The 57,671-nt window shown below is 65.5% G+C and carries 41 protein-coding genes (2 of these 41 running past the window's edge); 16 read left to right on the top strand and 25 right to left on the bottom strand.

Annotated elements, in window-relative coordinates; translation table 11 throughout:
- The 6 genes from KME82_RS13055 to KME82_RS13030 all read right to left on the bottom strand — a co-directional run.
- Positions 1 to 701 carry the 5' portion of an MATE family efflux transporter gene (locus KME82_RS13055; protein ID WP_215498899.1) on the bottom strand. Its footprint begins 691 nt before the window's first position, so the window shows 701 of its 1,392 coding nt (coding positions 1-701); its start codon is at positions 699 to 701; the stop codon falls past the left edge of the window.
- Between the two features lie 199 nt (positions 702 to 900).
- The gene (locus tag KME82_RS13050; RefSeq protein ID WP_215498898.1) at positions 901 to 1,518 is read right to left on the bottom strand and encodes a DUF2239 family protein; all 618 of its coding nucleotides are present in this window, start codon (positions 1,516 to 1,518) and stop codon (positions 901 to 903) included.
- A gap of 276 nt (positions 1,519 to 1,794) precedes the next feature.
- Positions 1,795 to 4,479 (bottom strand): TonB-dependent receptor, encoded by a 2,685-nt coding sequence (locus KME82_RS13045; protein ID WP_215498897.1) that lies wholly within the window; start codon positions 4,477 to 4,479, stop codon positions 1,795 to 1,797.
- Between the two features lie 67 nt (positions 4,480 to 4,546).
- Positions 4,547 to 5,764, bottom strand: a complete 1,218-nt coding sequence (locus KME82_RS13040; RefSeq protein WP_215498896.1) for an MFS transporter — start codon at positions 5,762 to 5,764, stop codon at positions 4,547 to 4,549.
- A 15-nt stretch (positions 5,765 to 5,779) separates the two neighbouring features.
- Positions 5,780 to 6,787, bottom strand: coding sequence for a carbohydrate kinase family protein (locus KME82_RS13035; RefSeq protein WP_215498895.1), 1,008 nt, complete (start codon positions 6,785 to 6,787; stop codon positions 5,780 to 5,782).
- Positions 6,788 to 6,849: 62 nt separating this feature from the next.
- The gene (locus KME82_RS13030) at positions 6,850 to 8,100 is read right to left on the bottom strand and encodes an ROK family transcriptional regulator (protein WP_215498894.1); all 1,251 of its coding nucleotides are present in this window, start codon (positions 8,098 to 8,100) and stop codon (positions 6,850 to 6,852) included.
- A gap of 130 nt (positions 8,101 to 8,230) precedes the next feature.
- Between KME82_RS13030 and KME82_RS13025 the strand changes: the two genes are divergently transcribed.
- A complete protein-coding gene (locus KME82_RS13025; protein ID WP_215498893.1) occupies positions 8,231 to 10,102 on the top strand; it encodes a glycoside hydrolase family 9 protein in 1,872 nt (623 codons plus the stop codon).
- Positions 10,103 to 10,352: 250 nt separating this feature from the next.
- Here KME82_RS13025 and KME82_RS13020 read toward each other — a convergent pair whose 3' ends face one another.
- Positions 10,353 to 10,634 carry a hypothetical protein gene (locus KME82_RS13020; RefSeq protein WP_215498892.1) on the bottom strand — a complete coding sequence of 94 codons (282 nt, stop codon included), beginning with the start codon at positions 10,632 to 10,634 and terminating at the stop codon, positions 10,353 to 10,355.
- Positions 10,635 to 10,817: 183 nt separating this feature from the next.
- Here KME82_RS13020 and KME82_RS13015 point away from each other — a divergent pair, with 183 nt between their 5' ends.
- From KME82_RS13015 to KME82_RS13000, 4 genes are all read left to right on the top strand, one after another.
- Positions 10,818 to 11,522 carry an SDR family oxidoreductase gene (locus tag KME82_RS13015; protein ID WP_215498891.1) on the top strand — a complete coding sequence of 235 codons (705 nt, stop codon included), beginning with the start codon at positions 10,818 to 10,820 and terminating at the stop codon, positions 11,520 to 11,522.
- 265 nt (positions 11,523 to 11,787) lie between these two features.
- Positions 11,788 to 12,882: an efflux RND transporter periplasmic adaptor subunit gene (locus KME82_RS13010; RefSeq protein ID WP_252255739.1), complete on the top strand. Its 1,095-nt coding sequence runs from the start codon at positions 11,788 to 11,790 to the stop codon at positions 12,880 to 12,882.
- On the top strand, positions 12,879 to 15,959 hold the full coding sequence (locus KME82_RS13005; protein ID WP_215498889.1) for an efflux RND transporter permease subunit: 3,081 nt from the start codon (positions 12,879 to 12,881) through the stop codon (positions 15,957 to 15,959). Before KME82_RS13010 ends, KME82_RS13005 begins: the two co-directional genes overlap by 4 nt.
- A gap of 153 nt (positions 15,960 to 16,112) precedes the next feature.
- Positions 16,113 to 16,505, top strand: coding sequence for a GFA family protein (locus KME82_RS13000; protein ID WP_215498888.1), 393 nt, complete (start codon positions 16,113 to 16,115; stop codon positions 16,503 to 16,505).
- A gap of 135 nt (positions 16,506 to 16,640) precedes the next feature.
- Here the strand turns inward: KME82_RS13000 and KME82_RS12995 are convergent, their stop codons facing one another.
- On the bottom strand, positions 16,641 to 16,853 hold the full coding sequence (locus KME82_RS12995; protein WP_215498887.1) for a DUF6289 family protein: 213 nt from the start codon (positions 16,851 to 16,853) through the stop codon (positions 16,641 to 16,643).
- A gap of 122 nt (positions 16,854 to 16,975) precedes the next feature.
- On the opposite strand from KME82_RS12995, the gene KME82_RS12990 reads away from it, so the two are divergent.
- The 4 genes from KME82_RS12990 to mqo all read left to right on the top strand — a co-directional run bounded on the left by KME82_RS12990 (position 16,976) and on the right by mqo (position 21,190).
- Positions 16,976 to 17,215, top strand: a complete 240-nt coding sequence (locus tag KME82_RS12990) for a hypothetical protein (protein WP_215498886.1) — start codon at positions 16,976 to 16,978, stop codon at positions 17,213 to 17,215.
- 409 nt (positions 17,216 to 17,624) lie between these two features.
- A complete protein-coding gene (locus tag KME82_RS12985; RefSeq protein ID WP_215498885.1) occupies positions 17,625 to 18,620 on the top strand; it encodes a trypsin-like serine peptidase in 996 nt (331 codons plus the stop codon).
- Positions 18,621 to 18,732: 112 nt separating this feature from the next.
- Entirely contained in the window at positions 18,733 to 19,008 is a 276-nt protein-coding gene (locus tag KME82_RS12980; protein ID WP_215498884.1) for a hypothetical protein, read from the top strand.
- Between the two features lie 496 nt (positions 19,009 to 19,504).
- A complete protein-coding gene (gene mqo / locus KME82_RS12975; RefSeq protein ID WP_215498883.1) occupies positions 19,505 to 21,190 on the top strand; it encodes a malate dehydrogenase (quinone) in 1,686 nt (561 codons plus the stop codon).
- Between the two features lie 398 nt (positions 21,191 to 21,588).
- Here the strand turns inward: mqo and KME82_RS12970 are convergent, their stop codons facing one another.
- From KME82_RS12970 to KME82_RS12910, 13 genes are all read right to left on the bottom strand, one after another.
- Positions 21,589 to 21,735, bottom strand: a complete 147-nt coding sequence (locus KME82_RS12970) for a hypothetical protein (protein WP_215498882.1) — start codon at positions 21,733 to 21,735, stop codon at positions 21,589 to 21,591.
- Positions 21,736 to 21,807: 72 nt separating this feature from the next.
- Complete coding sequence (locus tag KME82_RS12965) at positions 21,808 to 22,908, bottom strand: hypothetical protein (RefSeq protein WP_215498881.1); 1,101 nt, start codon at positions 22,906 to 22,908, stop codon at positions 21,808 to 21,810.
- On the bottom strand, positions 22,905 to 25,883 hold the full coding sequence (locus KME82_RS12960; RefSeq protein WP_215498880.1) for a T6SS effector BTH_I2691 family protein: 2,979 nt from the start codon (positions 25,881 to 25,883) through the stop codon (positions 22,905 to 22,907). The genes KME82_RS12965 and KME82_RS12960 overlap by 4 nt, the downstream gene beginning before the upstream one ends.
- Entirely contained in the window at positions 25,876 to 26,700 is an 825-nt protein-coding gene (locus KME82_RS12955; protein WP_215498879.1) for a DUF4123 domain-containing protein, read from the bottom strand. The genes KME82_RS12960 and KME82_RS12955 overlap by 8 nt, the downstream gene beginning before the upstream one ends.
- An 88-nt stretch (positions 26,701 to 26,788) precedes the next feature.
- Positions 26,789 to 29,620 (bottom strand): type VI secretion system Vgr family protein, encoded by a 2,832-nt coding sequence (locus KME82_RS12950; protein WP_215498878.1) that lies wholly within the window; start codon positions 29,618 to 29,620, stop codon positions 26,789 to 26,791.
- A gap of 300 nt (positions 29,621 to 29,920) precedes the next feature.
- Complete coding sequence (tssH, locus tag KME82_RS12945) at positions 29,921 to 32,692, bottom strand: type VI secretion system ATPase TssH (RefSeq protein ID WP_215498877.1); 2,772 nt, start codon at positions 32,690 to 32,692, stop codon at positions 29,921 to 29,923.
- A 122-nt stretch (positions 32,693 to 32,814) separates the two neighbouring features.
- Positions 32,815 to 33,903 (bottom strand): type VI secretion system baseplate subunit TssG, encoded by a 1,089-nt coding sequence (gene tssG / locus KME82_RS12940; protein ID WP_215498876.1) that lies wholly within the window; start codon positions 33,901 to 33,903, stop codon positions 32,815 to 32,817.
- Positions 33,867 to 35,702 (bottom strand): type VI secretion system baseplate subunit TssF, encoded by a 1,836-nt coding sequence (tssF, locus tag KME82_RS12935; protein ID WP_215498875.1) that lies wholly within the window; start codon positions 35,700 to 35,702, stop codon positions 33,867 to 33,869. The genes tssG and tssF overlap by 37 nt, the downstream gene beginning before the upstream one ends.
- A gap of 13 nt (positions 35,703 to 35,715) precedes the next feature.
- Positions 35,716 to 36,204, bottom strand: a complete 489-nt coding sequence (tssE, locus tag KME82_RS12930) for a type VI secretion system baseplate subunit TssE (RefSeq protein ID WP_215498874.1) — start codon at positions 36,202 to 36,204, stop codon at positions 35,716 to 35,718.
- A 327-nt stretch (positions 36,205 to 36,531) separates the two neighbouring features.
- On the bottom strand, positions 36,532 to 37,065 hold the full coding sequence (locus tag KME82_RS12925) for an Hcp family type VI secretion system effector (RefSeq protein WP_215498873.1): 534 nt from the start codon (positions 37,063 to 37,065) through the stop codon (positions 36,532 to 36,534).
- Between the two features lie 148 nt (positions 37,066 to 37,213).
- Positions 37,214 to 38,707 carry a type VI secretion system contractile sheath large subunit gene (gene tssC / locus KME82_RS12920; RefSeq protein WP_215498872.1) on the bottom strand — a complete coding sequence of 498 codons (1,494 nt, stop codon included), beginning with the start codon at positions 38,705 to 38,707 and terminating at the stop codon, positions 37,214 to 37,216.
- 2 nt (positions 38,708 to 38,709) lie between these two features.
- Positions 38,710 to 39,216: a type VI secretion system contractile sheath small subunit gene (tssB, locus tag KME82_RS12915; RefSeq protein ID WP_215498871.1), complete on the bottom strand. Its 507-nt coding sequence runs from the start codon at positions 39,214 to 39,216 to the stop codon at positions 38,710 to 38,712.
- 40 nt (positions 39,217 to 39,256) lie between these two features.
- Entirely contained in the window at positions 39,257 to 39,844 is a 588-nt protein-coding gene (locus KME82_RS12910; RefSeq protein WP_215498870.1) for a tetratricopeptide repeat protein, read from the bottom strand.
- 229 nt (positions 39,845 to 40,073) lie between these two features.
- Between KME82_RS12910 and tssJ the strand changes: the two genes are divergently transcribed.
- The 6 genes from tssJ to KME82_RS12880 all read left to right on the top strand — a co-directional run bounded on the left by tssJ (position 40,074) and on the right by KME82_RS12880 (position 49,685).
- Positions 40,074 to 40,718, top strand: a complete 645-nt coding sequence (gene tssJ, locus KME82_RS12905) for a type VI secretion system lipoprotein TssJ (RefSeq protein ID WP_215498869.1) — start codon at positions 40,074 to 40,076, stop codon at positions 40,716 to 40,718.
- 254 nt (positions 40,719 to 40,972) lie between these two features.
- Positions 40,973 to 42,304, top strand: a complete 1,332-nt coding sequence (gene tssK / locus KME82_RS12900) for a type VI secretion system baseplate subunit TssK (RefSeq protein ID WP_215498868.1) — start codon at positions 40,973 to 40,975, stop codon at positions 42,302 to 42,304.
- Complete coding sequence (gene icmH, locus KME82_RS12895) at positions 42,301 to 43,086, top strand: type IVB secretion system protein IcmH/DotU (RefSeq protein WP_215498867.1); 786 nt, start codon at positions 42,301 to 42,303, stop codon at positions 43,084 to 43,086. The genes tssK and icmH overlap by 4 nt, the downstream gene beginning before the upstream one ends.
- Before the next feature lie 227 nt (positions 43,087 to 43,313).
- Positions 43,314 to 46,430, top strand: coding sequence for a type VI secretion system Vgr family protein (locus KME82_RS12890; protein WP_252255737.1), 3,117 nt, complete (start codon positions 43,314 to 43,316; stop codon positions 46,428 to 46,430).
- Between the two features lie 23 nt (positions 46,431 to 46,453).
- Complete coding sequence (locus tag KME82_RS12885; protein WP_215498866.1) at positions 46,454 to 49,147, top strand: CHAP domain-containing protein; 2,694 nt, start codon at positions 46,454 to 46,456, stop codon at positions 49,145 to 49,147.
- On the top strand, positions 49,131 to 49,685 hold the full coding sequence (locus KME82_RS12880) for a hypothetical protein (protein ID WP_215498865.1): 555 nt from the start codon (positions 49,131 to 49,133) through the stop codon (positions 49,683 to 49,685). The genes KME82_RS12885 and KME82_RS12880 overlap by 17 nt, the downstream gene beginning before the upstream one ends.
- A 488-nt stretch (positions 49,686 to 50,173) precedes the next feature.
- Here the strand turns inward: KME82_RS12880 and KME82_RS12875 are convergent, their stop codons facing one another.
- From KME82_RS12875 to KME82_RS12865, 3 genes are all read right to left on the bottom strand, one after another.
- Positions 50,174 to 51,127: a T6SS immunity protein Tli4 family protein gene (locus KME82_RS12875; RefSeq protein WP_215498864.1), complete on the bottom strand. Its 954-nt coding sequence runs from the start codon at positions 51,125 to 51,127 to the stop codon at positions 50,174 to 50,176.
- A gap of 80 nt (positions 51,128 to 51,207) precedes the next feature.
- On the bottom strand, positions 51,208 to 52,959 hold the full coding sequence (locus KME82_RS12870) for an esterase/lipase family protein (RefSeq protein WP_215498863.1): 1,752 nt from the start codon (positions 52,957 to 52,959) through the stop codon (positions 51,208 to 51,210).
- The gene (locus KME82_RS12865; RefSeq protein WP_215499063.1) at positions 52,956 to 55,958 is read right to left on the bottom strand and encodes a type VI secretion system Vgr family protein; all 3,003 of its coding nucleotides are present in this window, start codon (positions 55,956 to 55,958) and stop codon (positions 52,956 to 52,958) included. Before KME82_RS12865 ends, KME82_RS12870 begins: the two co-directional genes overlap by 4 nt.
- 313 nt (positions 55,959 to 56,271) lie before the next feature.
- Between KME82_RS12865 and tssA the strand changes: the two genes are divergently transcribed.
- Positions 56,272 to 57,330, top strand: a complete 1,059-nt coding sequence (gene tssA / locus KME82_RS12860) for a type VI secretion system protein TssA (RefSeq protein ID WP_215498862.1) — start codon at positions 56,272 to 56,274, stop codon at positions 57,328 to 57,330.
- Positions 57,331 to 57,602: 272 nt separating this feature from the next.
- Here tssA and KME82_RS12855 read toward each other — a convergent pair whose 3' ends face one another.
- Positions 57,603 to 57,671, bottom strand: the 3' portion of a protein-coding gene (locus KME82_RS12855; protein ID WP_215498861.1) for a hypothetical protein. 228 nt of this gene lie beyond the right edge of the window; only the last 69 of its 297 coding nucleotides appear in the window; its start codon lies off the right edge, out of view; its stop codon occupies positions 57,603 to 57,605.

The following is a 57,671-nucleotide window of genomic DNA, read 5'->3' as shown; positions in this document are numbered from 1 at the left end:
AGGGGATGCGCGCGCTTGCGCCAATGCGACAGCATCCAGGCCAACGCGATCGCGCAGGCGATCAGGTTCGACACCGCGGCGCTGCTCACACCGAGTTTAGGCAGGCCGAACCAGCCGCGAATGAAGGCCGGCGTGCATAGCAGGGCGACCACCGTGGTCAGTGCGAGCGCCCACAGCGGACTGATCGCATCGCCGACGCCGCGACTCATCGAGGTCAGCAGCCACAAGGCGAACAGCAACGGCAGGCCGAACAGCATGACCCGCGCGTAGGCGATCGCTTCGGCTTCGATATTCGAAGGCGTCGCCAGCGCGCGCATCAGTTGCGGCGCGAAGATTCCGCCGGTTACGCCGATGAGGAGACCGGCGCACAGCATCAAGACGAGCGCGGTGCCGGCCACGGCATGCACCTTGTCCGGCTCGCGCGCGCCCCATGCCTGGCCGATCAGAACCGTCGCGCCGGAACTCAGTCCGATCACCACCGCGAGCAGGACGAAGAAGATCGGGAAGAAGCACGACACCGCGGCGAGCGCGTCGGCGCCGAGCATGCGACCCAGGTAAATGCCGTCGGCGGTGCCCGACGCGGCTTGCAGCAGATTGGTCGCCATCATCGGCAGCAGGATCAGCAGATAGGTTTTCCACAGCGGCGACGGTTGCGCGGCTGCAATCGGATCGGCGTTGGCGGCGGCGTTCGGGAGCGACATTGGCAACCTCGGGGCGACAAGGTCCGGCCCGGCGCGGGTCGGCGCCGGGAGGACAAGGGATTGGAATCGGGCGTGGACGCGTCCGGGATCGGCGCGCAGGCGTGCGTCAGGCGCGGATCGATGCGCGCCGTCGGCGTTCAGCGTTGGTGTCTTGCGGTCGTTCCGTAGCGATGCTTGAGCGTGAGTCGCGCCTGGCGGTTCACGCTTCTTCGTGGGCAGCCAACATCAACGCGTGTTCGCGTACGTCCTCGGGCCAATACGCGATCAGCACGCGCAGTCGCGCCCGGTCGTCGGCGAACACAGCGCGCGTGGCTTCTTCGTAACCCGGCAAGTCGCCGGCGAGGGCGGACATGAAGTGATAGGCGCGTTCGTGCGCGCGGCGACGGCGATCGTCCGCATCGTGCGAGCGGCGCGCCTGTTCGACCAGTTTGCGCAGCGCGACCGAGGCGCCGCCGGGCTGGGTCGCCAGCCAATCCCAGTGTCGCGGGAGCAGGGTGACTTCGCGCGCTACTACGCCGAGCCTGGGGCGTCCGCGGCCGCGCGCGGGCTCGGGTTCCGAAGGCGTTTCGGAGGCGGGGTCCGCGTCGTTCGCGCAGTTCGCGGCGGCGTCGAGTTTCGCCAATCGCGCCCGCACCGCGGCGTCCGACCCTTGCAGGTTCACATCGATCGAGCGGCCGGTGGCGTCGTCGAAGATCAGCAGCGGACCGGGCTGGCCGGCCTCGCTCGCGTGCTTGATCGCGATGGCCACGTCCGACAGCGCGCCGGTGGTGACGCGGCGGTGGCCGTCGAAGCCGGTGTAGGTGAGGGAGCGGGGCATGGGCTTGGGCTTGCGGGAGGTTGCCGAATAATACCCGGGTATAAAATGATGTCAATAAGATCCGGGTGTAATTCGAGGTTGCGATGCGACCGAGCCAGGCCCACGGCCGGCCTTCGCCGCCAATTCGTCCGGCGAGGACGGTCGTGAGCTCATTGCGACGAGGATGCGCCGGCACGCATGAGGTCACCCGGCCGCAGCGGCATCAACGGCATCAACGGCCGCGCCAAATCCCTCTCCCGCAAAGAAAGAAGGACTTGGCGCGCCGCAATGAAGGCATCAATAGTCGAAGCGAACCCGCAGACCCACCGTGCGCGGATCGTTCCAGTAGCCGCGGATGAAGCCACCGGCGTCGTCGGCCCAGTTCTTGGTCATCTTGTCGGTGGCGTTGAGCACGTACAGCTCGGTGCGCCAGAACGAAGGCGATTGCAGACTCAGGCTGGCATCGACCGTCGTATAGGCCTCCTGCGCGTCGGAGACATGCGGGTTGTCGAGGTTGCGCAGGGTGAAGTACATCTTGTCCTGCCACTTCACGCTGAGCCAGGGCACCAGCTCATAGCCGTTGCCGAACTTGAAGGTGTGGGAGACGTTGACGCCGGCGGTGAATTTCGGGGTCAGCGGCAGATGGTGGCCGGTGATGTCGTAGATCTGGCGGCCGGCCAGGGTGGGATCGGGACCGCTGTACGGCGGCGGGCAGGGCGGGGCGCCGAATTCTTCGCGCACGCCGCAGTTCCATTCGTCGCTGAAGGTGGGGTAGTCCTTGATCTTGCTGTTGATGTAGGAGAAGAAGCCGCCGATACGCGTATTCGCCGTGGGCAGGTAGTCCACTTCCACCTCGACGCCCGGGATGTTCACCGTGCCGACGTTGACGGTCTGCCACTTCTTGATCACGTCGCAGGTCGGGTCGAAGTCCGGGCAGGGTTCGTTGACATGCACCTTGGCGGCGAAGAAGTCACCGGTCACCTGCATGTCCTTGTAGCGGCTGTAGAACGCGGTGACCGACAGGCTCAGGCGCTTGTCCAGCAGCAGGCCCTTGTAGCCGACCTCGAAGTTGGTGACGGTTTCGGGCTCGTACGGGAAGAAGGTATACTGCGGGCCGGCCGGGCCGTCGATGCAGACCTTGCCGCCGCATTTGTCGTCCTTGTCGCCGAAGCCGCCGGCCTTGTAGCCGGTCGACAGCGAGGTGAACAGGATTTCGTCGTCGGACAGGTCCTTGGTCAGGCCCAGGCGCCAGGTGACCTTGCGCCAGGATTCGGAGTGTTCGTTCTCCGCCGGCGGCCCCCACAGCTTGTAGGCGTCGATACCGCCGAACGGCCCCATGCGTTCGGTCAGGTCGCGGCCGTTATGGGGACGAAAGCCCGGCTCGCCCGGCGTGCCCGGGTCGTACAGGCCGTTGTAGTAAGCGGTCGATTCGGTATCCCAGCCGCCGTACACCTGGCCGCCGCGGTCGGTCTTTTCGTCGCGGCTGTAGCGCGCGCCCGCGGTCAAGGTCCAGGTCGGGGCGAAGCGCCAGTCGGCCTGGGAGAAGATCGCCTTGGCGTCGATCTGGCGATCGGGCTGGTGGTAGAACTGGCTGATCGGGTAACCGAACGGCGCGTTCACCAGCAGCTCTTGCGCATAGTCGATCGAGTTCTTCTCGTGCATCCAGAACAGGCCCGATACCAGCTTCAGGCGTTCGCCCTGATGCTTGAACTGCAGTTCGTGCACGACCGATTTGTACTTCGAGTCCAGAGTGATCGAGGTGTTGTCGCGCACCGGCCACACGCCCCAGTCGCCTTCGTGCGGCACCGGCAAGGTCGCGGTCACCTGCGACGGGATCTCGTGATAGCCGCCGTCGTCGTCGGCGATCTGCGAGCGCTTCTGGGTGGCGAAGGCCACGCTGTATTCGAGGCTGTTGCTGTCGCTGAGAAACCAGTTGAGGTTGGAGCGCACGGTGTCGATCGACATGTCGGTCTTGCCGGGCACGTTGATCTTCACGTCCCACTTGCCGCCCTCGCAGGCGAAGCGGGTGCCGGCCGCCTGCTTGCAGTCCTTCAGTCCGACCTGGCCGGCGCCGGAGTTCTGGAATTTCTCGTAGGCCAGCAGCCACTCGACGTTGTCGGTGAAGGCGAAGCGCGCGGCGATGCGCGCGGCCCATTCGTCGCGGTTGTAGTAATACTCGTCGCGGCCGACCTTGCGGTTGCGACGCTGGTCCACGTCCGGGATGCCGTCGGCGATGAAGCCGCGCTCGGGGATGTCGACGTCGGTGAAGTCCTGCTTCTGGTCGATCCAGCCGTCGCGCTCGACCTTGGTCGCGGACAGGCGCAGGGCGAAGCGATCGTTCACCGCGATGTTCTGGATCAGGTTGAGCTGGCGCAGGTTGTAGCTGCCCACGTCGAGTTCGGCGCTGCCGAAGGTGGAATCGAAGCGCGGCTTGGCCGGGATGATGTTGATGCTGCCGCCGGTGGAATTGCGGCCGAACAGCGTGCCTTGCGGGCCGCGCAAAACTTCGACCTGGTCGACGTCGAACATCAGCGCCAGCGCGCCTTGCGGACGCGGCGAGTACAGGCCGGCCACGTGCAGGCCCACGGCCGGGTCGCCGATCTCGGTGAAGTTGTTCGCGCCGATGCCGCGGATGCTGACCTGCACGCCGGAATCCGGGCCGGAGGCGATCTGCACATTCGGCATCTTGCCCGACAGGCCGCGCACGTCGCGGATGCCTTCGCGGGTCAGCGCTTCCTGATTGACGGCGGTGACGGTCACCGGCGTTTTCAACAGATCCGATTCGATGCGGGTGGCGGAAACATGCACGGTTTCGAGCGTGGTCTTGGCTTCGCCGGCCTTGGCCTGCTCACCGTTGACCTGCGTGTCGTTCTGGGTCGTACTGGTCTGCGCCATGACCGGCACGGCCGCGCAACTGATCAATACCGCGGCCACCGCGACGGCGATGCCGGTCGGTCGAACATCGCTGGGATGCTTTTTCATGGATTGGCTCCTGGTTGTACGCGACTCGGGCCGGCGGACCCGCGCAGTGGCTGGTGCGGTTGCCCGATCAGGGCGAGGCGGGAGTGTTCTTCGTGGAGTACAGCGTTTGGTTGCGCACCAGCGGCCTGGCCCAGGCGCTGACGCTGAGGATGTAGAGCAGCGGAATGAAGACCAGCGACAGGCCCACGCGCAGGCCCCAGTGATCGGCGACGAATCCGATCAGCAGCGGCACGACGGCGCCGCCGAGAATGCCGCTGCACAGGATTCCCGAGAACGCGCCGTGGTGCTGGGTGACCGAATTCAATCCCAGCGAGAAGATCACCGAGAACATCACCGACAGGAAAAATCCCGCGGCTGGAAAAGCCAGCAACGACAGGTCCGCAGAGCCGAACAGCGCGAGGCCAAGGCAGCCGATCGCCAGCGCCGAAAAGATCGCCAGCACCAGTTTCGAATCCAGCAGCTTCAGCAGGCCCAGGCCGACCAGGCAGCCCAGCGACATCAAGCCCCAGAAACGGCTGACGGCGATGGCGCCTTGCTCGGTGGCCGACATGCCGTGGTAGCTGTGCAGGAACTGCGACATCCAGTTGGCGAGCGACTGCTCGGTGCCGACATAGGCGACGATGGCCAGGAAGAACAGGCGCACATCGCGGCGCCGCAGCAGGCTGAGGTAGGCCTCGCGACTGCCCGCGCGTTCGTCTTCCTTCAGTTCCACCGCCGGCAGCGGCAGTCTGTAATTGAGCAGCGCCAGCAGCACGAAGGCGGCGCTGAAGAACCAATAGAACGTCAGCCACGCCAGCGGCTGTCCTTCAATGCCCGGGCGCTGCATGTACAGCCGGAACGCCAGCGGACTGAGGAACGAGGCCAGGCCGAACACCAGTTGCGCCATCACCGAGAAGAAAGCGAAGTGCTCCTCGCCGGCGGCCACGCGCATCAGCGGATTGATCACCACCTGCAACAGGGCCATCCCCAAGCCGATGACGAACAAGCCGGCCACCACCGAGACGTAGCCCGGCATCACCGCGATCGCGAGGGCGCCGATGAAGTTCAGCGCGAACGCGGCAAACAGAGTGAAACGGGTGCCGCGCACTTCGATCAGGATGCCGCCCGGAATCGAGATCAGGCCGTAGGCCAGGAAGAACGAGAACGGCATGAAGCCGGCCATGGTCAGGCTCAGCTTGAAGTCCTCGATGGCGATGGGCATCAGCGGCCCGATCAGGTTGGTGATGAAGGAAATCGCGAACCAGATCAGGAGGATGTAACTGACGATCATCGGCCGCTGCTTCATGGTCGTGCCTTCGGGTCAGGAGTGCGGCTGCAGACAATGGGAGAGTTCGCCGGCGGCGATGCTCTTGCGCGGGAACCGGGGCAGGATCGCGCTGGCGGTGCGGCAACCGGCGGCGAGCGCGTCGCGCAGGCTCGCCTGGTTCGTGCCGACCTGACTCAGGCGCGCCGCCAGGTAACCGGTGTTGAAGCTGTCGCCGGCGCCGACGGTGTCGAAGATGTCCGAGACCGCCTGGGTGGCGTAGCGGGTGGTCTGGCCGTCGACGTGACCCAGCGCGCCGGCGGCGCCGAGCTTGACGATCAGATGCGCGCCGGGCTTGAGCAGGCGGGCGACGCGTTGCACGGCGAGGTCGAGGTCGCCGCTGTCGTCCGGATTCCGGCCGTCGTCCTGGCTATCGGCGATGCTCATCGCCTCCAGCTCGTTGACCAGCAGATGGTCGCAATGGGCCAGCCAGCCTTCGACTTCACGGTGCACCTGCGGCGTCCAGCCTTCCGGCGGCCAGCCGGTGTCCAGCGCGACCTGATAACCCTTGCCCGAGGCCTGCGCGAGCAACTGGCCGAAGTATTCGCGCAGGGCCGGCAGCAGGAACGGGGCGGTGAACAGGACGACGCTGCCGGGCGATGCCGGCGGCAGGTGCTTGAGCACGAAATCGGGCGTCAGATGCTGCAGATGCCCGCAACTGGTGAAGAAGGTGCGCTCGCCGCCGGCGTGCAGCAGTCCGACCGACATGGTGGTGTCGCTGGCGCAGGTCTGCAGTTCGACGCGGATGCCTGCAAGCTGCAGCAGCAACCACTGCGCCAGGTCATCGTTGCCGATCGCGCCGATCAGATGCGGGCTCAGGCCGAGGTGCCGGGCCGTGAGGGCGGAGTTGGCCGCCGAACCGCCGGCGCGCAGCTCGCTGCGCGGCAGCAATTGTTCGGTGCCGATCTTGGGCCAGCCGTCCAGCGTGCCCAGGACCAAGTCCACGCTGACGTCGCCGACGATGCTGAATTGAGGCGGGATGGGTTGGGGCTGATCGAGCTTCATGGGGGGCGACTATAGTCACCCCGATTCGGCCTCGTCAATAAAAATATCCAGTGGAAGTTTAATTAAATTCGACGCCCGCCAGCGAACGGGCGGTGACCCAGCAGCTCGGCTGCCTGGAGTTCGGCGAGGTCGTCTTTCTGCAGGCCTTCCAGACGTGGAGAAAGCAGCTCATGGATCGGCAGCACCGCGGCGCCCAGCAGCAGGCAGTCTTCCTCGCGCTGCGAAATCATCACCCGCGGCCATTCCGGGGCGGGGCGGCCGCGCACCGAGCGGTGCCAGGGCTGGGCCAGGTCGACCAGGCGCTGCACCAGTTTCTGCGGCGCCGATCCGCCGATGACGATGGTCTGCGGGTCGAACAGGTTTTCGATCATGCACACGGCGTCGCGCAGGCGCTGGGACGCCTGCTGGCACCACTGCTGCAGGGCCTGGTCCTCGGCGTCGTCCAGGCGGTCGAGCAGGTCCGGGGTATGGATCTGCGCGTCGTCCAGGCCCAGCGCCTCGGCCAGCGAGTGCAGCGACAGGTAGCGCTCCAGGCAGCCCTGATTGCCGCAATAGCACGGCGTACCGCCCGGGACGACCGGCACGTGGCCGATCTCGGTGGCGTTGCCGTCGGCGCCGCGGTAGTTGTTGCGGCCGACGATCAAGGAGCCGCCCAGGCCCATGCTCAGGTGCAGGTAGAAGAAGTTGTCCAGGTGCCGGGCGACCCCGTACAAGGTCTCGCCCAGCGCGCCGGCCACGCTGTCGACACTGTGGAACAGCGGCAGGCCGGTGGCTTCCTGCAACTGGTCGAGGATGGACAGGTCCTTCCAGCCCTCCAGCGCGGTGGGGCCGACGAAACTCAGCTCGGTGTCGCCGAGCGGGCCGGGCAAGGCCACGCCGATGCCCCACAGCCGGGCATTGGCCTGCCGGCGCAGCTTGGCCACCAGTTCCAGCAGGCCGGCCAGCAGCTGCGGGCGATCGCAGCCCTGCAACTGCACCTCGCAGCGGGCATCGATCTGGCCGACCAGGTTGACCAGCGCGCCCGAGGCGCGGCCCGGTTCCAGGCTGATGCCGATGGACTGGCCGGCGTCGGGATTGATCTCGAAGGCGATCGGCGGCTGGCCGCGGGTCTTCAGGTCCTTCTGCCGGCGCGAGACGATCAGGCCGATCGATTCGAGCTCATTGGTGATGTTGGCGACGGTCTGCGGGCTGAGCGAGACCTTTTCCTGGATGTCCTTGCGCGAGGCCGCGCCATGCTGGCGGATGAAATCCAGCACGAGGCGGCGGTTGTAGGGGGCGCTGGATTGCTGGGTGGCGCCGCGGCCACTGTTCATAGGCGTTGAAACCGGTTGAGCGTAGGGGAGGGATGGCGCCGTATTATTAATACATCCGTGTGAAGTATTTATTGACGGCGACCGGCCGCATGGCTAAGTTGCGCTGGCTAGTCTATCCGGAACCGTGCCGATGACCCTTTTGCCGCACTCCCGCAAGACCGCCGTTCAAGCGATGGCCGCGCTGGCGATGACGTTGTCCAGCCTACTGCAGGTGGCCTGTGCCGCCTCGGCCGAAGAATCGAAGACCACGGTGTCGGTGAGCCTGCCCAAACAGCCGCTGCTGGTGCAGCTCAACCAGGTGGCGCTGGAGCGGCGGGGGCCGAAGCTGGCCGTCGTCGAATATGCAGGCGAAGCCGGGCAGGGCAGCTACACCGTGTTGCGCGATGGCAAGCCGATCCAGCACGGCGATCTGCGGCCGCTGCAGCCGTTTGCCGAGTGGAGCCCGGGCAAGCGCTATTTCAGCGTCGACTTCTCGGATGTCGAGCAAGTCGGCCAGTACGAAGTGGAAGTGCGTATCGGCCAGCAGCGTGCGGTATCGGCTGCCGTACCGGTACGCGACAACGCGGTCTTCGCCACGACCGGCGCGCAGCTGCTGGGCTACTTCAAGCGCAGCCGCCACACCGACGACGCCGATCGCGACCTGCCGATCTTCCAGACCTCGCGCAGAGTGAACGCCTGGGGCGGCTGGCAGGACGCCGGCGGCGACAAGGGCAAATACCTGTCGCACCTGGGCTACGCCAACTATTTCAATCCGCAGCAGGCCTCGATGGCGGCCTGGGTATTGGCCTATGGCGCGCATGCGCGCCAGGCCTTGTTCGCCGCGCACGGCCTGCAAACGCAGGTCGAGGATGAAGCGTTCTGGGGCGCGGACTATCTGCATCGCACGCTGGATGCCGAAGGCTATTTCTACACCACGGTGTTCGACCAATGGGGTACCCCGGGCGCCAAGCGCATGGTCACCGGTTACGAAGGCGCGGCCGGAACGTACACGACCTTGTACCGCTCGGCGTTTCGCGCCGGCGGCGGCATGGCCATCGCCGCGCTCGCGCGTGCCTCGATGTTGGCCAGGCAAAGCGGCCGTCATGGCGAATTCGACGGCGTCCAGTATCTGGCCGATGCCGAGCGCGCCTACGCGCACCTGCGCAAGTTCAACCCGCAGTACGGCGCCGACGGCAAGGAAAACATCATCGACGACTACACCGCGCTGATGGCGCTGGTGGAACTGCACAACGCCACCGGCCAGTCGCGCTACCTCGACGACGCGCGCGAACGCGCCGCCAGCCTGATGGCGCGGCAGCAAGCCGACGGCGGTTTCATCAGCGACGGCGGCCGCCGCCCGTACTACCACGCCGCCGAAGCCGGCTTGCCGGTGATCAGCCTCTCGGCTTATGTCGATATCGAACCGGAGCAGGGACGTCGTCAGCGCGCGCTGGATGCCATCGGTTCGGCGCTCAAGCACGAGCTGACCATCACCAACGCGGTGGCCAACCCGTATGGCTACGCCCGCCAACGCTTCCAGCTGACCCAGGACGGCAAGGCCGCGGGCGACGTGCTGGAAGGCTTCTTCATCCCGCATCGCAACGAAACCGGCTACTGGTGGCAGGGCGAAAGCGCCCGCCTGGCGTCGCTCAGCGCGGCCATGGTCATCGGCGGCCGCAAGCTGGCGGACCACGGCGCGGCCGGCTACGGCCTGCCTAGCGATCGTGCCGGTTATGCGCAGAGCCAGCTCGACTGGACCCTGGGCCGCAACCCATACGGCATCTCCATGCTCTACGGCTTCGGCCGCAAGAACCCGCCGACCGTGCCGGAGAGCGCCGGCGAAATGTTCGTAGGCGGCATCTCCAACGGCATCACCGGCGCGGTGGGCAGCGACACCGGCGCCGGCATCAGCTTCGCGCCCGGCCCGGATTCGGAACAATGGCGCTGGGTGGAGCAGTGGATTCCGCATACCACCTGGATGCTGTTCGCGGCGATGACGATGGCGACTGACGAGGCTCGCTGATGGTGAAGCTCGCTGTGAGCTGCCGGTGGCGTTGAAGGACATGCTGTGCTTACGCAATCCGGGCATGCATCGACCATCCATTGGTACATCTTCGCATGAACATAATATACATTATGCGAAGTAATGGATGTGCGTATTGGACGTGGGTACTAGCCGTCGCTGCTGCTGCATCTACTTGGTTACGCACTCACTTGCTGGGCGGCCCTCACGGCTGCAGCGGCTGCAAACGCGTCCCTGCGCCGCTCAAACATCACGCCTCGGCAATCGCTTCTTCGCCCAACCGGCCGAGATGGGCGTGCTGCCGCAGCTGTATGCCGCGACCGCGCCGCAGGTCCGCGGCGGACAGTTCTTCGGCCCCGACGGCCCGAACGAAAAGAAAGGCCATCCGACCGTGGTGGAACCGGTGGACGCGGCACGCGATGAAGCGCTGGCCGAACGCCTGTGGCGGATCTCGGAAGAACTCACCGGGGTGCGCGCGGACTGGCCGGCTCTGTCTGACGGCAACTTGCGCGCGCGTGACACCGGCGCTCATACATCGCCTCGCCCCACGCCTGCCCCCAGACCGCTCGCAACATTCCGCTCGGCTAGCGGATAACGCAGCCGATGCCGCGGCGGGCATTCATCGACATTGGATGGCTTCGACATTGACAGGCCGCCTTGCGTCCGATAAATCCGCCTTGACGCCGATACGCCCACAGTTCACAAGGACACGCCCATGACCGCTTCGACTCCCATCGTCGTGATCGGCGGTACTTCCGGTATCGGCCTGGCCACCGCCGAACTGTTTTCGCGCTCAGGCACGGCCACGATCGTCGTCGGCCGGAATCGGGAAAAACTCGATCAGGCCCTGCGCCAGCTCGGGCCCGGTGCGCGAGGGGACGTCGCGGACGCCGCCGATCGCGCGTCATTGGACACGCTCTTCGCGAAGCTCGCTCCGATCGGCCACCTGGTGATTGCGGCCTCGGGCGGCGCCGGCGCCGGCCCGTTCGCCGCGGTCGCGCCGGAGGATCTGCGCCGCGGCTTCGAGGCCAAGTTCTGGGTGCATTTCAACAGCGCGCAGGCGGCCCTGCCGCATCTGGCGAAAGACGGTTCGATCACCTTCGTCTCCGCGGCCTCGGGACGCTTCGCCAACCCCGGAACGGCGGGACTCGGGGCGATCAACGCAGCCATCGACCGCCTCGTCGCGACCCTGGCGCGCGAGCTTGCGCCGCTGCGGGTGAATGCGGTGGCACCCGGCGTGATCGATACGCCCTGGTGGGCCGACAAACCCGCCGGCCTGTTCGACCGCGAAAGCCGCAAGGCGCCGCTCGCGCGCGCGGGCCGGGCCGACGAAGTCGCCGATGCCATCGCGTTCCTCGTGCGCAATCGATTCGTCACCGGGGTCGTGCTCGACGTGGACGGCGGGCTTCACCTGACCTGAGTCCGCAACCACGAAACCGAAGCGATCGAATGCGGCGCGCTACCGAGTACCATCCGCAGGTCCTTCCCTACCGGTCCCCGCCCCGCGCTTTAATCAACTCTTAAAGTCGCGCTCCTAGGCTGACGACCATCCGCCCTGGCGAACACGGGCGACATCGGCTCGCCCGGCAGCCACCGATGCGCGTGGCGCTCGCCCCACTGTCTTCATACTCTTTACGGAATCCTCCATGCGCGCAGTTGTTCCGCGTTGGTTAGCAGTGGTCGTTATGTGTTCCTGGCTGGCGGCGTGCTCAGGCGCCAAGGAAGAACAAGCCGCCGCGGCCGGCGCGTCGGGGCTTTCGGTGTCGCTGGCGCCGGCCCAGTCGCAGCCACTGGCGCGCAACGTGCTGGTGTCCGGACCGGTGTCGGCGTTCGAGGAAATGCAGTTGGGCGTCGAACTCAGCGGCCAGCGGGTGACCGCGTTGCGGGTCGACGTCGGCCAGGCGGTCAGCCGGGGCCAGGTGCTGCTGGAACTGGACCATCGCACCCTCGACAGCGAACTGGCGCAGGCCGATGCCTCGTTGAAGCAGGCGCAGGCGTCGTTGACGCTGGCGCAGGTCAACTACGAGCGCGGCGCGAAACTGGCCGCCACCCAGTTGGTCAGCGCGAGCAGTCTGGATGAGTTGCGCGCGACCCGCGTGCAAGCCGAAGCGCAGGTCGCCACCGCCCGCGCCGCTCGCGACGCGGCGCAACTACGTCGCGATTTTGCCGAACTGCGCGCGCCCGCCGACGGCATCATCTCCAAGCGACTGGTGCAGCCGGGGCAAGTGGTCGCCGCGGGCAACGAACTGCTGCGCCTGATCCGCGACGGACGCCTGGAATGGCGCGCCGAATTGCCGGAAGACCAGTTGTCCGGCGTGAGAATCGGCAACACCGTCGAACTGCCGTATGCCGGCGGCACCGTCAGCGGCCGCATTCGCGCGGTCAGCCCGGGCGTCGATGCGCAGACCCGCACCGGCACGGTCTATGCCGATCTTCCCGAACCCGGCGCACTCAAGCCGGGCGTGTATGTCGAAGGCCGCATCGTCACCGGCGCAGGGCGCGCCCTGATGGTGCCCAGCGCCGCAGTCGTGCAGCGCGACGGCCACAGCTACGTGTTCACGGTGAAGGACAAGCAGACCGTGCAGCGCCTGCGCGTGCGCACCGGTCAGACCGCGCAAGGCCGGATCGAAATCATCGAAGGCCTGAAAGAAGGCCAGCAAGTCGTCGCCGAAGGCGCGGGCTTCCTCGGCGACGGCGACCGCGTGCGCGTGGTGCCGGCGAGCCAGTCGGCAAGCCGGGCGGCGAGCAAGGCGCCGGCCGCGGAGACGAGCACGCCATGAATTTTTCCGCCTGGGCGATCCGCCGCCCGCTGCCGGCGATCATGCTGTTCTTCGTGCTGTGCGTGGCCGGCCTGTGGGGCTTCTTCAAGCTGCCGGTGGCGCGCTTTCCCGATATCGCCTTCCCGATGACCACGGTCACCGTCACTCAGCCGGGCGCGTCGCCGAGCCAGCTCGAAGCCGAGGTCACGCGCAAGGTCGAAGACTCGGTTGCGACCGTCAACAACGTCAAACGCGTGATCTCCACGGTCAGCGAAGGCGTCAGCACCACCACGATCGAATTCAATCTCGAAGCCGATCTGGCCACCGCGCTGGACGACACCCGCGATGCGGTGACGCGCATCCGCACCGATCTGCCGCAGGACATCCAGGAACCGGTGATCTCGAAGGTCGATATCGGCGGCTCGTTGATGACCTACGCGCTGGTCGCACCGCAGATGACCGCCGATGAAGCCAGCTGGTTCGTCGACCGGCAAGTCTCGCGCGCCATGTACGGCGTGCCGGGCGTGGCCCGCGTCACCCGCGTCGGTGGCGTCGAGCGCCAGGTGCGGGTCGATCTGGATCCCAACGCCCTGCTCGCCTTCGGCGTCACCGCCGGCGATGTGTCGCGGCAGCTGGCGCAGATCCAGGTCGAACGCGCCGGCGGCAAGGCCGAACTCGACCGCAGCCAGCAGACCATCCGCACCCTCGGTACGGTCGGCAACGCGCAGTCGCTGCGCGACTATTCGATCAGCCTGCCCGACGGCCGCTCGGTGCGCTTGTCGGCCCTGGCCAAGGTCAGCGATGCCGCCGCCGATCCGACCCAGGTCGCCTTGCTCGATGGCCGCGACGTGGTCGCATTCTCGATGTCGCGCACGCGCGGTTCGAGCGAGGTGAAAGTCGAAGCAGGCGTGCATGCGGCCCTGGACCAGCTCAAGGCGAGCCATCCGGGCATCGACTTCCGCCTGGTCACCACCGCCATCGACGAGACCCATCGCTCCTACGATTCGTCGATGACGATGCTGTGGGAAGGCGCGCTGCTGGCGCTGCTGGTGGTGTGGGCGTTCCTGCGCGACTGGCGCGCGACCTGGGTGTCGGCGCTCGCGCTGCCGTTGTCGATCATCCCGACTTTCGCGGTGATGTACTGGTTCGGCTTCACCTTGAACCTGATCACCTTGCTCGCGCTGTCGGTGGTGGTCGGCATCCTCGTCGACGACGCGATCGTCGAGATCGAAAACATCGTGCGCCATCTGCGCATGGGCAAGCCGCCGCTGGAAGCCGCCCGCGACGCCGCCGGCGAAATCGGCAACGCGGTCATCGCCACTTCGCTGACCCTGGCGGCGGTGTTCGTGCCGGTCGCCTTCATGCCCGGCATCGCCGGCAAGTTCTTCCGCGAGTTCGGCTGGACCGCCGCGACCGCGGTGCTGTTCTCGTTGCTGGTCGCGCGTCTGTTGACGCCGATGATGGCCGCGTACCTGCTCAAGCCGCATGGCGAAGAACCCGCCGAGTCGCGGCTGATGCGCTGGTACCTGGGCTGGGTCGACGCCGCGCTGCGCCATCGCGCGCGTACCTTGTGGATCGCCACCGGCCTGTTCGTCGCCTCGCTGGCGCTGGTGCCGTTCATCCCGGCGACCTTCATCCCGCAGTCCGACCTGGGCCGCAGCAACCTCAACCTGGAACTGCCGCCGGGCACGCGGCTGCAGGAAACCGCGGCGATCGCCGAACGCGCGCGCGCGCTGGTCAAGGACATTCCCGAACTCAAGCAGGTGTATACCGCGGTCGGCAGCGTGCTCGATCTCGGCGACCCCGGCGCCACCGGCATCGGCGAAGCGCGCAAGGCGACCTTGGTGCTCGATTGGGGCGTGGCCGACGGCCGTGAACGCGACCAGCGCGCACTCGAACGCGACGCGCGCGCGCGCCTGGCCAACCTGGCCGGCGTGCGCGTGAGCTACGTCAGCTCCGAACCGGGCAATCAACTGCAACTGGTGCTGTCCGGCGACGATCCGCAGCATCTGCAGGAAGCCTCGATCGCGCTCGAACGCGATTTGCGCGGCATCTCCGGCCTCGGCAGCGTCAGCTCGTCGGCATCGTTGCTGCGTCCGGAAATCCAGATCGTGCCGAACTCGGCGCGGGCCGCCGACCTGGGCGTAGCGACCGCCGACATCGCCGAAGCCGCGCGCATCGCGACCTCGGGCGATTACGAGCAACGTCTCGCGAAGCTCAACCTGCCCGACCGGCAGATTCCGATCCGGGTCGGTTTCGCCGAGGCGACCCTGGCCAATCCGGCCTTGATCGGCCAGTTGCGCGTACACGGCCGTTACGGTCCGGTGCCGCTGGCCGCGGTCGCGGATATCCAGATGGGCAGCGGGCCGTCGCAGATCTCGCGCTACCAGCGTCAGCGCAACGTCACCCTGACCGCCGAACTCAACGGTCGGCCGCTCGGCGAGGTCATGGAAACCGTGCAGAAACTGCCGAGCGTGCAGCATCTGCCGCCCGGCGTGAGCTTCCTCAACACCGGCGACGCCGAGGTGTTCGTCGAACTGTTCGTCGGCTTCATGCTGGCGATGGCGGCCGGACTGATCTGCATCTACATGGTGCTGTTGTTGCTGTTCAACCATGCGTTGATGCCGCTGACCATCCTGACCGCGGTGCCGCTGTGCGCCGGCGGCGCGTTCGGCGCGCTGCTGCTGACCCAGAACATGCTGTCCTTGCCGGCCTTGATCGGCCTGCTGATGTTGATCGGCATCGCCACCAAGAATTCGATCCTGCTGGTCGACTACGCGGTGATGGCCGAGGACGAACATGGAATGAGCCAGCACGATGCGTTGATCGACGCCTGCCGCAAGCGCGCCCAGCCGATCATCATGACCACGCTGGCGATGGGCGCCGGCATGATGCCGATCGCGCTGGGTTTCGCCGGCGATTCCAGCTTCCGCGCGCCGATGGCGATCGCGGTGATCGGCGGCCTGATCACCTCGACCCTGCTGAGCCTGATCGTGATCCCGGCCGCGTTCACGGTGGTCGACGACCTCGGCGAATGGCTGACGCGACGGTTCCGCCATCGTTCCTCGCATCCGGTGCAGCATCCGGTGTCGGACTGACGACCGATGCGCTGCCCTGCCCCTTCGGCATCAAGTGCCGGAGGGCAGGCGCGCGGCGTGCCGTGAACGGCGTTGCCCACAAGGCGCTTCGGCGATTGCAATGCCGGCACGTTCGCTGTAACCATTCCAGCTGCGTTTCAACGGAGATGCAGCATGGAGCGATTCACTGGCGGTTGCGTGTGCGGCAACGTTCGCATCGAAGCCTCGGGCCTGCCCTACCGGGTCGGCGTCTGCCATTGCTTCGACTGCCGCAAGCATAGCGGCAGCCTTTTCTACACATTCGCCATGTTCCCGCACGATGCGGTGAGCGTTGAAGGCGAAACACGCGATTACCTCGGACGGCATTTCTGCCCGCGCTGCGGCTCATCCGTTTTTGCACGCAGCGCGGACGAGGTCGAAGTGAGCCTGGGAGCGCTGGACGCACCCGACCAACTCACGCCGACCTACGAAACCTGGACCGTCCGCCGCGAGTCCTGGTTGCCGGCGTTCGCGCTCAGCCGGCACTACGAGCGCGATCGCGAAGGCACGGGTCGCTTCGAACCGTAATGCCCGCAAGCGGCGAATGCGCCGCCGCGCGAACGGCCTTGTTCGCGAACGCAGTCGTCGCCCGGTTTCAGGTCGTCCCGATCGACGCAGTCGCCCAGACGACTGGGCGACTGCCGCTTTCGCGAACGTGGCCGCTTACATCACGCAGCCCGCGTATACCTTGGACTTGTTGCTCGTCACGCCCCAACCCGGATCGCCGCAACCGGCGGGCTGGCGAATCCCGACGACCGTGCCCGCATCGTTGTAGTACACAACGGAACAAAAGCAACCCGCGGAACTGGTCGCCGCGCCGGTACTGGCGGACATCGCCAACAGGGTTCCCAATACGATCAACTTGAAGCGATGCATGGCACTCCTCCCTTGGCTTTCCTGCGGCAGGTTGCCGCGCAAGGAAGATACAACGCGCGATGCGCACGGCGATTGCGAACCAGGCGAAGTTTCGATTGCGCCAATCGCGGCGAAAATGAACTGTGAGCGCGATCGAGAAGTCGCGCCAACGGATGAAACACCGGATCAATCTGTCCGCACGCTGGCGCGATATCGGACCTCGGCACAAGCGGCTGATCGACCCGCCACAACGCAATATTTTTACCCGCTCGATTTTCCGTCGATCACGTCGCGACATTCTCGCGCGACAAGATCAATCAACTCCGAGTGCGATCGACACGACGCTTTGGCCACCATGCCACTTCGTGATTGAACATTTGTGAGACGCATCACGACGACAGCGTATTTCGTGGCGTAATACGATCCACATCGGGAAATTTTGCCCGACTTGTTTCGTGCGGCAAATGGTTTCCATTAAAACCACTTATGCGATCAGAAAGATCGTGGTTCGCCTCAACCTGAGCGCGCATCTCCTTTGGTGCGGCGCTCGCCACAGCTGCATCGCAATGTCGCGCGGCATCCATGCGCCGCGACATAGACGAAACGCGAACAAACGTTGAGCGCCGGGGAACCCATCGTTTTGCGCGGCCAGGGACGACCGCATCGGCGGAACGAGCACACGATGTTTCGCCTCGAAGACCAGTGCGGAATCGATCCGGACTGATCAGGTCGGCAGCGCCGGATGCGCTTGCCGAAACCTGGAAGGACTATTCAACCAACAAGGAGCTAGTTATGAACCATCTAGTCGCGTTGAGTCTGGTGTTGCTGGTTTCGGTGCCCGCTGTCGATACGGCGGTGGCCAAGGAACCTGCGTTTCAAAAACTGAACGCTAAAGCCAAGTTCATCCAAGGCGACAATCTGGTGAGAGGTTTGCTGCCCGAAACGGGAAGCGCCACCGATGCGCGCCTGCAGACGCCGCAGCAGAAGGCGGCCGGGTTGAGCGCGATCATGGTCACGCGCAATGGCGACCTGTACGAATCCAGGATGAATCCCGAAGATGTCGCCATCTTCGAAAAGGCCATCAGGGATCTGGAGTCGGTGGGCCGCACCGCCACGAGCTTCAGCACGCCGCCGACGTTTCCGACGCTTCATGCGGACGGCCGGGTCACGCCCAAGGTCGTGATCGGCGCGGACGACAGAGTGCAGATTTCCAACACCGTGGCCGCTCCGTTCTGGCATATCGGCCGTATCGGCATCGGCTGCACCGGCACCTTGATCACCGCCAAGCACGTGCTCACCGCAGGCCACTGCGTCTCCAACGGCGCCGGCACGTTCTATTCCAGCCTGGACTTCACCACCGCGCAGAACGGCAGCTACGAGCCCTGGGGCACGACCACCTGGGCCCGCGCCGTCACCACCACGGCATGGCATAACAGCGCCGACAGCAACTACGACTATGCGCTGATCGTGCTCAGCGCGGCGCCGCACGGCGGCAACTCCGGCTGGGGCGTCTATTCCGGCGGCACGCATACCATCATCGGCTATCCCGGCGACAAGCCGCTCGGCACGATGTGGACGCACTCGGGGTCGGTGAACACCAGCGGCTCCTATCGGCTGTGCTACACCATCGATACCGCCGGCGGCAACAGCGGCAGCGGCATCGCCAGCGACGGCGGGGTCAACGTCCGCGGCATCCACACGACCGGTTCGTCCACCCAGAACTGCGGAACGCAGCTGACCAGCACGGTCTACAACACGCTTCAGAACTGGATCGCCACCTACCCTTGATCGGCGGGCGTCGATCTGCAGTAATGCCGGCGTGGTGCATCGGGCCAACGATGCACCACGTTCCTCAGCGGTGCGTTCCCGAACGAATCATCCAACGCGCAAGGCGGCAACGATGAAACCGGTCTTTATCGCGTTACTGCTGCTGGCGGGCTGCGGCCTCGACAACCAACAGCCGAGCACGAACCATGAGCCGTTGGAAAGCGCGCTGATCGTCGGCAGCGCCGAGTCTCCGGACCCGGTATTGACCAAGGTGATGGCGCTGGAAAAAAGCGGCGTGGTGAAGGACGTGGTCGTACAGGAATCCTTCCCGGTGCAGATCCGCCTGCGCGCGCCCAGGAAAGTGATCGACGAGCTCAACGAAATGCCGCGGTCCGGCGGATTGCGTTAGCCGGATGTCGGGATCGGTTCGTAGCGCCCGGCGGGTACGCGTGAAACTCAATGCCCTGCCCCGTCCGATGCATTCGCCTGCGATCGGGCGCCGGCAATCGCCATCGCCGCGTGGCCCGGCATGCCGAATTGTGTTGCCGCCTTGCAGATGATCTACGGCCGGCAAGGCGCGGCCGTCGAACAACGACGCATCTTCGCCGTGTCCGGTTCCCGGGAAATCATCCAGGTCATGACGTGGACCGGTGCAAGACGAACGCGGCCGAACGGCTGCCTGCCGCCTCAAGCCTGAGCATTCGTAAAGGCGTCTTGCCCCTACGCTTTTCCGAAACCGGAACAGCCGCCGGACCGGCCCGCATTCCGGCACTGCATTTCAAATAATTCAGCGACTTGGCCCGCGCTTATTCCGTCGCGACAGCCAAAGGTGTATGTAGTCACTGCACGTGCCTGTTCATGCGGCTCCCCCACCCTCGGCACCCCGTCTCGGAGTTCATCCGATCATGAAGAAATTTCGCAAGGTCCTCCTCACCCTGATCGTGTTCGGGTTGCTGGGATCGGTCCTGTTCCTGTATTGGCCGGTGTACCAGCGCTCGGTGCCCGCGGCCGGCAACGAAAAACCGGTCGACGTGGTCCTGATCGGCGGCGGCATCATGAGCGTGACCTTGGCGACCTATCTGCAGGAGCTGCAGCCGAGCTGGAACATCCAGCTGTACGAACGCCGCGACGGCGTGGCCGAAGAAAGCTCCGACGGCTGGAACAACGCCGGCACCGGCCACTCCGGATTCGCCGAATTGAATTACACCCCACAATTGCCCGACGGCAGCATCGAAACCAAGCGCGCGGTCGATATCGCCGAACAGTTCGAAATCTCGCGCCAGTTCTGGTCGCATCAGGTGCGCGAAGGCCGCCTGCAGCAGCCGTCGGACTTCATCAATGCCACGCCGCACATGAGCTTCGTCTGGGGCGACGAGAACATCGCCTACCTGCGCAAGCGCCGCGATGCGCTGGTCAAGAACCCGCTGTTCTACGGCATGGAATATTCCGAAGACCCGGCGCAGATCGGCAAGTGGGCGCCGTTGTTGATGGAAGGCCGCGATCCCAAGCAGAAAGTCGCCGCGACGTACATGCCGATCGGCACCGACGTCAATTTCGGCGTCATTACCCGCCAACTGACGCAGGCGCTGCAGCGCAGCGCGAACTTCCAGCTGCACCTGAACAACGAAGTCACCGCGCTGCGCCAGAACGGCGACAAGACCTGGAACGTCACGGTCAAGGACCTCAAGTCCGGCGGCGAATCGACGGTCAAGTCGCGCTTCGTCTTCATCGGCGCCGGCGGCGCGGCGCTGAAGCTGCTGCAGCTGTCGGGCATTCCCGAAGCGCGCGATTACGCCGGCTTCCCGGTCGGCGGCCAGTTCCTGGCGTTCCAGGCGCCGGCGATCGCGGACCGGCACGGGGTCAAGGCCTATGGCCAGGCCGAAACCGGTTCGCCGCCGATGTCGGTGCCGCATCTGGACGCGCGCAAGCTCGACGGCAAGCCGGTGGTGTTGTTCGGGCCGTTCGCCCTGTTCAGCACCAAGTTCCTCAAGTACGGCTCGTGGTTCGACCTGTACTCCTCGGTCACCCACGACAACCTGGGCGAAATGATCAGCGTCGGCGGCGAGAACCTCGACCTGGTCCGGTACCTGCTGAGCCAGGCCCGACTCAACGACGACGACCGCCACGCGGAACTGCGCAAGTACTACCCCAACGCCAAACGCGAGGACTGGACGCTGGTGACCGCCGGCCAGCGCGTGCAGATCATCAAGCGCGATCCGGTCAAGGGCCCGGTGCTGCAGTTCGGCACCGAGATCGTCGCCGACAAGGACCACACCCTCGCCGCCCTGCTCGGCGCCTCGCCGGGCGCGTCGACGTCGCCGCCGATCATGCTCGACCTGCTGGCGAAGGCTTTCCCCGAGCAGATGGCGGCCGGCTGGCGTACGCAGTTGCAGACGATCATTCCGTCCTACGGCCGCCACCTCAACGACAGCCCGCAGCTGACCAATGAGATTCGCGCGATGACCAGCCAGACGCTGCATCTGCCGTATCTGGAGGTGCCGGTGGCTGTGGGGACGGTTCCGCAGACAACCCCGCAGCAGCCGACGCCTCAGGCGAAGGCCAAGGAGAATGCCGAGTTGCAGGCGCTGTGAGAGCGATCTCCATGCGGTTTGCCGACAACCGGCGTGCGTTCCCGAGCCATACGGGCGTTCGCGGACGCTAATGCTTCAGCGTCTTGCAAACAGGAACAAATGACGATGAGGCATGGGACGGTAAAGCAAGATCAGAGGCTTGCCCGCGCAGCGGGCGGCCGCGACGGCACAGATTAATGCCGGAGAGCTGATGCCATACGAAATCGACCCACCCGGCGGGTAACGATCCGCGCCGGGCCCGCCTTTTTTCACTCAGATGCTGCGCCGCGCGGTTGCGATGCTTTGCTGGGCCACTACGTGCCGAAGCCACGGCATCGATCCATCGCCCCGCGCAGCCGCGCGACTTCGTCATGAATGAAGCCCGGTTGGAGCATGATTGGCGCAAGGCGCCGCGAAGCTCAGGATTTCTTCTTCGCCGAAACGATTCCGATCAGGCAGGCCGCATACACGCCCATCGCGACCAGGCCAAGCACCATCGCTGCTCGCGCATAACCCGAAAACACCAGCGCGGACGCCGCGAACGCGCAAAGCGCGCCGAAGAACATCCCGTACGCAGCCCATTTCGGCGATTTTCTTGGAACGTTCATCGCATCACTCTCTATAGTTCGGCAAACGGATCAGGGCAACTGACGCACCAGATCGAAGACTCTCGCCAGCACGCCGACACCGGGCCAGCACCATGCCGCCGTCGACAGCACCGCGATGGCTGCGTAAACACCCTGTTCGGTCGCGCCCATCGCGGGCGCCGGGCGCACCGGCAGAGCCGCTTCAGGGTCATTGGGTGTCAATTGCGGATTCCCACCCAGGTCGACGGCGGAGAATCCAGGCGTAGCGCCGATCCGGGAGCCGATCAACGTGAGCAGCAGCACCGGCCACCACAGCAAGGCGACCGCCAGCAAGGCCAGCGCAGACAGTGCTTTGCCGAGCGTGGAACGCTCCTGCCACGGCCGGTAGTTGGTCGGCTGGGTCCACAGATTGGCGCTCAACTCGCGCAGCAGCGGTCTGCGTGCGCCCTCCAGACAAACCGTGTCCGGTAACGAGGTCCATTCGGCCGCCATGTAGCGACGCAGGAATTCGTAATAGGCCAGGCAATCGGACTGGCCGTTGTTCGCGGCGCTCGCCATGATCATCTTGCCCTCGTCCGCCGGCTCGACCAGATACAGGTGATGGTACTGGACGGCGCCGCCGGTAGTGACCGCGGTGGCGATTTCCACGCGCGGCACCAGGTCCGACCAGTTCGCTTCGATGCGTCGGCCGCCCTGAAGTTGCACGACCTTGCCGCTGATCCGATTGAACAAGGTCGGAAACACGTGGGACGCCGTGAAGGCTTTGAGCAAAGCAGCGATCGCGATCACCGCGAACACCACGATCGCGACCAGCATGATGACAACAAAGCCCTGATCGGCGGTGCCCCGCTCGTACTCCTTCCACAGCATGGATGAAAACCAGAGCGCCACGCCTGACGTCAGCAACCCCAGCGACAACAACATGCTCTTGAGCCCGGAGGACATATCGCCCTGCGGACGGATCTGCAACCGCGTCGCATCCATCGACACGACGATTCCCTCGCCCTTCGCGACCGGTCCCCGCCTGGGCAGTTCGTACAACGGCCCGTGCCTGGGAACCTGAAAGGACCGTTCCCAGTCGAGCTCGACCTGTCCGCTGTCGGACACGCTGGGCAACGCCTGGACGGGGTTCGGTTTATCGCTTTGCGTCACGTGGCATCCGAGGCCAGGATCTCGAACTTCTTGCCGCCCGCCTCGGGCAGCACGATGTCGGGATTTTCGGTTTTGTTGGGCCAGTACTTCAGCAGCACCGAGGCCTTGACGGGTTCGTTTTGGAATGTCGAGTACATCAGGTGCCAGCGCACCCCATTGGCCGGGGCCGAATACAGCGCGTTGCTTTGCGATTCGTAGGGACGGAACTGCGGGATGTTCACGTACTGCAGTCCACCGCCTTTGATCGACCGGTTCTCGCTGGCCTTCAAGACCTTGCCGTCTTCCATCTGTACGGTCAAATCGTAGGCCAGCCAGGCCTTGTCCATCGCGGGCGCGATGATCTCGACGGTGAAGTTGCCGCCGGCCAGGCCCTTGCGCCATTCCATTTTGACTTCGATCGGCAGCTTGAACAACTCGCCGAACTGCTTGTCTTCCTCGCCCTTGCTCGCGTAGGTCTTCGGGCTCTTGCCGAGGCAGGACTTCTTCATCCAGGTCTGGAGCGGGTCGTCCTTGTCTTCCTCGGCCTGGAACAAACAGTAGATGCCCACACCCACCGCCAGGATCGCCAATACCGCCCACCCGGCCGGCCCGAACCCGAGCAACGGCGCGGCCCCCGCCAGGCTCGCATAGCCGCCGGCGATGCTCGCCACGCCGCCTATGATCAGGAAACCGCCGGCGGCGATCGTCCAATTGCCCGCGTCCATGTCGCCCTCGCCTCTGAGCGAGACGCCGTCGTAAACGGTGACGCAACCTCCGATCACGCTGGCCAGACCGCTGAGCATTCCTCCATAGGCGGAAAACGCCGTGGCGTTTTTTATCCCCCACGCTCCCAACTTGCCGGCGCCGGCGGAGTTGTAGATTTCCTTCCATATCTTCAGCGAGCCGCCTGCGAATTCGCTGAAGGCGCCCATCAGGCCGATGCCCGCCGCGATCATCTTGATGTGGCTTTTCGCTCCGGACAGCTCCGCCGCGTCGAAGAACGCCACGACCTGGAAATAGCCCGCGAACGCCGCCAACCCGGCGGACGCCGGACCGGCGCGCACGGTCTTGATCGCGCTCTTCCAGAAATTGGTGCCGCTGGCGACGCGAGGCAGACCGGCGAACTTGTCCTCGACCGCGGTCATGGCCACATCCGCCACCACCTTGCGCACGCGCAACTCGGCCACGCCTTGCTCGAAGGTTTCCGTCGCGGTGATCTTGACGCCGCCCTTGCTGGTCTGCTCCAGGTGGAAATCCCAATCGAAGACGATGAAACGCACCTTGACGTTGGCGCCGTCGCCGAGTTCGTCGGCGATGTCGGCGACGTTCATCGTCCAGTTCTTGGCGCCGCCGCCGTTGATCGTCTGGATCAGACGGCGCTCCATCTCCATCGTCCACAGCGCTTCTTTCATGTAGCGCGCCGACTGAGCGCCGGTCAATTCCTGCAGCAGCGGAATCGGCACGGTCTTGAACCAGATCCAGCCGGCCATCGCGCCCGCCCGCATGAATTGAGACTGGGACAGCTTCGCGCCCAGTCCCTGCATGCCGAACATGACGTTCTTGATCGATTCCTTGATCTTCAAGGTCGAGCGGAAGAACCGATCGGCCCCGGCCGCTTTCGTGGTCGCCGCGTTGGCGGCGGTGACTTCGTCGGCGGCGATGCCGAGTTCCTTCGCCACGTCCTGATACATCTTTTCCCACTTGTCGACCGCGGAATACAACTTCTTGAAGTTGCCGTAGACGTCCTTGGTCTTGTGCTCGAACGCGAATTGCAGCAACGCTTCCTGATTGCCCGCCAGCACCCGGAACCAGACGTTGTCGTTGTCGATGTTGCTGAGGCTTTTCTCGGCGAACGCGCGCTCGTTGTCGTTGAGACCCACGCCGAACAAGATCGCGGAGAACTGGTCCACGAACTGCACACTGGCCGGTGCGTTGGTGCGGTCGAAGTCTTCGTCGCGGATCGCTTTGAACCGCGCGCTCTGGACATGGGCGAGATAATCATCGCAATGCTTGTCACGGGTACCGATCAGATTCCTGCTCTCGGCCTCGTATTTCGAGCGGAACTGGCTCAGCTTGGCGGTGTCGATGCAGTCGGCGTATTTTTCGGTCCACTCCTCGCCCTTGCCGCCGTCCTTGTAGCTTTTTTCCAGTCGTTCGAAGGCGCGGCTGACGGTGATCTCGCGGGCGTACTTGCGCTCGACCTGGTTGAGCAGGGTGTTGACGCCGTTGGCGTAGTGACGCATTTCCTGCGCGATGCCGACGTCGTCGCTGAGGCAGAACGCCAGGCCCTTGCCCGGCATCACGTCGTTCACGTACTTGCCCAGATCGGCCGCGTGAGCCTGGCGGTTCAATCCCGAAGTCAGGCTCTTGTCGTAGACCGCATGCAGGCCTGCGTACTCGGCCGCGAATATGCCCATGTTCGTACCGCTTGGATCGATAAAGAAGCCGTTCTCCGGCTTCTTGTGGGCGAGCACATCGCCCAGGACCAGCGGCATCATGCGCAACCCGCGCAGGGCCGCATCGCCCTTGTATTTGTCGCGGACCTTCTTGGTCCACAGCACGCTCGAATAGGCCAGCCACACCGTGCCCGCCTTCTTCGGCTCCAGGACGTTGATCACCGACGCCTTGACGTGGTCGCCCTGGCGACTGCAACTGAAGGTCACCTGCCCGGGCGGAACCTGTTCGATCGGATACTCGCGGAAATAGCCGTCCGCGGTCACGGCGAAGTAACGCCAGGTGCCGTTGCGCTCGTCGAACATGTACACGTAACCGTCCTGCATCACGCGCACGACGCAATCGCCGCCTTTCCAGCCCAGGTTGTCTTGCTTGACCTTCGCGCTCTTGTCGGCGGCCTCCGCCCCGGCGACGTTGGGGTGATAGGCGAATCTCAGCGGCAGGATCGGCAATCCCGGACGCGAGCAGTAGGGGCAGTCGCCGCCGGGATTGTTCTGGGATTTATCCCGTGCCTTTGTCGCGATGCCTGCACCGTCAGCCATGTCGTGCTCCTTGCTTGCCTGCCGTCCAATGTCCGGACTCGATGTCCGCCCAAAGCCGCTCGTCCGATTGCGCGGCCAGATCCACGTAGTTCGCTTCCTTCGACCGCATGGCCGCTATCCAGCCGGCAACGTGCGGATGTTCCTCGATGCGCGCATGCACCAGGCATCGATGCAGCATGAACGCCACGCAATCGGCTTCGTCCTCGATCGAAAATCCAAGGGCCTGCGCCTTGGCGGCCGCTTGGTCGAGCCGGGCGAACGCGTCCCGCGGCGGTTCGGCCGACTCGCGCCACTGCGAAAAGGCCTGGTTGAGCACGCCGATCCGGTCGAGTTTCAATTGCTGCTCGGCGTTGATAGGGATCGCCGCCGTGGGCTCATGGATGCCCTGCACCGCCTGCGTCTGGCCGCGATGATCGACAAACCACCATTGCTCCACGCCCGCGACCGCGCCCTGTCCCGCGAAAACCGCTGGCAGGTGCCGCATCACTCGTGGATCGAAGAACCGGAACATCCATGGCCCGCTTCCGGCGGTACGCCGCATCTGCGCGGCGAACAGCCGCTTGAGCTGGACGGCCGGCAAATCGCTGGCGAACCATCCGCACAGGCTGCGCACATCGGCGTTGCCTAGCGCTTGGTCGAACGCCAACACGCAGCTGTGATCGAGCAAGCGATCCAGGGAGGAATCCAGCGCCACGAAGTACGGATACTCCTTCGGCGCGATACCCCAGTTCGGCACGTCGACCGCATGGGCCGGTTGGCCGCCGACGGACAATGCGTCGCGGTCGAACGGGTCTTGCAACAGCGGGTCGACGAACACGTACACCGTCTTGCCCGAGCGGAACAGCGTCTCGCGCAGCCGATCGATACGATCGGCCAGGTCGGCCTGCGACGCGCCGTTGTCGCGCTCAGCTGGCAGCACGCGCGCCACCGGTTGTCGCTGCGTGTTTCAGTTTCTCCGCGCAGCCCTTGTAGTTGCCCGTGGCAAGGCTCGCCTGGGTGCTCGCCGAGGCCGGCGTGGTCAAATTACGCTGACTGCTCTTGAACTCGATCGTCCCCGGCGCGCCCAGCTCGATATCGCCGCCTTCGATCTTGAGATAAGCCCCCGCCGCGGTCGCCAGCACGCGTTTGCTCGGCGCGGCGATCTGCACGTCGGCTTGAGTGCTGGCGATCTTGACGCTGGTCTTGGCCGCGGCGCGCGCAAGCTCCTTGTGCGCGCGCAGGCTCACCGCGCCCTTGGCCGCGTGCAAGGCGATGCCGCGCTCCTGGTTCGGTTTGCCGCCCGGCGCTTGCCCGCCGTGGGTGAACAAGGCGATGCCGCCGGCGACGGCCACGACACTTTCGGTCTGGCTGAGCCATTGCAGGTCCTGGTCGGCGGTCAGCACCGCTTGCGTGCCGGACACCCACACCTGGTTTTGCGGGGTCACGCTGACGATGCCCTTGGGGCTGCTCGCGAGCAGCAGCGGGTTGCTCCAGCCCGGCGCGCTGCCGTCGCCGCCGCCGATGCCTTCGCCCGGCGCGCTGCCGGTCTGGGTCGCGGCCATGGTGTCCTGGGTGGTCTTCAGCGCGGTCTGGGCGGCGAGTTCCTTCGGGTCGTCGGGCAGGATCGCTTTTTGGGTCTGGGCGGCCTCGCCCAAGGTCTGGATCAGCTGCTCGCTCAGGCTCAGCTGCGCTTGCGCCAAGGTCGCGGTGAGGTGCTGATTGCCCGATTCGGTGGTCAGCAGCAGGCCCGCGCCGCCGCGCAGCGCGCCGCCGGCCTGGGTGCTCAGTTCGGCGCCGAAGCCGCGCTCCTGGCCGCGGATGTTGTCGACCCCGCCTTTCAGGTGGCCCAGGGCCAGGGTGCTCAGGTGCTGGGTGGTGTTGGCCTGCACCCGGCCCTGCCCCGGCGTGTCGTCGAGCTTGAGCTGCTGGTAGCCGCCGCTGCCGCCCTGGCTGTCGGCCAGGGCCTGGGTCTTGAAACCGGTGAACACCGACGGGTGGTCGTTGCCTTCGAACCAGGCGGCGGCATTGCCGGTGGCGCCGCCGGCCCCGCCGCCGACATCGTTGTGGGCGGCGTCGAGCTGGCCGCGGCCGTTGTAGACCGTGCCGATGACCACGGGCCGATCGATATCGCCCTCCAGGAACGCGACCACGACCTCCTGGCCCTTGCGCGGCAACATCACCCCGCCCCAGTTGTCGCCGGCCCAGGGGCCGGCCACCCGCACCCAGGTCCAGGCCTGGCCCAGGCCGGGCGCGTTGTCGTCGCCGGACGGATGCGCCAGGCGATTGCTGGCGTCGCCGCCGCGCTGCCACGGGAACTGCACCTTGATCCGGTGATCGCGGTCGGTCTGCAACGGCGCGCCGTCGCTGACCACGATCGCGGTCTGGCTGCCATGCACGGTCGGCTTGGGATGCAGGCGCAGGCCGTGGCCGTCGGTGGTGCGGCTGCGGTACGGCACCGCGGCGGGCAAGGCGTCGAAGCTGTTGAGGTAGAAACCTGCGCCATCGACCGCGTCGTTGCCGACCGCCGGGCCGGCCTCGCCCAGATCGGGCGCGAAGCCTTCGTGCGAGGGCGTGGCCAGGCCGCTGAGCGCGTCGGGCAACACCGGCACCGCCAGGGTGGCCGGACCGAGCTGCTTTTCGGCCAGGTCCAGCACGTCGGCACCGAGGTTGTTGCGGGCGCGATGACGCACGCTCAAACAGGTGAAACGGCCGCTGTCGGCGTCGGGATACGCATGATGCTGGGTGAGCACGAAGCGGCCGCCCGGCCGCAGCCGACGCCAGCTGCCGGCGCCCTGCACGGTGTCGGCCGACACCTGCAACGCTTCCAGATGCTGGCGGGTGTAACGATCGCCGGTGGCGCGATCGGGATAGGCGTAGGGACCGGCGACGTCCTGGTCCTCCGGCGCGACTTCGCCGTAATGGCTGCCCAAGGCCGAGGCCGGACGCAGGTCCAGGCTGCGGTAATCCCAACTGCTGCGCTGCAGCCGCGCGGTCTGCCAGCGGCGCGCGGTCGACCAGTGCTGGACGCTGTCGCCCGGTTCGGTCGCGTCCTTGCGATGGAAACGGATCGCGCCCAGGTCGGCGAAGGCCTCGTTGTGATCGGCCAGCACCAGGGTGTGCATGCCCAGGCTGGATTCGTCCGCCTCGGCGCCGTCCTCGGCCAGCGCCTGGTCGCTGTGTTCGACGTGGTAGTGGATGCCTTCCTCGGCGAGCAGGCGATGCAGGAAGTCGTAGTCGGACTCTTCGTACTGGCAGGTCAGGCTGCGCTTCTTGTAGACCGACGGGTCGGCCAGATCCCAGCGCCACGCCGGCGCCAGGCGGCCCTGGCCGGCATAGTCGGCGAACAGCGACTCGACGATCTCGACCACGGTCATGTCCTGGAACACGAACGCGTCCACGCGCTGGCGCAGGAACGCGAGCCACGGTTCGACGATCAACCGGTAACGCGCCAGGCCGCCGTTGCTGCCGATGCGCTCGAACGCGCTCAGGTGGCCGTGGAAGCAGCGCAGGTCGCCGACCGCGTCGGCGGTCATCAGCTCCAGCCGCACCGGCTGGCCGAGCAGCTCGCTCAGGTCCAGGTGCGCGTCGACCGACAACGCGGTCAGTTCGAAACGAAAGCCGCCTTCGTCCAGCGATTCGCGGCCGTCCAGCGATTCGGCGATCAGCACGTCCGGCCCCAGCGACGTATGCAGCCGCAACAGGCGTTCGTGCTGGCGGGGCGCGCTGAGCGCGCTGAGTAGTGTGGCGAGGACGTCCATGGCTCTGCCTCCTGCAGTCTCCCGGGCGACGCTTCTGCCCGCGGCCGTGAACGGCGACGTGGCCTTCGGGAAGCGTCCCCTACGTTGGCTCCGACCCCGCGAACGGGGCCGGCGATTCCTTTACCGGCCGATCATAGCCTTGTCCGGTCTCAGCTGTCGCGGCGGGGCAGGTTTGGCCGTCGGGCGGCAGCTGGCCCGCCCGCGATGGCGGACCGGCCAAGACCGCGGTCCTGCCTCCCCGCCCTTCCCTGTCTCTTGCGCCGGACCGCACAGGCGGACCGGCACGGCGACCCGCCGCGATCAGGCGATCTTGTACTTGAACTCACCGTTCTTGGCCGCGCTGACCTTGATCCTTTCGATCTTGCTGCCCTCGGCCATGCGCGCCAGCACCGACTCGGCGATCTCCGGCAGCAAGGTGCCGTTGAGGATGTGATCGACGTTGCGCGCGCCCGAATCGACTTCGGTGCAACGCTGCAGCATCGCCTCGACCAGGCTGTCGTCCCACTCGAACACCGCCTTGTGGTTGGCCGCGACCCGGTCGCGGATGCGGCGCAGCTTGAGCGCGATGATCTGCGCCAGAACGTCGTCGGAGATCGGGTAGTACGGCACCACTTTCAGGCGGCCGAGGAACGCCGGCTTGAACGACTTCATCAGCACCGGACGCAAGGCGTCGGCGAGTTCGTCGGCCTTCGGGATGTCCTCGGCCGGCTTGTTGAGCGCGGCCTGCATGATCTGCGAGGACCCCACGTTCGAGGTCAGGATGATCAGGGTGTTGCGGAAGTCGATTTCGCGGCCTTCGGCGTCGTCCATCATGCCCTTGTCGAACACCTGGAAGAACATCTCCAGCACGTCCGGATGCGCCTTCTCGACTTCATCAAGCAGCACCACGCTGTAGGGCTGGCGCCGCACCGCCTCGGTCAGCACGCCGCCCTCGCCGTAACCGACGTAGCCCGGCGGCGAGCCCTTCAACCCGGATACGCTGTGCGCTTCCTGGTACTCGCTCATGTTGATGGTGACCAGCTTGCGCTCGCCGCCGTAGAGGATGTCGGCCAGCGCGAGCGCAGTCTCGGTCTTGCCCACGCCGGACGGGCCGACGAACATGAACACGCCGCGCGGCTTGTTCGGGTCTTCGAGCTTGGCGCTGGCGGTGCGCACGCGCTGGGCCACCGCTTCGAGCGCGTGGTCCTGACCCATGACGCGTTCGGCCAGCATCGGCGCGAGGTTGCGCACGGTGCGGATCTCGTCCTTGATCATCCGGCCCAGCGGCACGCCGGTCCAGGCCGACACGATCTCGGCGACCACGGTGCCGTCGACCTGCAACGGCACCATCGGGGTTTCGCCTTGCAATGCGCGCAATTGCGCGACCAGGTCGTTGACTTCCTGGTGCTTGGGATCGGCGGATTTCGTCGCCGCCTTGGCCTTGCCCTTGGCGGCTTTGGCCGCGGGCTTGGCGTCCTGCGCTTGCGCTGCGGCAGCGGCGGTGTCCGCGGCTGCGGTCGTGGTCGTGGCCGCGACTTCGAGCTCGCCGCGCAAGGCCTGAATCCGCTGCGCCAACTCGGTTTCCTGCAACAGCCGCGCTTCGTTGTCGGCCAGCACCTTGCGCGACTGTTCCAGTTGGGCCTCGAGCTCGGCCACGCGTTCGTCGTGCATGGCACCCGACGCGGCCTCGCGATGCAGCGCGCCCAGTTCGGCGCTCAGGCGATCGATGTGCTTGCGCGTGTCCTCGATGATCGCCGGCGTCGCGCTCTGCCCGAGCGCGACCTTGGCGCAGGCGGTATCGAGCACGCTGACCGCCTTGTCCGGCAACTGGCGTCCGCTGATGTAGCGGTGCGACAGGCGCACCGCCTCGGTGATCGCTTCGTCGAGCACGCGGATGTTGAAGTGCTTCTCCATCAGCGGCACCAGCCCGCGCAGCATCGCCGCGGCGATCGGCTCGCTGGGTTCCTCGACCTTGACCACCTGGAAACGCCGCGCCAGCGCGGCGTCCTTCTCGAAGTATTTCTTGTACTCGCCCCAGGTGGTCGCCGCGATCGTGCGCAGTTCGCCGCGCGCCAGCGCCGGCTTGAGCAGGTTGGCCGCATCGCTCTGCCCGGCCTGGCCGCCGGCGCCGATCATGGTGTGCGCCTCGTCGATGAACAGGATGATCGGATGCGAGCTCTTCTTGACCTCGTCGATCACGTTCTTCAGGCGGTTCTCGAACTCGCCCTTGACGCTGGCGCCGGCCTGCAACAGGCCCATGTCGAGGGTGTGCAGCTCCACGCCCTGCAGCACCTGCGGCACGTCCTTGTCGGCGATGCGCAGCGCCAGGCCTTCGACCACCGCGGTCTTGCCGACGCCGGCCTCGCCGGTGAGGATCGGGTTGTTCTGGCGCCGCCGCAGCAGGATGTCGACGACCTGGCGGATTTCCGATTCGCGGCCGACCACCGGATCGAGATGGCCGTCGCGCGCGCGCTGAGTGAGGTTGGTGGTGAACTGATCCAGCGCCGGGGTTTTCGATAACCCGCCCTGTTGCGCCGCATCGGCGGCGGTGGCGGCGTCGCCCTGCGCATCGTCGCCTTGCGGATGTTCGGCGTCGGCGAAACGCACGCCGTCGCCGGCTTCGGAGGAACCGGCGGTGAGCTTGGCGAAGTCGTGCTTGAGTTCGTCGCGCTTGATCCGCACGAACTGGGCCGAACCGCGCATCGCCAGTTGCGCCAGCCCCGGCTCGGTCAACAGCGCGAGCAGCAGGTGGCCGCTGCGGATGCGGCTGGTCTGCGAGTCGAGCGAGGCGATCAGCCAGGCGTGTTCGAACAAGGTCGGCAGGTGCGGCGAGAACACCGGCGTGCGGGTGTTGCCGGTCTTGAACCGGCCGATCTCGGTTTCCAGGTCGCGGCGCAGCGAATCCACCGAGATGCCGCTGCGCTGCGCGATCAAGGCGACGTCGCACTGCGGATGCTCGAGCAAGGCCAGGAACAGGTGCTCCAGATCGACCTCGTAATTGCCGCGCGCCATGCACAGGTTGGCGGCGCGTTCGGCGGAACGACGGCAGGTGTCGTCGAGCTTGCTGATCAGGGTCTTGAGATTGATGCTCATGCGTCGAGGGTCCGCGGTTGCTGAGGGACGGGGGCGACGCGGGTTACGCGGCCGCGGCGGCGGGGCGTTGGAAAAGGTGGGCGGTCCATGCGGTATGAGCTCCGTTGAAGGCGGTGATCGCGTTATTGCAAGGTGTGGATGTGGTAGCGCGTATCCGAGCGGTCGCTGTCGGCCGGGCGCGAGCACAGGTAACTGTCCCAGCCCAGGCGCGCGCCGTTGTGTTCGTCCATGCGCACGCCCTGGACCTGATCCTGGCGCAGGATCAGGCGCACTTCGTATTCCAGGGTGGAACCGGTCAGCAGGGTCAGCCACTTCGCCAGCGCCCGCGCCGCGCTGCCGCCGGGCAGGAAGCGCTGGAAGCGTTCGCGGTCGAGCGGCCCGATCCACAGCCGCAGGCGCAGGTCGCGCTGCCACACGCGCTCGCCGGCGAGCGCGGTCGCGCCCAGTTGCGCGTTGCTCTGGCCCAGGCGCGTGCGCTGTTGCTCGGGCACCACGTACCACGCGCCGACGAACTGCTCGACCCGCAACGGCGCCTGGAAATAGTCCGACAGGATCCGCTGCACGAACACCGCCGACACCGGATGCTGGCGGATGCCGCCGGCATAGTGCGCGATCGCCTGGTCGAACACGTCGCTTTCGCCGTCGACCATGCGGTCGCGCAGCGCATGCAGGCCGACCCCGGCCAGCGACAGGATCAGCGGCAGGAAGCGCTCACGCCGGTCGAACTCGTACTGCACGTGCAGGCGGTACTTCTTCCACGCGGCGTAGTGCTGGGCCACCGCGCGGTTGGTGAACATGTCCAGGAACGCGCGCGCGGTGCGGTCGCGCTGGTAGATCTCGCGCTGGGCGATGGTCTCGGTGTAATGCAGCGGCAGCACGCCGGCCACGCCGAGCAGGCCGGTGAAGGCCGGGGTGACCCGCACTTCCGAGATTTCCTGCGCGGTGACCGCCGCGTCGATCGCCTCGGCGGTTTCCAGCGCGATGCCCTGCTCGTCGTAGGCGACCGCGTGTTCGATCTCGCTGGCCGGAAACCCGAGCGACAGCGAGTTGCCGAAGCGCAGCCGGGTCGGCACGACGTCGCGCTGGGCCATGCCCTGGCGCGTGAACATGTGCTCGAGGACCCGCATCGCCTGGAAGAACTCGAAGCGATGCGGCTCGGTGAGCACCTGCTGGGCTACACCAGGATCGATTCGCCGCTTCGCGGTTGACATTGGATCAACACCTCGCCGCCGTGGCTCGACAGCAGCACCAGCTGCGTGAAGCTGTTGGCATGCACGTACAGGCCGAAAAAGTGGTCGAGCACCTTCGCGAACGCGGCCACGCCGGTGCCCACGAAGTACTGCTCGTCGATGGTCAAGCGGATCTCGATCCCGCGCACCACGCTGGTGAAATGCCGACCGGGCATCCACGCGGTGGTGGCCTTGTGCTCCAGGCCGAGGATGCCCTCGATCTGGCGCGCGGTGACCGCCGAACGCGCCGTGTCGTACAGGCGCAGCATCTCCTTCAGCGCGGGCAGGCCGCTCTGGGTCAGGGATAGATGATTGAGGCTCAGGTGCGAGATCAGCCGCCACTGCACCCCGCGGCCGCGCTCGAACCGCAGCGGCCGGCTGGGCTTGCGCAGCAGGCTGATCGAACGCGCCGCGCCGCCGCCTTCCATGGTCAGGTCGCCGCCCTGCACGTTGTAGGCCAGGTGGGTGGGCAGATCGCGATTGCTGCAGGTCAGCTCCAGGCTGATGATGTCGGTCTGCGGCAATACCGGATTGAAATCCAGGTCGACGAAGGACAGCTCGGTCTCGTAGCCGGGACTGACCCGCGCGACCTGGTCGTCGCGATGCGCGAGCCAGTACTGCCCGGTCTTGTCCGGCGTCTCGCCGTGATGCAAGGAATAGAACGGGCGGAACTCGGTGATCTTCTCGCCCTGCGGGGTCTGCCGCACGCGCTTGACCGAATCGATCGAATGCACTTCGAACGCGAACGCCCGGCGCGCGTCGGCGATCACCGGGTACGAGGCGGTGCGATGCGTGGCGCGGATCGGCTCGCCGTGCTGTTCGAACAGGTTGACCACCGGCGCGCAGGCCAGGCCGATATTGTCCACGCCCAGGCCTTCGAGCACCCGCGACACCGGCGAATCCAGCGGCGCGCTCTTGACGATCAGGTGCAAGGTGAAGGCGGTGCCGGCGTGGGCGCGCAGCGCCTTCAGGTCGAGATCGAAGAAGCCGAATTTTTCCGGGAACGCGAACAGCTCGGTCAGCAGGCGGTAGGCCGGATGCGAGCGTTCGGGATAGTCGATCAGCGACTCGTTCTCGGCGAAACCGACCTCGCTCAACGGGATCTTGGGCAAGGCGTACCAGCGGTTGCTGCCGGTCGGCTCGATGTAGGCCGCGCGCAGGTTCATGGTCAGCGTGTCGCGCAGCGCCGCGCAGAACGAGGGTTCGCCGTCGGCGAACAGGCGCAGCGAATCCAGCCCGAGCTTGGCCAGCGAGGGCTGGTCGCCCAGCAGTTCGAACGAAAGCGAAATCTGGCCGCCGCTGCCCTGCGGCAAGGTCACCGTCATTGGCGCCTCGACGATGGTGCGAAAGCTCGCCTTGGCCACCCGGATCGGCGCCAGCACCACGTCGTAGGCGGTGCGGAACTTGCAGCTCACCCCGCGCACCTGGCGCGAATGCAGCAAGGTGCCGCGCGGGATCGTGACCGGCGCGCTGAGCTTGGCCAGGCCCGAGCCGGCGTCGAAGCGCGCGATCGAGCACGAGGGAAACGGCCGCAGGTAATGCGGGTACAGCACTTCCAGCAGCGCTTCGGTGAACTCGGGGTAGTCGTCCTCGATCTTCTTCGACACCCGCGCGCTGAGCAACGCGAACGATTCGATCAGGCGTTCGACATGCGGGTCCTGGCTGCCGTCGGCGGACAGCAGCAGGCGGCTGGCGATCTTGGGGTAACGCTCGGCGAAATCGCGTCCGTAACGGCGCAGGAACGCCAGTTCGCGTTCGTAAAAAGGCAGCAGGTCTTCCATCAGCCCATCCTGTTCAAACCGCCGCGACCCGGCGCTGACGCACGACCGAGTACTGCAGCGTATTGGGCTGCAGCATCGCATCGAAGCTGATCGCTTCGCGCGCCGGGTGCAGGTCGAGCAAGCCGTGAATGGCGAAACGCAGGCCGCCGGCGCTGCGCGCATGGTTCTCCAGCGCGACGCGGACGTTGTGCAGACGCGGTTCGTGGCGGGCGATGGACTGCTCCAGCGAGCGGCAGATGGCGGCGCGGTCGAAGGCGTTGGCGAGGCTCAGCGCGGAGAAGTCGCGCAGGCCGAAGGTCATCAGCGAGCGCTGGCAGTTCGGGAAGGACTTGAGTTCGTCCTCGGTGAAGGCGGCGCGGCTGTTGAGCAGGCCTTCCAGGTCGCGGGCCACCGATTCCTTGTACTGGTCGACCGAGATCGACTTGAAGATGCGTCCGACCGTGGCCGACTTGGGCTCGTCGTCGAACAGTTTTTCCAGCAGGCTGGGTTCGAATCCTTTCATCTCGCGCTTCCTGTCGTTCGTCGGCGCCTGTCCTGGCGAAACCTGCGGCCGTGCTTGCGTTCCCTGGAACCTGGGATCGGCCGTCGCGTCGTCCGCGCCGCGGGCCGTCGCCTGTCGCGGGCCGATCGGTAGAGGAACACCCGTCGGCGGCCTGCGCCAGGAACTGCTGGGTCGTACGCGTCGCCGATGGCGAGCGTGCGTTGTTGCGGCCGCTGCGCGGCTTGCTGCCGAGATGTAGAACCGGCGGCGGAAGAATCCGCCGCCGGCCGGTTTGCATCGTCCATGGGCGCGACGCCCGGGTGGGCACCGGCCACGGCAACCTCGAACTTAGCCCGTGGTGTACTGCGGCGTGTTCTTGGACCAGCTGTACTGGAACGTGCTGTTGCCCTTCGGACCGCCTTCGATACCCTGCGCGGTGTAGGTGTCTTTCATGGTTGCGATCGAGAGCTGGATTTCTTCCATCAACAGACCGTTGTTGCCGATGAAGGTACGCACCTTGCTGACGACGATGTTCATCGCCTCGAACACGCGGTAGTTGATCGCCTTGCCGTCCTTGCCGTCTGCACGGCGGACGTTGACGGTCATCTTGTCCAGCGTGGAGCCGTTGGCCGCGGCCTGCAGGAACGCAGTCGAGGACAGGTCGGCTTCCTTGAGGATGTTGATGGTGGAAATCTCCGAACGCGCGGCGGTATGACCGCCGGCCGAGGAGCCAGTCGCCGAACGCGGCTGGACCACTTCGAAGTTGAAATCGAGCAGCTCGATCCAGTCCTTGTGATCGTTGTCGCGGGACTCACCCTTGAACGGACCGATCTTGAGGAAAACGCTGGGCTTCTGCTTCGGTTCTTGGTTGCCAATAGACATAAATAGGTTCCTTATCTTCCATGAGACGTTGAGTTTGCCGAGAGGTTCGGCGTTGATTTGGAATAAAAGCCAGATGTGACGCCAGTTGAAAAAAGTAGTGCTATGAATTAGGGCTCCATGCCCTTTACAACTCGACAGGGGCGCTGCTCTAACCCTTCTTGGCCCCTGCCGGCAGTTCCGCGACCAGACGCAAAGACACCGACAGCTCATCGAGCTGGAAGTGCGGCCGCAAGAACGCCACCGCGCGGTAGACGCCGGGACGACCCGGCACCTCCGATACCTGGATCGACGCTTCGCGCAACGGATGCTCGGCCTTGGCGTCCTGGGTCGCGTTGTCGTCGAGCAGCACATACTGCGCGATCCAGCGATTCAGGAAGTCCTCGACGTTGCCGGCCGAAGCGAAGCTGCCGATCTTTTCGCGCATCATCGCCTTGAGGTAATGGGCGATGCGCGACACCGCGAACATGTACTGCAACTGCGCCGACAACGAAGCGTTCGCGTTCGCCGAGTCGGTGTTGTACTTCTTGGCCTTCTGCGCCGACTGCGCGCCGAAGAACGCGGCGTAGTCGGTGTTCTTGCAATGCACCAGCGGGATGAAGCCCAGGTCGCTGAGCTCTTTCTCGCGGCGGTCGGTGATCGCGATCTCGGTCGGGCACTTGAGCGCGACTTCGCCGTCGTCGGTGCGGAAGGTGTGGGTCGGCAGGTCCTCGACCAGGCCGCCGCCTTCCACGCCGCGGATCGCCGCGCACCACGAGTAGTCCTCGAAGGCCTTGGTCAGGCGCGCGCCGAAGGCGTAGGCGGTGTTGCACCACAGGTACTTGCTGTGGTCCTGGCCGTCGACTTCCTCGACGAAGTTGAAGCCTTCGACCGTGGTGCCGTCCTTCGGGTTGTACGGCAGGCGGCCCAGGAAACGCGGCAGGGTCAGGCCGACGTAGCGGCTGTCCTCGGACTCGCGGAACGACTTCCACTTGGCGTATTCAACGGTATCGAACACCTTGGCCATGTCGCGCGGCTTGCCCAGGTCGGTGAAGGTCTCCAGGCCGAACATTTCCTCCGACGCGGCCGAAATGAACGGCGCGTGCGCGGCGGCGGCGACGTGGCCCATCTGTTCGACGAAGTACATGTCCTCGGCCTGGCGGCCGATGTAGTAGTCGCCGAGCAAGGCGCCGAACGGCGAACCGCCGAAGGTGCCGAACTCTTCCTCGTAGACTTTCTTGAACAACGAGCTCTGGTCGAAATCGATCGCCGACTTGAAGTCCTTGACCAGTTCGCGCTTGGGCGCGTTGAACACCTTGATCTTGAGCTGGGTGCCGGTGGAGGTCTGCGAGCACAGGTAGTGCAGGCCGCGCCAGGAGCTTTCCAGCTGCTGGAACTGCGAGGTGTGCATGATCGCGTTGAGCTGATCGGAGATCAGCCGGTCCAGCTCGGCCACGCGCGCGTCGAGGGTCAGGTTGAGGTTGTCGGAAACGACGACCGTGCCTTCCAGGACTTCGCGAGCGAGTTCGGAGATCAGGTCCTTGGCGCGTTCGTGCTCGGCGGCGGACTTGGCGACCTTGCTCTTCTCGACGATCTGGTCGAGCAGGCCGAGTTCCTCGGTACCGGCGGCAGCGGCGCTGGCGCCGGCGGCTTGCGTTGCGTTCATGCTTACTCCTGGCCGCTCGGCTGGCCGCCGAGTTTCTTGAGCTGCTCGGTGTTGTTCAGCACGTCGTTGAGCAGGTCCTCGAGCTTCTCGTTGCCGGCGAGCTTGTTGCGCAGGTCGGCGAGCTTGGTGCGCGCCTCCAGCAACTTGCGCAGCGGTTCGACCTGCTGCACCACCGCTTCGGGGCGGAAGTCCTCGATCGACTTGAAGTTGAGTTCGACGCCGAATTCGCCGCCGGCGTCGCTGATCTTGTTCGGCACGCGAAACACCGCGCGCGGCGCCATGCCTTCGAGCACTTCGTCGAAGTTGTCCATGTCGACGTTGACGAACTTGCGGTCCTTGATCTTGGGCTGCGGACCGTCCTGCTTGCCGCTGAAATCGCCCAGTACGCCGACCACGAACGGAATTTCCTTCTGTTCGATCGCGTCGCCCTTCTCGACGTCGTAGGTCAACTGGACCCGAGGCGGCCGGACCTTCTGCAGCCGCTTCTGAATGCTTTCCTTCTTGGCCATCACATCTTCTCCATGGCGTTATCGCCTGACCGTTACTGCATTAATTGAACGGGTTGTCGTCCTTGGGCTGCGCGGCCGGCGCGGTGGCGGGCTTCTTGCTCGGTCGCGATGCGGGCTTGGGCGCCGCACGGACCGGCTTGGCGTCTTCGCCGGCGACGAAGTCCGAGCCCATGGTGTTGCGCAGGCTCGTGACCAGATCCCTGGCTTCCTTCTGCGCGGTGCTCGACGACAGCGCGCCGTTGCCCTGCAGTCGGGCCAACGACTTGGAAGCCACACGCAATCCACTCACAGTGAGTACGCTGTCGGCGACCTTGTCGCTGGGATCGCGCTTGAGGACTTCCTCGGCGGCGACGATGGCGCGGCCGTAGTTGCCGGCATCGAACTGCAGCTGGGCGCTGCGCAGCCAGGGCTCTTTGCGGGTCGGGTCGGCCTGCGAGGCGGCGTTGAATCCGACCAGTGCCTGCTCGACGTGACCGGCGGACAACTGGGCCTCGGCGTTGCGAAGCAAGGTGGCGTAGTCGTTGCCGGCTTTTTTGGAACCGCCGCCGCTGGCGCAGGAAGCCAGGGTAGTGGCGAAGAAGATGGCGATGAGCCAACGGTTTGCTGCGGTGGGGGACACGTATTTCATGGGGCTGTACTCTCCTTGTCGGCGCTCATGTAGCAAGGTGCGGACGTCGCCCGATTCCGGTCGCTGGCGAGTCTGGTTTACACCTTCGGCCGGTATAGTAGCCTTTGTCACGGTCGTCAAGGTGATCGGGGCACTAGCATCTTGATTGTCGGAAGCACTTCACGCCGGTGGCAGGGGACGGCGTGTCGGCATTAGCCCCTGTGCAAGTCGACATGGAGCAAGACGCGATATGGACACTGTTTCCCCCACTCGGGTTCGCCCCGCCGGCTTTCGCACGCTGGCCCTGGCCTTGGTCACCGCGGCGGCCCTGCTCGGCTCCGGATGTTCCGCCCCGGGCGGCGTCAAGGAAGCGATGGGCAAGAGCATGGAGGCCTTCGGCCTCAAGAAACCGTCCGCGCCGGACCTCAATACCGAGTATTCCGTCCCACTTCGCCTGTATGCCGGCGACAACCTCAACGCCGGGACCGAGAAGAAAGCCCTGGCGCTGGTGGTGCGGATCTACCAGCTCAAGGACACCCAGCGCTTCGAGCAGGCCCCGTTCGAGGCCTTCCTCGACGAGACGCGCGAGAAAGAGGCCCTCGGCAGCGACCTGATCGAGGTCAACGAGATCCTGATGACCCCGGGCCAGCGCCACGAGGTGCAGCAGAAGCTGCCTGGCGCGGCGAGCCACCTGGGCGTGGTCGCGCTGTTCAGGAGCCCGGCCGCGAGCCGCTGGCGGTTCTCCTTCGACAGCCGCAAGGCGATCAAGGACGGCATCACCATCGGCCTGCACGCCTGCGCAATGACCGCGACCGACACCGCGGCCCTGACCACGCCGCTGTCGTCGCCGGCCAATTCGCTGTCGTCGGTCAACTGCACCAAGCCGCGCCGCTGAACCGGGCGTCCCGGCCGCGGCACGACGGCCGGCGCCTGGAAGTACGCTCGTATCAGTTGTAGTACCCTCGCCCTGTCGCCCAGGGTCACCCAATGGATAGGGGCGGCAGGCGTTAAACGAACCAATGCCCTTCGTTCCGGCGCTTTTTGCCGGGCGACGGCCCGTCCCACCACCCGTCGGTCAGGGCGGGGCCGAGGCTTGGTTCGCCCCGACGGTCGTCATCAATGGATTGCAGCGAGGCACGCGTGAGTCGGATGTCCAAGGTTTTCTGGGGTGAGGGCCTGTTCCTGCGCCCCCAGCATTTTCAGCGTCAGGATGCGTACCACGAGGGGCGTCTGCAGGACCTCTCCACGGCGCTGCATCCGTATGCCTGGGGCTTGCGCCAGGCCCGTTTCGATGTCCAGAGCCTCGCCAGCGGCACCCTGCGCGCGCTGCAGTTGTCGGCGATCTTCCCCGACGGCGAAAGCTACGCCGCGCCCGGCGACGACGAACTGCCCGAGGCGGTCAGCCTGACCGACCTGCCGGCCGGCGTGCAGTCGACCACCATCCACCTCGCCCTGCCCCTGCTCAAGGAACACGGCGGCAATTGCGCGGAAGGCGGCGGCGCAACGGCGCGCTTCACCCAGCACAATCAGCCGACCCTGGACCTGTACACCGACGCCAGCGAGGCCGAACTGGCCTACCTGCGCAAGAGCGTGCGCCTGCTCACCGACGACGAGCCGCGCGATCCCTACGTGACCGTGCCGGTCGCGCGCGTGCGACGCACCTCCACCGGCGGTTTCGAATTCGACGACACGTTCCTGGCGCCGTCGCTGAGCGTCGCCTCGTCGACGCAACTGCATGCGCAACTGCGGCGCCTGCTCGATTCGCTGCAGGCCAAGACCGACGCGCTCTACGGCCTGCACCGCGAGCCGTCGCAGCACATCATCGAATTCCGCTCCGGCGACATCGCCTCGTTCTGGCTGCTGCACACGGTCAACAGCTCGTTCGCCGCGCTCTCGCACCTGTTCCGCCATCCCGGACTGCATCCCGAACGCCTGCACCAGGAATTGCTGCGGCTGGCCGGTTCGCTGCTGACCTTCTCCAAGATCTACAGCCTGAGCGACCTGCCCCACTACGCGCATTCGCAACCCGAGGCCGGCTTCGAACGGTTGTTCGACATGATCCGCGAACTGCTCGATACGGTGATCTCGGCGCGCTACTTCCAGATCGCGCTGTCGGAGGTCAAGCCGTCGTTCCACCTGGGCCGGCTGGACTCGCAGCGCATTGACGAAAAATCGGTGTTCTACCTGGGCGTCGCCGCCGACATTCCCGGTCCCGAACTCATCCAGACCATCCCGGTGCGCTTCAAGGTCGGCGCGCCGGACGATGTCGAGAAGTGCGTGCTGTCGGCATTGCCGGGCCTCAAGCTCGCCCACGCCGCGCAGGTGCCGGCGGCGATTCCGGTACGCCCGGGCAGCTACTACTTCGCCATCGAACCGCGCGGGCCACTGTACGAACGCATGATCAAGTCGCAATCGCTGATGATCTACGTGCCGTCGGGCCTGCGTGAACTCAAGCTCGAACTCATCGCGTTGGTGCCATGAATTATCCCCAGCCCCCCATCCCGCAGGGCATGCCCTCGCTGAGCCCGAACCTGGCCGCGCCGCCGGCCGCGGGCGCGCCGGCGCGCAGCCTGCTCGATCTGATGTCCGACGGTTTCTACCTGCTGATGCTGCTCAAGCGCGGGCAGTTGCCGAGTTCGGAAACTCCGTTCGTCGAATCGATCCGGCGCTTTCTCGACACCACCGAGCGCGGCGCGGTCAAGCTCGGCATCGGTTCGGAAGACGTGTACGCGGCCAAGTACGCGTTCTGCGCCGCGCTCGACGAAGCGATGCTGTCGCAGCCGTCGGAACTGCGCGAAGAATGGGAACGCAATCCGCTGCAGCTGCGCCTGTTCGGCGAACACCTCGCTGGCGAGCACTTCTTCGATCGGCTCGAACAGTTGCGCTCGCAAGGCGCGCCGCGGCTGCCGTCGCTGGAGGTCTACTACTACTGCCTGCTGCTCGGCTTCGAAGGCAAATACCGCCTGGAAGGGCCGGAGAAGCTCGGCTACCTCACCGCGCGCCTGGGCGACGAGATCGCCTATCTCAAGGGCAAGCGCGCTCCTTTCGCGCCGCACTGGGCGCCGCCCGACCGCATCCAGCACGCCTTGCGCAAGATCACGCCGATCTGGGCGCCGGTGGCGATCGTCGGCGTCGGCGCGGTGCTGGCGTTCCTGACCTTCAGCACGCTCGCCGCGCGCCAGACCAACCGGCAACTGGCGCAATACAACAACGTGGTGCAGATGCCGGCCGACACAGCGCAACTGACGATCACCTTGCCCTGACGAACAACCTGGTGACACGGATATGGATATCCCCAAAATCGAACGCACACGCTCGCAGGGCCGGCCTTCGGGCCGGGCCCGCATGTTCCGCGCGGCCCCCGCCGTTGCGCCTTCCATCGCAGCACGGTCGATCGCGGCAACCTCGATCGCGGCTGCCTGGGTCCGGGCCGCGCGTCTTCGACACCGCTTGATGGACGGCGGCGACGCCGCGCCGGGAGTCGTGCGCCATGACTGATCCCTACAGTCCCTTCGCCCTGGGCGGCACCGTCGCATCGGCGGCCGCGCCCGAGCTCGCCCAGTTCGCGCAGACCTCGGCCCTGGCCGACGAACTGATCACGATGGCGCGCAGCGGCGGCGATACCACCGCGCTGTCGGATGAACTGATCGCGATGGCGCGCACTGCGTTGCCGGAGATCACTCGCGACATGCCGACCGTCGAGGTCGCCGCCTCGGCGATCCAGACCGAAGGCCTGCTCGGCAAGCTCGCCGCCGCCGCGCCGGTCGCGGCGATGGTGTTGCAATCGCTGCAGCGCGGCGCGAGCCACCAGGACGTCGCCAAGCAACTCGCGCCGGAGGCATTGCAGGCGATCGGGGTGCCGACCTCGTTCGCCGAGATGGCCGACCCGGGCATCGGCGCCGGCAAGGACGCGCTCGCCAGCGCAGCGGCGCCGGCAATGAACAATGCGATCGCGGCCAATGCCGAACGCTACGACGCCATGCCCGCGCCGATCGCGCGCCAGGCCGATGCGTTCGCGCGCATGCCGCAGCAGCTCGCGCGCAGCGTCGGCTCCTCGTTCAAGGGCGGCCAGCACTTGGTCGAAATCGAAACCGCCCTGCCCGGTGCGTTCCTGGTCGAACGCTTCCAGGGCCAGGAAGCGGTCTGCGACAGTTACCGCTTCGAGATCGATTGCATTTCGACCTCGGCGTTTCTCGAAACCGCCGCGCTGATCGGCGAACCGGTGGACCTGCGCCTGCAACGCGCGGACGGTTCCTACCGCCACTGGCGCGGGCTGTGCAGCCAGGCCGCGCCGCTCGGCAGCGACGGCGGGTACTCGCGCTACCGGCTGACCCTGGAGCCGTGGCTGGTGCTGCTCAAGCTGCGCCGCAACGCACTGATCTTCCAGGACAGCGACGTGCTGCAAGTGCTCGAACGCGTGTTCGCCGATTACCCGCAGGCGGCGTGGCGCTTCGACGTCACCCAGGCCTTGCCGAAGCCGGCGATCACCACCCAATACCGCGAGACCGACTACGACTTTGTCACCCGCCTGCTCGCCGATGCCGGGCTGGCCTGGCGTTTCGACCACGCCCAGGACGACAGCGAAGGCGACGCAGCGGCTTCGGAGCCGGGACAACGCGACGGCGCCGCCGGCCACACCCTGGTGATCTTCGACCGTCAGGCCGAAGTGCCCAGCGCATCGCCCGACACGCTGCGTTTCCATCGCACCTCCAGCACCGAGAGCGAAGACGCGATCGGCCATTTCAGCGAACTGCGCCAGAGCACGCCCGACGCGGTCGGCACCGCGAGCTGGCAGGCCGAGCAGGTCGAAGCGATTTCGGCCAGCGCCATCGGCGACGCGGCCGGGCCCAACCTGCCGCAGCGCGAGGTCTACAGCGTGCCGCGCAGCGGCCGTTACGCCGAGCGCGATCAGGCGCAGAAAACCGCCGAATTACGCCTGGATGCGCTGCGCCTGCCGCAACGCCTGCATGCCGGCGCCGGCAGCGGCCGCGGTGTCGACGCCGGACGCGCGTTCACCTTGAGCCAGCACGCCGACCTGTCCGGTCAGGCGTTCGTGCCGCTGCGGGTCGAGCATCTGGCCGCCAACAACCTCACCTCCAACGCCAGCGCGATCCTCGACGCCTCCGGGCTGGAACGCGGCAGTTACCGCAATCGCTTCCTGGCCGTTCCGCTCGGCACCGCGATCGTGCCGCTGGTGCGGCCCAAGCCGATCGCTCCGGGCGCGCAGACCGCGCGCGTGGTCGGCCTGCCCAGCGCGGCCAATACCGTCACCCGCGATCATCAGGTGCGCATCCAGTTCGCCTGGCAGCGCGGCCTGGCGCCGACCTACGGCGGCGCCAGCGAGGCCGGTTCCAGCGCCTATCCCGACGGCCATGCGCCGGGCAACGAAACCTCCGGCACCTGGGTGCGCGTCGCCGAATGGCTGGCCGGCCCGAACTGGGGCAGCCACGCACTGCCGCGCATCGGCGCCGAGGTGCTGGTCGAGTTCCTGCACGCCGATATCGACCAGCCGCTGATCACCGGCCAGTTGTTCAACGGCGAAGTCGCCCCGCCGTTCACCGCCGGCCAGGAATCGCCGGCCAACCACATCGGCACCCTGAGCGGCCTGCACACCCAATCGCTCGACGGCAGCGGCCGCCAGCAATGGGTGATCGACGACGCCCTCGGGCAACTGCGCCAGCGCCTGCACACCACCCTGGCCGACAGCCGGCTGGAACTGGGCTATCTGATCCAGCACAACGACGGCCAACGCGGCGCGCTGAGCGGACAAGGCTTCGACTTGGCCACGCTCGGCTGGGGCAACCTGCACGCCGCCCAGGGCGTGCTGCTGTCGAGCACCGCGCGCAGCGAGGCCCGCTCGACCCAGTTCGACATCACCGAAGCGGTGAGCCAGCTCAAGGGCGCGCAGAAAACCGCGCAGGCGCTCAACGATGCCGCCAGCCAGAACCAGGTGCCGGCATTGCAAGGCAACAAGCAGCAGACCGACTTCATCACCGCCGTCGATGCCGAGCAACGCGGCAAGTACGACGGCGACGTCGCCGGTCAACCGGCCAGCAAACCCGGCGCCAACAGCCGCCACGGCGGCGCCCCGGTCGAACGCTTCGCCGGCCCGATGCTGGTCGCCGAATCGCCCGACAGCATCGGCGCCGTCACCCCGGCCAGCGCCCTGGCCTACGCCGGCGGCCACAGCCACATCACCGTGCAGGACGACGCCCACTTCGCCGCCGGCCACACCTTCGCCGCCGTCAGCGGCGCGCACAGCGCGTTGTTCGCGCAACAAGGCCCGGTCCGCGCGATCGCCGCGCAAGGCCCGCTCAGCGTGCAAGCCCACGTCGGCACGCTCGAACTGCTGGCCGACCAGTCCGTCACCGTCACCGCGACCGACGAGCGCATCGACGTGCTGGCCAAGCAGAAGATCGTGCTTCAGGCCGGCCAGAGCCAGGTCACCCTCGAAGGCGGGAACATCACCTTCGAATGCCCGGGGAATTTCACGGTCAAGGCGGGGATGCATCCGTTCAAGGGCGGAAACGGTGGCGATCTGAACCTGTCCCTGCCCGACGGACTGGTCCGTCTCGAACCCGACCGCATGCTGGACTTCTCCGGCTGACCATACGACAAGGATGCCTTTGAATGGCTGACGAGACCCCCAAGACGCCTGCGGCGTTGAAGAAGTTCGCGTATCCGTTTCAAAAGACGGACAACAGCACCCCGGACAAGCCCAAAACCGTAGAGATCGTCGATCCGCAGGAGTATTTCGACGCCCTGTCCAAAGCGCAGGACGGTTTCTATCCGATCGGCGCCAACGGGCAGTGGCACGGCGGAGTCCACTTCGGCAAGGAAACCGGCGCGGTGCTGGCACAGGCTACCGGCGTGCGTTGCGTGGCCGACGGCGAGGTGATCGCCTACCGCATCGACGCCAAGTATCCCGACGTGCCCTACGCCAGCTGCGGCGCAGCCAAGTACTCGACCGGCTTCGTGCTGGTCAAGCACGCCCTGGCGCTGCCGCCCGCACCGAAGAAAGCCGCGACCGGCGCAACGACGACTCCACCCACCAGCGGTACCGCGGCTGCGGCCAAAACCGAAGAGCCGCGGCTGACGCTGTACAGCCTGTACATGCACTTATCGGACTGGGCCTCCTACGAGACCGACAAGAAAATCAAGCGTCCGGCCTATTGGGGCGGCGACAAGAGCCGATACGAAGTGGCGACCAAGGCGGTCGATGCCAATCCGTATCCCGACACGGTCAAGGACGCCGGCAAAGGCCTGAAGATCCGCCAGGGCAACGGCGGCAAGACCGCGCAGATCGGCTGGGCCGCGCCGGGCACGAAGTTGACGCTCGAAGCCGGCGACGGCAAGTGGCGCAAGATCGCCAGCGTCGATGGCGGCACGATTCACGCTGATCCGAAAAACGCCGCCGCCGCCGATGCGCCGCTGGGCTGGGCCTATGTCGACGAACTCGATCCGGCGGCCGCCGAACCCAAGTCCAAGGACAGCGTCGTGGTCCTCGACAAACCGGTGAAGGTCACCGCCGGCGAGTTGATCGGCTACCTGGGTCAGTATCAGCGCTACGTCGACATGAGCCCGCTGGGATCGAGCTGCACCGAGCGCCCACTGGCGCAGGTCGACCTGTTTACCGGCGACGACATCAAGGCCTTCATCGAGAAGAGCAAGGCCCGCGCCAAGGAACTCGACGCCAAGGACAAGATCCTGTTGAAAGTCGACGCAGGCGCCAAACTGGCCATGCCCGGCGAACCGGATCTGCGGATCGCCGCCACCGAAGGCGTGGTGGCGACCACCGACTCGAAGGCCAGCGGCGAGTGGATGCAGGTACGCAAAGGCAACCTGGAAATCGTCGGCAAGGACACGCTCAAGGGCTACGACGACAAGACCAACGCCTACGACAACGGCAGCGTGCTGTCGCGCATGGTCGGCGCCACCGATGCCGACGCCATTACCCCGGCGGACTACAACGCCCTGGGCAAGGCGGCCAAGAAAGCCTACGGCCGACGCGAAGTGCTGGTCCCGGCCGGTACCCCGATCTGGGTGCAGAAGTCCTTGCTGGGCGGCAATCGGTTCGTCATCAATCGCGAAATGCAGGCCTGGAGCAAATTCCCGCTGGACGCGGCGGCGGCCGCTGGCGCCGAGGCGGGCTATTTGCGCGTGGCGCCGATCGCCACGCTGAAGAAGATGGCGGCCGAAGCCGACGGCACGCGCTGGTGGCAGATCGATGTCGGCACACAGGACGGCAGCAGCCAAACCGGCTGGGCGCGCGAGAAGGACCACGCCAAGGTCACCCTATGCACGCCATGGGACTGGCCCGGGTTCGAGATCTTGCAGACCGACACCACCACGCCGGCCAGCTTCTACGCCAACCTGCGAGTCCAGCAGGCCGCGACCACCGAGGCGGACAAGGCGAAACTGCAGTCGCAGGCGGCGCAGGCCGACGGCGGCGTGATCTTCCAAAAACTCTACGGCGTGATCGACAACCTGGAGACCAAAGACGCCAAGCTGTCTCCTGAAGAACTGCGCCGGGCGCTGCGTCAGCCGTGGTTGGCGCAGGCCATCTCGCGCCTGATCACGAGTTACGAAAGCGAATGGGCCGGCCCGATGGCCAAGTGGGACGCCATCGACAGCGACATCCCAGACAACCGCAAGGAAGACTGGACGCAGGAAAAAAAGCGGATCGAAAAGCTGAACTGGTGGGACCAGCTCAAGGGCAAGAACGGGTTCCCCAGCACGACCACGCCGACCCATTTCCATCCGATCGGGCTGATTGCCAATTTCTCCCACCACGAAACCATGCCGCCATGGCTGAAAATAGCGTGGCAAGAGCACGAAAAATACAAAGGGATCCATGAAGCTTCCGAACCATTGGCTTCCGCAATCCGGGTGTATCACAACACAACCAACGCCGCGGGCTTAGGCCACGATACGTCATGGTGCGCCTCCTTCGTCAATTGGTGCATGGAACAGGCCGGCTATAAAAATTCAGACCCATACACCGCGCGCGCCTTTAACTGGAAAGCCGATAAATGGGCCGAGGGCGAGGTCAATGGAGAAGGGAAAGGCAAACCTTTTGTGGGCGCGATCGCCGTCTTTTCCTTCAGCCATGTGGCTTTCGTCATTGGCAAAGATAAAACAGGAAGAATTATGGCTCTTGGCGGAAATCAGGGCGATGGACGCTACCTGAATGTCACCAGTGCACCAGAAAGCATGGTGTTGCAGTACTTAAAGCCGAAAAGCTATCAAGTGCCCACCGCAGATGAAGACCTCCCCATTCTAGACAGCTCAGGGGCAGAGATGAATTATGAAAATACTCGCTAAATCTATCGCACTCGCCGCGCTTGGTTTTTTATTAAGCCTTTCGCCACTCGCTAGCGCAGATGAGGCATGCCTTCCCATCGGCTCTCGCCCTGAAGCTTCCATTCGGGATGCGCTGTATAACGGCCGTAAAGATCGCGACTTGAACCTTGCTGCCCTGCTCATTGAAAGCGGCGACTATCTCGACGTAAACAGTGGCTCAGCCCTTAAAGGCAACGATCTCCTGAGCAAGCCGAAAGAAGCCGAGCGCCTGTTGTTCCCAAGCAAGCCTTTTCTGGCGCATTTGAAAGAATACCTTTCGAAAACATCTGCTAAAAGCTCTGCTCCCAAAGAATTTCCTGAAAGGAAATTTTCGACGGGGAGCACCGAATATCGATACAGCATTCGGGCGACACCCAATAACGCCTGCCTGACCAATCTCGTAGTCAGCACCAGAACCATCGTGGACAAGGAATTCGGGGCCAGTGAATCCACATACATATATACGTTCGCGAGAGTGTCGGGGAAGATAAAACTCATCAAGAACAATATGGCCGGTTAGCCGCTTGCGCATGAGATGAACGCAGTAATGGAACCTGGCGCTAGCAGATGCCTTTGAAAAAAGCCTGCGTCACGGCCCGGCTCGACTAGGCCCTTTCGATCCGACAGCGCGGGTGAACCGCATCTGCGTGAGTACCACTATCGCGTCACACTGGCGGCATGCTGCTTGGCGCCAGCTTCATCGACGATTGGTGCAACTATCATCGGCCGCAAGGCGAGTTTCACTGCGAATCGGATGCATTGCCCAAACCAACCGCTGGCGCGTACCCGATTGGGCAGCAGCTTCGAGGGGCGGCCGGGCAACCCGATGATCGCGATGATCGGCGCGGCGTTGCGCCTAATCACGAAGCAAGCAAACCCGCCCCAGTCAGTGTGTCAAGACAGTAGCCGACGCGCATGAGCGTATGTGCGTACCTTTGCGATCCTTGTCGGCTATCGCGATAGGTCCCGGAAAACGCGTACGCCTCTGACCTGGCCGCAGTCCTTCAATCAACCCGCTCCCGGGCGCGGCTTCATCGATACGATGATGCTGTCCCACAACTGGATGGCCGCCTCGTCATCGAGCTTCGAACCAAGCTTCTCAGCGTTTCCCGACTGCCCTCCGGTGAACAGCTTGACAGACACTTTCGGATGCAGCTTGGAAACAGCTTTTCCATCGGTTTCCGCATAGAACCCATGCTGTCTGGAACCATCCTCATCGAACCGGCCCAGCCACTGTTCCCCCGCCCCGCCTGCGAGCTGCACTTTCCCTTTCTTCAGCGTGGTCGGTTCAGCACCCAACCCTTTCAGATTGGCTTCGCCTCGTGCAATGAGCGAAGGTTCATCGGCCGGCTGTAGAAATGTACTTGTAGCAATCTCAAATCTGATCGGGCCGCCGCCCTCGTCGGAACCGTCGAAATTGATTTCAGATTCTTCGAAGTCGCTCTCGGCCGCAATCACTACAGGCCCGAGACAGAAACCCGGCCCGGCTCGCGAAGGCTCCGAGACGGTTCGGACCTGAGCCACCAACGTCTTTAATCGCTCCTCGGCCTGCTCGAACGTGTCGCCGAACGATTTGGTCCGCAAGATTAGGTGCGCCGTCCCAATCAGCACGTGCAATTCATGCACGTGAGAATCGGTGATGTCAGGACTTGCGTAATAACGAAGCAGTATTTGCCCCTGCGACCACGGCTGCTCGGCAACGAGCATCGAGGAATTCGATTCGTAGTTCGTCTTCACCGACAAAGCCGTGGCGCGTTGCCGCACCATGCCGGCGAAGGTCGCGGAGCTCGCCTTATCGGAAATTACCGCGACATCGACAGTTTTGAAATTCTCATCCTTGCCAAAGTAGAAAGTAACGTCACTGGCGTCGGCCACCGGCAAATGCCGCTGCTTGAAGGTTTCGGGAAGATTGATGAGAAACCGACCCGCGCAGTGAGTGCGCACGTTATGGGTAACCGACACTGTGGATGATTCCTTGTCACCGGGTTGGCATCCTGCGAAAAGCAGCGCCAACGACAATAGGCAAACATGCGACGGAAACTTCACGACGACAACTTGGCCGCGGCCGCGATCTTGTTGATACTGTAAAGCGTGGCGAGTTGGGCGCTCGCATTCTGGTAAGACGGCTCATGCTCGAAGCCGGTCATGCGGAATTGTTGGCGGATGTGGCCGTTATTGCTTGCCGAAAGCAACGGGGCCTTACCGGAGCTGATCGGCACCGTGCCGTCGCCGCCGCCATCCTGTTTTTCCGCCTCGAGTTCCCAATAGCTGCTTTGGTACGTGCTGTAAGCGCCACCGCCATACGGATTGTAACTTGTGACCACTTCAGTCTTTCCGCCGACATGCAGCGGATTGCTGCCGTCGTCGCGAACCTGATCGAACCGCATGTTCCTCACTTGATCGGCGCTAGGCGCGGGCTTGTTGTCGGGCTTCGCTCCAGCCCTCATCTTCCAGCGGATCGTCTCGAAGCTCGCGTGCTTGGAATCGGCGCCGTAATACACATAGGTCACCGGATGGTACTGGCCTTGGATCTGTTTGTGAAAACTGCGCGATTCCTTGATGTTCGAGGCGAACTGGTCCCAAGACAGCGGACGCCCGCCGGCGGGCCTCAGCCATTCTTCGCGTATTAGGCACCACCAGCGATCCCGGCGCAGATAAATATCGTCATAGGGATTTTGCGTAGGCTGTACTTCGATTTCTTTTCCGCTCGCATCCTTGACCTTGAGCCACTTCGCGCGGTACTCCGCGGTCGGCAACAACTGCAAGGCGCCAGGCGCCTGCGAAAACACCGCGGTAACTTCTTGCCCGTTGCTTCCGATGACCAACCCGGCCACGTAGCTTTCGTCCTTCATGCCCACCTTGCAACGCCGATAGGCCACCGCGGCGCCAACCGCCGGCATGACGCCATGCACGATGCCTGCGATTTTTTCACTCATTCCAGGCAGCGATACGCATCGGCGCGCGACCAGTCCTCCCATCGAATGGGTCACGAGCACGACCTGCTCGCATTTGAAGCCGTTGCCGTTGTTGCTCTTGATCACCTGTTCGATGCGTTCCTGCAAGCGTTCGGCGCCGATCGTATTGGACGCCAGCCAGTTATAGCCGCATGCATAAACGGGCATGCGAAATTTCGCGCGCTTGAGCAAGTCGTCCGAAGTCACCCCGCCCAGCACTGAAAACGGGTTTTCGCCGCGCGTGTCGGCATACGTGGAAGGATTGAAACCGCGCATGTCCATAGGGATTCCCGGATGCAACTTCGGCTCCGGCGGACGTTCACCCGGTTTCGGCGCGGCGCTGAAAGCCAGATAGCTGAAATCGTTCCATCGCGCGGGATTGAAGCCCTGGCCGTTCAAGCGGTCTTCCAGCCAGAGCAGGAAGCCGTGATAACTGCTTTCGGCCACCTCGCCCCAAAAGCGCTGAGTGCTGTATTGGCTCTTGTTGCTTACCGAACCCTTGATTTTGCTCGGCACGCTGCCTCCGGGATCGACCCGGGTCCTGGCGGGGTGCATGAGCCGTTGCCGTTCGGCGGAATTAGCGAACGCCATCTTGCGCGCAAGCCCCAGTGGCTTGCCGAATGTAGTATCCAGGCGCCATACCTCGTCGCCGTTCAGATCCATCAGGTTCGAGCCCATGATCCCGGGAATGAAGATCACCGGCAGCACCTTCATCGGCGGCAAGACCAAACGCACCTGATCAGCGAGGTTCGTGCTGGTCAGTCCCCATTTGTAAGTCGGCTGTCCCTGGGCATTGAATAGGCCCAGCGCTTCTCTCGCCTTGTCAGGGGGCACGCTCATGACTGACCTCCGCTCGCTTCACCCAGCATTTCGATCACTATGTTTTCGGGATTGAGTCCCTGCTGCAAATCGATGTTCCCCATCGCGTCGGTGACCCCGCGGATCTTCGCGCCGTCGGCGCGGGTAATGACATAACGCTGATTCTTCGCGGGCTCTCCATCGGCAAAAACCGCTTGAAAACGCTCGTTGAACTTCGCGTCCGGCCAGCTGTTCAACTCGCGCGACAACTGCGCCGGCCCCACGAACGACTTCTTCGCCGCATGCACCGTGATCGTGCCCGGGCAATTGATGACGATGTTGCCGCCCTCGATGGTCACGCTGGCGCCGCCGGCGGTGGCCAGATGCACGGTCTTGCCGGCGGCCAGCTCGACCTCGGCGTTGACCGAGACGATCTTGAGTTGATCGCGCGATTGCAGGCTGAGTTGATCGTGTTGCGCCTCGAATTCCAGCTTGCCGTTACCGGCGACCAGGCTCAGTGCCGGATCGTTGCCGGCGCACGCGCCTTCCACCGCGTTCGTCAGCCAACCGATCGCCTGGCCGGTGTGGATGCGCAGGTCCTTGGCGACGGCGAGGTTGCTCGACTGGCCGCTGGCCACGGTCAAGGTTTCGCCGGCCGCCCATTGCAGGCTCTGTCCGGCGATGAAGCCCACGCCGGCGGGTGCTGCCAGCCCCAGCAAGGCGTCGCCGCTGTGCGGGACCTTGCCCTCGCCCGCGTCGGATTTGCGCTCGATCGACTGGCCGAGCGCGCCATCGAAGTCCGCACCGTCGACCGTGGTCTTGGCGCTGGTCAGCAGCGCGCGCAACGGCGGCTGGTCGTCGATCAAGGCCGATTGACCGGCCTTGGTGACGCCTTCGTGCGCGGCCAGCTTCACCGTCTGATGGGTGCCGGCCACTTTCGACAGCACTTCGCCCAGTTGGCTGGCCTGCTTCAGCAGCGCGGCCGCCGCGATGGTTTCGCCGGCCGGGGTTTCGCCGTTGATGTCGTAGGCGCTGATCCACAGCCCGGCCTGGGCGCGTACCGCGCCCCATTGGTCGGTGCGCAGTTCGAAGCCTTCTCCGCGGAAGCTGCCGCGGTAGTTGTCGGCCTGATGGATCAGATGGCCCAGGTTGAGCTGGGTCGCGGCCTGGGTGGTGGCGAGCTGCAGGCGCAGTTGCCGGTCGCTGTCGTCGAACACCAGCCGGTTATGGCCGCCGCCGCCGAATTCCTTGGACTTGATGCCGACCAGCGCGGCGGCATTGCGATGGCCGTCGGCGTCCTGGCTCATGCCGTGCCAGGCCGGCGCGTGGCCGCCGGCGCTGTTGGCCTGCGCGCTGGGGCCATGGTCGCTGGCCTGCGCGTACACGGCCGCGTCGCCGTCGCGCGAGGCCTCGCCGGGCGTGGCCAGCACCCCGGCCTCGCCTTGACCGTTGTACAGCGCGCCCACGATCACCGGCCGGTCGATATCGCCGTCGAGGAACGCCACCAGCACTTCCTGGCCGATACGCGGCAGGAACTGGGTGCCCACGCCGGGACCGGCATACCGCTGGGCCACGCGCAGCCAGCAGCTGTGATTGGATTCGGCTTGACTGGCGCCGGCCTCGCCGCCGCTTTGCTGGAAGTGGAACTTGACCCGCAGCCGCCCCAACCGGTCGCAATACAGCTCATGCGTACCCTGCGGGCGGGTCGCGCCTTCCGGGCCGACCACGATCGCGGTCTGGTAGCCCGGCGCGGTCGGACGCGGGTTCAAGCGCGCGCCGGTGCCGTCGTGCAGGACCGGCCGCCATGGCTGCTCGCGCGGCACGGCGACGAAACTGTTGGCGTAACCGACCGTTTCGGCGCGCGCGAGCACTGCGTTCCAGGTCGAGTCCGATGCGCCCGGCAAGCCCCTGAGCGGAACCCGCGGCGCGGCGCCGAAACGCGCGGTGACGCTCTCGATCACGCTCTTGGGCAGGTTGTTGACGCCCGCATGTTGCACCGCCACCAGCAGCGCTTCGCGCGGTGTGTCGGCTTCCGATTGCGGGGCATCGGTCAATGCGAACCAGGTGCCGCTGCGGAAGGTGCGCACGGTGCCGCGGCCGAGCCAGATCGTGCGTTCCGAGGCCCTCGCCTGCGCCAACAGGCCGGCGTAACGCTCGGCCTCGGCGCGATCGGCGAAGGCATACAGACCGACCGGGTCGTAGACCTCCAACTGCGCCGCGGTGTCGGCTTGCTCGCCCAGCGGCACGCTCGCCACCTGGGTCTGCAGTCCCTTGTAGTCGGCGCTGAGCAAGGTCAGCGCGGTCGACGCGATCCGCCGCACCGCGCCGAAGCTCTGCACGGTGTCGCTGTCTTCGGTGGTGTCGCTGCGGTGGAAGCGCGTCGCGCCATAGGCGGCGTCGCTGGTTTCCTGCGGGCTTTGTCCGCTTTGCGCGAACAGCACCATGCGATGCCCGCCGGGCGCGTCGCCGTCTTCTTCCAGCCGCCAGCCCAGGCCTTCCTCGGCCAGCAGGCGATCGACGAAGGCCGCATCGGTCTCGCGGTATTGAACGCAGTAACTGCGCGGCCGCGCGCCGGCCAGGAACGGCCCGGCTTCGTCGCTCCATTGCCACACCGCCAGCGGGGTGTACGCGGCGAATACCGCCTCGACGATCTGGGCGACGGTCTTGTCCTGGTAGACCCGGCTGTGACGGCCCTGGCCGAGCAGCCAGGTCCACGGCACCAGGCACAGCCGGTAGCGCGCGAGGCCGCCTTCGCTGCCCAGGCACTGCGCTTCGCGCACCAGCCCCGAACGCGACGTCTGGCCGCCGTCGGCGAGCCGGGTGTTCAAGACCGCATGGCGCCCGAGGAACGCGTCCAGCGGCCGCCGCGCATCCACCGACAGCACGTCGATCCACCATTCGAAGCCGCCCGACAAGGCCTCCCAGCCCTGCCAGCGCTCCACGGCCCAGTCTTCGCCGGCGCCTTCGTCCTGCGGCAACGCCAGCGTGTACAACCGCTGCGCACCGATGAAGCGGGACAGTCCCGCCAGAATCTGCTGCATTCCTTCGCTGCTCACGCCCTTCTCCTTGCGCGCACACGAACCGTGTCGGCCCGTGCCAGCCTCGGCAGGCCGCCTCCATGGCGACCTCTCCCGCAAGGTCCCAGTGTATCGGAACCGCGGGCCGGTAGAAGACCCGGGCCCGGCGCCCGGCCGCGGCCCTGAAACCGTGACTTGCTGGGCCTTTTTTGCACCTCGATTCAGCCAGATTTCGAGCGAAACCCGCCCTCGCCCATCCGCAGCCGCCGGCCGCCGCGACGCCGGCGCCGCGTTCTGTAGAATCCGAAGCGTCTTTCCCGCACTTCAATGGACTGTCATGCAGGATCTGGAAGAGTTGTTAGCGCCGATTTCCGACGCCGCCCCGTCCGGCTCGGATATGTCGTTCTCGATCGAGTACGACGTCATTCAAGAGGCGCGCCGCGCCGACGATCCCTCGCTCGAACAGGGCGAATGGGTCACCGACCTGAAGGTCGCCGACTGGCAGTCGGTCGCCACCCAATCCACCAAGCTGCTCAAGACCGCCACCAAGGACCTGCGTCTGGTGTCGTGGTGGACCGAGAGCCAGACCCAGATCCACGGCTTCGCCGGCCTGGCCCGGGGCTACCGCCTCGCAGCCGCGCTGTGCGAGCGCTTCTGGGACGACATCCATCCGCAGGCCGAGGACGGCGATCAGGAACAGCGCATCGGCAACCTGATCTGGCTGCTCGAGCACTCGACGAAATGGTCGCGACGCCTGCCGCTGATGCAATCGCCGCAGGGGCGCTACGGCATCGCCGACATCGAACTCGCGCACGCGCGCCGCGGCAGCGAGGACGGCAACGGCCCGACCGTCGAACAGATCGAATCGGCGCGACGCGCCACGCCGCGCGAGTACTACCTCAAGCTGATCGAAGTCGTGCCCGATTGCCGCGAGGCGCTGCGCGAACTCGAACAGATCATCGACGCCCGCCTGGGCCACGAGGGCCCGAGCTTCGCCCAGGCGCGCGATCAGCTCGAGCACCTGGTCGACACCACCCGGCGCTTCGCCCGCGAAGCCGGCGTGCTGATCGACGGGGTCGCCTCCGATCCGCAATCGCCGGGCGAACGCATCGACGGCGCACTCGACACCGACACCGCACCGGTGCGCAGCCAGAGCGCCGGCTCGCCTCCCGGCGCGATCGAATCGCGCCGCGACGCGATCGTGCAACTGCGGCGCGTGGCCGAGTTCTTCCGCCGCACCGAACCGCACAGCCCGGTCGCCTACCTCGCCGACAAGGCCGCGCGCTGGGGCGAAATGCCGCTGCATGTGTGGCTCAAGCGGGTGATCAAGGACGAGAGCACGCTCAGTCAGATCGAGGAGTTGCTCGATAGCAACGACGGCAATCACAACGACTAGCGCCGACGTGGTCGCGCTTGTGGAAACGCCGCCCCTGGGGCGACGTTTTCGTGAACAGTTACGGCAAGTCCCGTCAAGCCAACAGGCATCTTCTTGGTGCTTTCGTCTGGCTAACGTACCTGGCACACAGACGCCTGCTTACAGCGATCGACGCGCACCGCGTTTTCCGGTCCCAGCCCGCTGACTGAACTTGACTCCATTCCAAGCCCGATTCGAGCCAACGATTCGAGCCGTCGATCACGATGCACGGGGGTTACCTTCAGCAAGAAAAGCTAGCCGATCCAGCTCCCGACCAGCACCTTTATCTGTTCGATGAATTGCTCTTCCAGCACGCACACCAC

Origin of the sequence: Lysobacter capsici (genome assembly GCF_018732085.1) — a bacterium.
Lineage (GTDB): Bacteria > Pseudomonadota > Gammaproteobacteria > Xanthomonadales > Xanthomonadaceae > Lysobacter > Lysobacter capsici_A.
The sequence above is the reverse complement of the archived record's forward strand: the minus strand, read 5'-3'. Positions and strand labels throughout refer to the sequence as shown.

Excerpts from the sequence above, each read along its gene's own strand:
- KME82_RS13050 (WP_215498898.1), bottom strand. The coding sequence starts at position 1,518 with ATGCCCCGCTCCCTCACCTACACCGGCTTCGACGGCCACCGCCGCGTC.
- KME82_RS13045 (WP_215498897.1), bottom strand. The coding sequence starts at position 4,479 with ATGAAAAAGCATCCCAGCGATGTTCGACCGACCGGCATCGCCGTCGCG.
- KME82_RS13040 (WP_215498896.1), bottom strand. The coding sequence starts at position 5,764 with ATGAAGCAGCGGCCGATGATCGTCAGTTACATCCTCCTGATCTGGTTC.
- KME82_RS13035 (WP_215498895.1), bottom strand. The coding sequence starts at position 6,787 with ATGAAGCTCGATCAGCCCCAACCCATCCCGCCTCAATTCAGCATCGTC.
- KME82_RS13030 (WP_215498894.1), bottom strand. The coding sequence starts at position 8,100 with ATGAACAGTGGCCGCGGCGCCACCCAGCAATCCAGCGCCCCCTACAAC.
- KME82_RS13025 (WP_215498893.1), top strand. The coding sequence starts at position 8,231 with ATGACCCTTTTGCCGCACTCCCGCAAGACCGCCGTTCAAGCGATGGCC.
- KME82_RS13020 (WP_215498892.1), bottom strand. The coding sequence starts at position 10,634 with ATGAGCGCCGGTGTCACGCGCGCGCAAGTTGCCGTCAGACAGAGCCGG.
- KME82_RS13015 (WP_215498891.1), top strand. The coding sequence starts at position 10,818 with ATGACCGCTTCGACTCCCATCGTCGTGATCGGCGGTACTTCCGGTATC.
- KME82_RS13010 (WP_252255739.1), top strand. The coding sequence starts at position 11,788 with ATGTGTTCCTGGCTGGCGGCGTGCTCAGGCGCCAAGGAAGAACAAGCC.
- KME82_RS13005 (WP_215498889.1), top strand. The coding sequence starts at position 12,879 with ATGAATTTTTCCGCCTGGGCGATCCGCCGCCCGCTGCCGGCGATCATG.
- KME82_RS13000 (WP_215498888.1), top strand. The coding sequence starts at position 16,113 with ATGGAGCGATTCACTGGCGGTTGCGTGTGCGGCAACGTTCGCATCGAA.
- KME82_RS12995 (WP_215498887.1), bottom strand. The coding sequence starts at position 16,853 with ATGCATCGCTTCAAGTTGATCGTATTGGGAACCCTGTTGGCGATGTCC.
- KME82_RS12985 (WP_215498885.1), top strand. The coding sequence starts at position 17,625 with ATGAACCATCTAGTCGCGTTGAGTCTGGTGTTGCTGGTTTCGGTGCCC.
- KME82_RS12980 (WP_215498884.1), top strand. The coding sequence starts at position 18,733 with ATGAAACCGGTCTTTATCGCGTTACTGCTGCTGGCGGGCTGCGGCCTC.
- mqo (WP_215498883.1), top strand. The coding sequence starts at position 19,505 with ATGAAGAAATTTCGCAAGGTCCTCCTCACCCTGATCGTGTTCGGGTTG.
- KME82_RS12970 (WP_215498882.1), bottom strand. The coding sequence starts at position 21,735 with ATGTTCTTCGGCGCGCTTTGCGCGTTCGCGGCGTCCGCGCTGGTGTTT.
- KME82_RS12960 (WP_215498880.1), bottom strand. The coding sequence starts at position 25,883 with ATGGCTGACGGTGCAGGCATCGCGACAAAGGCACGGGATAAATCCCAG.
- KME82_RS12950 (WP_215498878.1), bottom strand. The coding sequence starts at position 29,620 with ATGGACGTCCTCGCCACACTACTCAGCGCGCTCAGCGCGCCCCGCCAG.
- tssH (WP_215498877.1), bottom strand. The coding sequence starts at position 32,692 with ATGAGCATCAATCTCAAGACCCTGATCAGCAAGCTCGACGACACCTGC.
- tssG (WP_215498876.1), bottom strand. The coding sequence starts at position 33,903 with ATGTCAACCGCGAAGCGGCGAATCGATCCTGGTGTAGCCCAGCAGGTG.
- tssF (WP_215498875.1), bottom strand. The coding sequence starts at position 35,702 with ATGGAAGACCTGCTGCCTTTTTACGAACGCGAACTGGCGTTCCTGCGC.
- tssE (WP_215498874.1), bottom strand. The coding sequence starts at position 36,204 with ATGAAAGGATTCGAACCCAGCCTGCTGGAAAAACTGTTCGACGACGAG.
- KME82_RS12925 (WP_215498873.1), bottom strand. The coding sequence starts at position 37,065 with ATGTCTATTGGCAACCAAGAACCGAAGCAGAAGCCCAGCGTTTTCCTC.
- tssC (WP_215498872.1), bottom strand. The coding sequence starts at position 38,707 with ATGAACGCAACGCAAGCCGCCGGCGCCAGCGCCGCTGCCGCCGGTACC.
- tssB (WP_215498871.1), bottom strand. The coding sequence starts at position 39,216 with ATGGCCAAGAAGGAAAGCATTCAGAAGCGGCTGCAGAAGGTCCGGCCG.
- KME82_RS12910 (WP_215498870.1), bottom strand. The coding sequence starts at position 39,844 with ATGAAATACGTGTCCCCCACCGCAGCAAACCGTTGGCTCATCGCCATC.
- tssJ (WP_215498869.1), top strand. The coding sequence starts at position 40,074 with ATGGACACTGTTTCCCCCACTCGGGTTCGCCCCGCCGGCTTTCGCACG.
- tssK (WP_215498868.1), top strand. The coding sequence starts at position 40,973 with ATGTCCAAGGTTTTCTGGGGTGAGGGCCTGTTCCTGCGCCCCCAGCAT.
- icmH (WP_215498867.1), top strand. The coding sequence starts at position 42,301 with ATGAATTATCCCCAGCCCCCCATCCCGCAGGGCATGCCCTCGCTGAGC.
- KME82_RS12890 (WP_252255737.1), top strand. The coding sequence starts at position 43,314 with ATGACTGATCCCTACAGTCCCTTCGCCCTGGGCGGCACCGTCGCATCG.
- KME82_RS12885 (WP_215498866.1), top strand. The coding sequence starts at position 46,454 with ATGGCTGACGAGACCCCCAAGACGCCTGCGGCGTTGAAGAAGTTCGCG.
- KME82_RS12880 (WP_215498865.1), top strand. The coding sequence starts at position 49,131 with ATGAAAATACTCGCTAAATCTATCGCACTCGCCGCGCTTGGTTTTTTA.
- KME82_RS12870 (WP_215498863.1), bottom strand. The coding sequence starts at position 52,959 with ATGAGCGTGCCCCCTGACAAGGCGAGAGAAGCGCTGGGCCTATTCAAT.
- KME82_RS12865 (WP_215499063.1), bottom strand. The coding sequence starts at position 55,958 with ATGCAGCAGATTCTGGCGGGACTGTCCCGCTTCATCGGTGCGCAGCGG.
- tssA (WP_215498862.1), top strand. The coding sequence starts at position 56,272 with ATGCAGGATCTGGAAGAGTTGTTAGCGCCGATTTCCGACGCCGCCCCG.